This window comes from Bradyrhizobium sp. HKCCYLS2038 (genome assembly GCF_051167655.1).
GTDB lineage: Bacteria > Pseudomonadota > Alphaproteobacteria > Rhizobiales > Xanthobacteraceae > Bradyrhizobium.
Genome location: NZ_JBNPTM010000005.1, coordinates 170169 through 227275, shown reverse-complemented (window position 1 = coordinate 227275; position 57107 = coordinate 170169). Strand labels below are relative to the sequence as shown.

Annotated in this window: 47 protein-coding genes (1 of these 47 only partly in view); 17 read left to right on the top strand and 30 right to left on the bottom strand. The window is 66.2% G+C overall.

Annotated features, from left to right (window positions below; translation table 11 throughout):
- Positions 1-248: 248 nt before the first annotated feature.
- Complete coding sequence (locus ACQR1I_RS22960; protein ID WP_434888843.1) at positions 249-443, bottom strand: hypothetical protein; 195 nt, start codon at positions 441-443, stop codon at positions 249-251.
- A 21-nt stretch (positions 444-464) separates the two neighbouring features.
- The gene (locus tag ACQR1I_RS22955; RefSeq protein ID WP_434868337.1) at positions 465-2084 is read right to left on the bottom strand and encodes a GMC family oxidoreductase; all 1620 of its coding nucleotides are present in this window, start codon (positions 2082-2084) and stop codon (positions 465-467) included.
- 187 nt (positions 2085-2271) lie between these two features.
- On the opposite strand from ACQR1I_RS22955, the gene ACQR1I_RS22950 reads away from it, so the two are divergent.
- A complete protein-coding gene (locus ACQR1I_RS22950; protein WP_434868338.1) occupies positions 2272-3441 on the top strand; it encodes a M20 aminoacylase family protein in 1170 nt (389 codons plus the stop codon).
- Positions 3442-3508: 67 nt separating this feature from the next.
- Here the strand turns inward: ACQR1I_RS22950 and ACQR1I_RS22945 are convergent, their stop codons facing one another.
- The gene (locus tag ACQR1I_RS22945) at positions 3509-4993 is read right to left on the bottom strand and encodes a UdgX family uracil-DNA binding protein (protein WP_434868339.1); all 1485 of its coding nucleotides are present in this window, start codon (positions 4991-4993) and stop codon (positions 3509-3511) included.
- A gap of 94 nt (positions 4994-5087) precedes the next feature.
- Complete coding sequence (locus ACQR1I_RS22940) at positions 5088-6326, bottom strand: putative DNA modification/repair radical SAM protein (RefSeq protein WP_434868340.1); 1239 nt, start codon at positions 6324-6326, stop codon at positions 5088-5090.
- A gap of 183 nt (positions 6327-6509) precedes the next feature.
- Here ACQR1I_RS22940 and ACQR1I_RS22935 point away from each other — a divergent pair, with 183 nt between their 5' ends.
- The 3 genes from ACQR1I_RS22935 (at position 6510) to ACQR1I_RS22925 (ending at position 12757) form a co-directional block, all read left to right on the top strand.
- Entirely contained in the window at positions 6510-7298 is a 789-nt protein-coding gene (locus ACQR1I_RS22935) for an ImuA family protein (RefSeq protein WP_434868341.1), read from the top strand.
- Positions 7198-8787 (top strand): Y-family DNA polymerase, encoded by a 1590-nt coding sequence (locus ACQR1I_RS22930; RefSeq protein ID WP_434868342.1) that lies wholly within the window; start codon positions 7198-7200, stop codon positions 8785-8787. The genes ACQR1I_RS22935 and ACQR1I_RS22930 overlap by 101 nt, the downstream gene beginning before the upstream one ends.
- A 337-nt stretch (positions 8788-9124) precedes the next feature.
- Positions 9125-12757, top strand: a complete 3633-nt coding sequence (locus ACQR1I_RS22925; RefSeq protein WP_434868343.1) for an error-prone DNA polymerase — start codon at positions 9125-9127, stop codon at positions 12755-12757.
- A 359-nt stretch (positions 12758-13116) separates the two neighbouring features.
- Here ACQR1I_RS22925 and ACQR1I_RS22920 read toward each other — a convergent pair whose 3' ends face one another.
- Positions 13117-13386: a hypothetical protein gene (locus tag ACQR1I_RS22920; RefSeq protein WP_434868344.1), complete on the bottom strand. Its 270-nt coding sequence runs from the start codon at positions 13384-13386 to the stop codon at positions 13117-13119.
- A gap of 1105 nt (positions 13387-14491) precedes the next feature.
- Between ACQR1I_RS22920 and ACQR1I_RS22915 the strand changes: the two genes are divergently transcribed.
- Positions 14492-15742, top strand: coding sequence for an efflux RND transporter periplasmic adaptor subunit (locus tag ACQR1I_RS22915; RefSeq protein ID WP_434868345.1), 1251 nt, complete (start codon positions 14492-14494; stop codon positions 15740-15742).
- Positions 15743-15784: 42 nt separating this feature from the next.
- Positions 15785-18907 carry an efflux RND transporter permease subunit gene (locus ACQR1I_RS22910; protein WP_434868346.1) on the top strand — a complete coding sequence of 1041 codons (3123 nt, stop codon included), beginning with the start codon at positions 15785-15787 and terminating at the stop codon, positions 18905-18907.
- On the opposite strand, the gene ACQR1I_RS22905 is transcribed toward ACQR1I_RS22910, so the two are convergent.
- From ACQR1I_RS22905 to ACQR1I_RS22875, 7 genes are all read right to left on the bottom strand, one after another.
- Complete coding sequence (locus ACQR1I_RS22905; protein WP_434868347.1) at positions 18904-19605, bottom strand: ABC transporter ATP-binding protein; 702 nt, start codon at positions 19603-19605, stop codon at positions 18904-18906. The two genes, ACQR1I_RS22910 and ACQR1I_RS22905, sit on opposite strands and share 4 nt — an antisense overlap.
- Positions 19602-21416, bottom strand: a complete 1815-nt coding sequence (locus ACQR1I_RS22900; RefSeq protein ID WP_434868348.1) for a branched-chain amino acid ABC transporter ATP-binding protein/permease — start codon at positions 21414-21416, stop codon at positions 19602-19604. Before ACQR1I_RS22900 ends, ACQR1I_RS22905 begins: the two co-directional genes overlap by 4 nt.
- Complete coding sequence (locus ACQR1I_RS22895) at positions 21409-22245, bottom strand: branched-chain amino acid ABC transporter permease (RefSeq protein WP_434868349.1); 837 nt, start codon at positions 22243-22245, stop codon at positions 21409-21411. The genes ACQR1I_RS22900 and ACQR1I_RS22895 overlap by 8 nt, the downstream gene beginning before the upstream one ends.
- A 77-nt stretch (positions 22246-22322) precedes the next feature.
- Positions 22323-23486 (bottom strand): substrate-binding protein, encoded by a 1164-nt coding sequence (locus ACQR1I_RS22890; RefSeq protein ID WP_434868350.1) that lies wholly within the window; start codon positions 23484-23486, stop codon positions 22323-22325.
- A gap of 38 nt (positions 23487-23524) precedes the next feature.
- A complete protein-coding gene (locus ACQR1I_RS22885; protein ID WP_434868351.1) occupies positions 23525-24400 on the bottom strand; it encodes a nitrilase family protein in 876 nt (291 codons plus the stop codon).
- 240 nt (positions 24401-24640) lie between these two features.
- Positions 24641-25264 (bottom strand): ANTAR domain-containing response regulator, encoded by a 624-nt coding sequence (locus tag ACQR1I_RS22880; RefSeq protein WP_434868456.1) that lies wholly within the window; start codon positions 25262-25264, stop codon positions 24641-24643.
- A 14-nt stretch (positions 25265-25278) separates the two neighbouring features.
- On the bottom strand, positions 25279-26454 hold the full coding sequence (locus tag ACQR1I_RS22875) for a transporter substrate-binding domain-containing protein (protein WP_434868352.1): 1176 nt from the start codon (positions 26452-26454) through the stop codon (positions 25279-25281).
- A gap of 885 nt (positions 26455-27339) precedes the next feature.
- Between ACQR1I_RS22875 and ACQR1I_RS22870 the strand changes: the two genes are divergently transcribed.
- The gene (locus tag ACQR1I_RS22870; protein ID WP_434868353.1) at positions 27340-28395 is read left to right on the top strand and encodes an AI-2E family transporter; all 1056 of its coding nucleotides are present in this window, start codon (positions 27340-27342) and stop codon (positions 28393-28395) included.
- 390 nt (positions 28396-28785) lie between these two features.
- Positions 28786-29847 (top strand): fatty acid desaturase, encoded by a 1062-nt coding sequence (locus ACQR1I_RS22865; protein WP_434868457.1) that lies wholly within the window; start codon positions 28786-28788, stop codon positions 29845-29847.
- Positions 29848-29852: 5 nt separating this feature from the next.
- Here the strand turns inward: ACQR1I_RS22865 and ACQR1I_RS22860 are convergent, their stop codons facing one another.
- The 4 genes from ACQR1I_RS22860 to ACQR1I_RS22845 all read right to left on the bottom strand — a co-directional run bounded on the left by ACQR1I_RS22860 (position 29853) and on the right by ACQR1I_RS22845 (position 33848).
- On the bottom strand, positions 29853-30818 hold the full coding sequence (locus tag ACQR1I_RS22860; protein ID WP_434868354.1) for an amidohydrolase family protein: 966 nt from the start codon (positions 30816-30818) through the stop codon (positions 29853-29855).
- Between the two features lie 116 nt (positions 30819-30934).
- On the bottom strand, positions 30935-32353 hold the full coding sequence (locus ACQR1I_RS22855) for a TolC family outer membrane protein (RefSeq protein ID WP_434868355.1): 1419 nt from the start codon (positions 32351-32353) through the stop codon (positions 30935-30937).
- Between the two features lie 264 nt (positions 32354-32617).
- Positions 32618-33397 (bottom strand): enoyl-CoA hydratase, encoded by a 780-nt coding sequence (locus ACQR1I_RS22850; protein WP_035647100.1) that lies wholly within the window; start codon positions 33395-33397, stop codon positions 32618-32620.
- 85 nt (positions 33398-33482) lie between these two features.
- Positions 33483-33848 carry a hypothetical protein gene (locus ACQR1I_RS22845; RefSeq protein WP_434868356.1) on the bottom strand — a complete coding sequence of 122 codons (366 nt, stop codon included), beginning with the start codon at positions 33846-33848 and terminating at the stop codon, positions 33483-33485.
- 322 nt (positions 33849-34170) lie between these two features.
- Between ACQR1I_RS22845 and ACQR1I_RS22840 the strand changes: the two genes are divergently transcribed.
- Together ACQR1I_RS22840 and ACQR1I_RS22835 are read left to right on the top strand one after the other, a co-directional pair.
- Positions 34171-34716 (top strand): sigma-70 family RNA polymerase sigma factor, encoded by a 546-nt coding sequence (locus tag ACQR1I_RS22840; RefSeq protein WP_434868357.1) that lies wholly within the window; start codon positions 34171-34173, stop codon positions 34714-34716.
- Between the two features lie 2 nt (positions 34717-34718).
- On the top strand, positions 34719-35357 hold the full coding sequence (locus ACQR1I_RS22835) for an NrsF family protein (RefSeq protein ID WP_434868358.1): 639 nt from the start codon (positions 34719-34721) through the stop codon (positions 35355-35357).
- 19 nt (positions 35358-35376) lie between these two features.
- On the opposite strand, the gene ACQR1I_RS22830 is transcribed toward ACQR1I_RS22835, so the two are convergent.
- Positions 35377-36486, bottom strand: a complete 1110-nt coding sequence (locus tag ACQR1I_RS22830) for a DUF2336 domain-containing protein (protein ID WP_434868359.1) — start codon at positions 36484-36486, stop codon at positions 35377-35379.
- A 10-nt stretch (positions 36487-36496) separates the two neighbouring features.
- Entirely contained in the window at positions 36497-37639 is a 1143-nt protein-coding gene (locus tag ACQR1I_RS22825; protein WP_434868360.1) for a GGDEF domain-containing protein, read from the bottom strand.
- Positions 37640-38047: 408 nt separating this feature from the next.
- On the opposite strand from ACQR1I_RS22825, the gene ACQR1I_RS22820 reads away from it, so the two are divergent.
- From ACQR1I_RS22820 to ACQR1I_RS22805, 4 genes are all read left to right on the top strand, one after another.
- Positions 38048-38617, top strand: coding sequence for a sigma-70 family RNA polymerase sigma factor (locus ACQR1I_RS22820; protein ID WP_434868361.1), 570 nt, complete (start codon positions 38048-38050; stop codon positions 38615-38617).
- Positions 38614-39498 (top strand): hypothetical protein, encoded by an 885-nt coding sequence (locus ACQR1I_RS22815; protein ID WP_434868362.1) that lies wholly within the window; start codon positions 38614-38616, stop codon positions 39496-39498. Before ACQR1I_RS22820 ends, ACQR1I_RS22815 begins: the two co-directional genes overlap by 4 nt.
- A 57-nt stretch (positions 39499-39555) precedes the next feature.
- Complete coding sequence (locus ACQR1I_RS22810; protein WP_434868363.1) at positions 39556-41199, top strand: S8 family serine peptidase; 1644 nt, start codon at positions 39556-39558, stop codon at positions 41197-41199.
- Between the two features lie 464 nt (positions 41200-41663).
- Positions 41664-42215, top strand: coding sequence for a TIGR03809 family protein (locus ACQR1I_RS22805; protein WP_434868364.1), 552 nt, complete (start codon positions 41664-41666; stop codon positions 42213-42215).
- Between the two features lies 1 nt (position 42216).
- Here the strand turns inward: ACQR1I_RS22805 and ACQR1I_RS22800 are convergent, their stop codons facing one another.
- Positions 42217-43590: a TIGR03808 family TAT-translocated repetitive protein gene (locus tag ACQR1I_RS22800; protein WP_434868365.1), complete on the bottom strand. Its 1374-nt coding sequence runs from the start codon at positions 43588-43590 to the stop codon at positions 42217-42219.
- A gap of 283 nt (positions 43591-43873) precedes the next feature.
- Here ACQR1I_RS22800 and ACQR1I_RS22795 point away from each other — a divergent pair, with 283 nt between their 5' ends.
- Positions 43874-44161, top strand: coding sequence for a GlsB/YeaQ/YmgE family stress response membrane protein (locus ACQR1I_RS22795; RefSeq protein WP_434868366.1), 288 nt, complete (start codon positions 43874-43876; stop codon positions 44159-44161).
- 72 nt (positions 44162-44233) lie between these two features.
- Here ACQR1I_RS22795 and ACQR1I_RS22790 read toward each other — a convergent pair whose 3' ends face one another.
- From ACQR1I_RS22790 to ACQR1I_RS22740, 11 genes are all read right to left on the bottom strand, one after another.
- Positions 44234-44869 (bottom strand): pyroglutamyl-peptidase I, encoded by a 636-nt coding sequence (locus ACQR1I_RS22790; protein ID WP_434868367.1) that lies wholly within the window; start codon positions 44867-44869, stop codon positions 44234-44236.
- Complete coding sequence (meaB, locus tag ACQR1I_RS22785) at positions 44866-45858, bottom strand: methylmalonyl Co-A mutase-associated GTPase MeaB (RefSeq protein ID WP_434868368.1); 993 nt, start codon at positions 45856-45858, stop codon at positions 44866-44868. The genes ACQR1I_RS22790 and meaB overlap by 4 nt, the downstream gene beginning before the upstream one ends.
- 35 nt (positions 45859-45893) lie before the next feature.
- Positions 45894-46670, bottom strand: a complete 777-nt coding sequence (locus tag ACQR1I_RS22780) for a DUF3298 domain-containing protein (RefSeq protein WP_434868369.1) — start codon at positions 46668-46670, stop codon at positions 45894-45896.
- Between the two features lie 117 nt (positions 46671-46787).
- Complete coding sequence (scpA, locus tag ACQR1I_RS22775; RefSeq protein ID WP_434868370.1) at positions 46788-48944, bottom strand: methylmalonyl-CoA mutase; 2157 nt, start codon at positions 48942-48944, stop codon at positions 46788-46790.
- 19 nt (positions 48945-48963) lie between these two features.
- Positions 48964-49428 (bottom strand): GFA family protein, encoded by a 465-nt coding sequence (locus ACQR1I_RS22770; protein WP_434868371.1) that lies wholly within the window; start codon positions 49426-49428, stop codon positions 48964-48966.
- 2 nt (positions 49429-49430) lie between these two features.
- The gene (locus ACQR1I_RS22765; protein ID WP_434868372.1) at positions 49431-51290 is read right to left on the bottom strand and encodes a methylmalonyl-CoA mutase family protein; all 1860 of its coding nucleotides are present in this window, start codon (positions 51288-51290) and stop codon (positions 49431-49433) included.
- Positions 51291-51390: 100 nt separating this feature from the next.
- Positions 51391-51882: a 2-amino-4-hydroxy-6-hydroxymethyldihydropteridine diphosphokinase gene (gene folK, locus ACQR1I_RS22760; RefSeq protein ID WP_434868373.1), complete on the bottom strand. Its 492-nt coding sequence runs from the start codon at positions 51880-51882 to the stop codon at positions 51391-51393.
- 5 nt (positions 51883-51887) lie between these two features.
- Positions 51888-52256 (bottom strand): dihydroneopterin aldolase, encoded by a 369-nt coding sequence (gene folB, locus ACQR1I_RS22755; RefSeq protein WP_434868374.1) that lies wholly within the window; start codon positions 52254-52256, stop codon positions 51888-51890.
- Complete coding sequence (folP, locus tag ACQR1I_RS22750) at positions 52253-53110, bottom strand: dihydropteroate synthase (protein ID WP_434868375.1); 858 nt, start codon at positions 53108-53110, stop codon at positions 52253-52255. The genes folB and folP overlap by 4 nt, the downstream gene beginning before the upstream one ends.
- Before the next feature lie 77 nt (positions 53111-53187).
- The gene (locus ACQR1I_RS22745; protein WP_434868376.1) at positions 53188-53595 is read right to left on the bottom strand and encodes a DUF4332 domain-containing protein; all 408 of its coding nucleotides are present in this window, start codon (positions 53593-53595) and stop codon (positions 53188-53190) included.
- A 24-nt stretch (positions 53596-53619) separates the two neighbouring features.
- The gene (locus ACQR1I_RS22740; RefSeq protein WP_434868377.1) at positions 53620-53856 is read right to left on the bottom strand and encodes a hypothetical protein; all 237 of its coding nucleotides are present in this window, start codon (positions 53854-53856) and stop codon (positions 53620-53622) included.
- 334 nt (positions 53857-54190) lie between these two features.
- On the opposite strand from ACQR1I_RS22740, the gene ACQR1I_RS22735 reads away from it, so the two are divergent.
- Positions 54191-55798 (top strand): helicase HerA-like domain-containing protein, encoded by a 1608-nt coding sequence (locus ACQR1I_RS22735; protein WP_434868378.1) that lies wholly within the window; start codon positions 54191-54193, stop codon positions 55796-55798.
- A 139-nt stretch (positions 55799-55937) separates the two neighbouring features.
- Positions 55938-57107 carry the 5' portion of a M20/M25/M40 family metallo-hydrolase gene (locus ACQR1I_RS22730; RefSeq protein WP_434868379.1) on the top strand. The gene runs 234 nt beyond the window's last position, so only the first 1170 of its 1404 coding nucleotides appear in the window; the start codon lies at positions 55938-55940; its stop codon lies beyond the right edge, outside the window.

Below are 57107 nucleotides of genomic sequence, written 5' to 3'. Positions count from 1 at the left end.
AGCGGGCTACGGTAGTCATCGCCTAGCTGATCGCAGCCCCGACTCTCAGAGTCTCACATACGAAGCGCAGTGCGAATTGATGCGCCCTCTCCCCTTGTGGGAGAGGGCATGTAAGACGGTGCAGCAAGCTCGGTTGGGTGAGGGGTATCTTTCCACGAGTCTTGCTCGCGGAGACATACCCCTCACCCAATCGCAAACGCGGATGGGCCGTACATGCCCTCTCCCACAAGGGGAGAGGGCGCTGTATCTCACAGCGTGTCTCTGCAAGCCATCGACGGTTCAAAATGCAGGCGCGAGAGCTCGGCGCCAATCCGTAGGGTGGGCAAAGGCGCGCCGTGATGCCAATGGTTCACGATCAGCTCGCGCGCGCCGTGCCCACCATTGCCGGGCGAGATTGTGGTGAGACGGTGGGCACGCGCCGCCTGCGGCGTCGCTTTGCCCACCCTACGATTCCAGCGCCTCTCTTACCGCGCATCCTCCAGAATCATCATCGCCGCCTTTTCCGCGATCATCGCCGTCGGCGTGTTGGTATTGCCCGAGGTGATGCTCGGCATGATCGAGGCGTCGGCGATGCGCAGGCGGTCGAGGCCGCGGAAGCGCAGACGTTCGTCAACGACGGCCATCGCATCATCCGTGGTGCCCATCTTCGCCGTGCCGACCGGATGGAAGATCGTGGTGCCGATGTCGCCGGCGGCCTTGGCCAGCGCGGCATCGTCGTCGCCGACGGACGGACCGGGCAGGTATTCCTCCGGTCTGTAGCCCGCGAGCGCGCTCTGCTTCATCAAGCGGCGGGTGACGCGGATGGCGTCGGCGGCGACCTGGCGGTCGTCGGCGGTCGCCAGATAGTTCGGCGCAATCGACGGCGCTTCGTCGAGCTTGGCCGAGCGGATCCGCACGGTGCCGCGCGAGGTCGGCCGCAGATTGCAGGCGCTGACGGTGATGGCAGGGAAGCGGTGCAAGGGATCGCCGAACTTGTCGAGCGACAGCGGCTGCACGTGGAACTGGATGTTGGCGCGGTCGCGCGTGCCATCCGAGCGCGTGAAGATGCCGAGCTGCGACGGCGCCATGGTCAGTGGTCCCCGGCGGCGGAAAGCGTAGTCGAGCCCCATCAGGCCGCGCTTGACCAGCGAGTAGTAGGTCTCGTTCAGCGTCTTCACGCCCGACACCTTGTAGATCGCCCGCTGCTGCAGATGGTCCTGCAGATTGCGCCCGACGCCGGGCTTGTCCATGACGACATCGATGCCGAGCTCGCCGAGCCAATCCGCGGGGCCGATGCCCGAGCGCTGCAGCACCTGCACCGAGCCGATCGAGCCGGCGCTCAGGATGACTTCACCTTTCGTGCGCGCGTCGATCGTCTCGCCATTCTGCTGAAAGCGGACGCCCACGGCGCGGCCGTTCTCCACGATCAGGCGATCGACCAGGACGTTGGTCTCCAGCCGCAGATTGGCGCGGTTCAGCGCCGGCTTGAGAAAGCCCCGCGCGGACGACCAGCGCCGGCCGCGCTTCTGGTTGACGTGGAAATAGCTGATGCCTTCATTGTCGCCGGTATTGAAATCGGGAATGCGGCGGATGCCCATCTGCTCGGCGGCGTCGCCGACCGCGTCCAGCACCGCCCAGGACAGCCGCGGCGCCTCGATCCGCCAGCCGCCGCCCGTTCCGTGGTGCTCGCTCTCGCCGAGGAAGTGGTCCTCCAGTTTCCGGAACACTGGCAGCACGTCGGAATAGGACCAGCCGGCAAGGCCGAGCTGGCGCCAATGGTCGTAGTCGGCGGCCTGGCCGCGCATCGAGATCATGGCGTTGATCGCCGAGCAGCCGCCGATCACCTTGCCGCGGGGATAGGCCAGCGAGCGGCCGTTCAGGCCGGGCTCGGCCTCGGTGCGAAACATCCAGTCGGAGCGGGGATTGCCGATCGCGAAGAGGTAGCCGACCGGAATATGGAACCAGATCCAGTTGTCACGGCCGCCGGCCTCGAGGATCAGCACCCGGGTGTTCGGATCGGCCGACAGCCGGTTGGCGAGGATGCAGCCGGCGGTGCCGGCGCCCACCACGATATAGTCGTATTCGCCCTCGAGCTGACGCGGCATCGGCATTTCCTTCCCATCGTTGGAAGGCTTTTAGTCAGCCGGGGCGGGGCCGGACAAGCGCCTCGTTCATGGCTGGTCGAGCAAGCCATGAGGCCGGTGCAATTCAGATCCTGCTCAGATCTTGGGCGGTGCGACTTTTGCATGCTACAATAGCTCAAACCTCTTTCTTGGAGTCACGAGCTTCCCCATGCCCATCGTCAACCGCGTCGCCGATCTGCAGCCCGATATCCAAGCCTGGCGGCGGGATATCCACTCGCATCCGGAACTGCTCTACGAGGTGCACCGGACCGCGGCCTTCGTCGCCGATCGGCTGCGCGAGTTCGGCTGTGACGAGGTGGTGACCGGTCTCGGCAAGACCGGCGTGGTCGGCGTCATCAAGGGCAACAAGCCTGGCCATGGCGACGTGAAGGTGCTGGGCTTGCGCGCCGACATGGACGCGCTGCCGATCGAGGAGGCGACCGGGCTGCCCTATGCCTCGAAGACCCCGGGCATGATGCATGCCTGCGGCCATGACGGCCACACCGCGATGCTGCTCGGCGCCGCGCGCTATTTCGCCGAGACCCGCAACTTCGCCGGCGAGGTCGCCGTGATCTTCCAGCCGGCCGAGGAGGGCGGCGCGGGTGCCGAGGCGATGATCAAGGACGGCCTGATCGACCGCTTCAAGATCGACCAGGTCTACGGCATGCACAACGGCCCGGGCCTGCCGGTCGGCGCCTTCGCGATCCGCCAAGGGCCGCTGATGGCCTCGACCGACGCCGTCGACATCACCATCGAGGGCCATGGCGGCCACGCCGCCAAGCCGCACAATTGCATCGACTCGCTGCTGGTCGGCGCCCAGCTGGTCACGGCGCTGCAGCAGATCGTGTCGCGCAGCGTCGATCCGCTGGAGGCGGCGGTGCTCTCGATCTGCGAATTCCACGCCGGCAATGCCCGCAACGTGATCCCGCAGAGCGCGGTGCTGCGCGGCACGGTACGGACGCTGACGCCGAAGGTGCGCGAACTGATGGAGAGGCGGGTGCGCGAGGTCGTCACCGGCGTCGCCCAGATGACCGGCGCCAAGATCGACCTGAACTATGCGCGCGGCTATCCGGTGGTCATGAACCATGCCGAGCAGACCGACATCGCCATCCGTGCCGCCAAGGAGGTTGCGGGCGATGCCAACGTGCACGAGATGCCGCCGATGATGGGCGGCGAGGACTTCGCCTACATGCTCGAAGCCCGCCCCGGCGCCTTCATCTTCGTCGGCAACGGCGACTCGGCCGGCCTGCACCACCCGGCGTATAATTTCAACGATGAGGCGATCGTCTACGGCACGTCGTTCTTCATCAAGGTGGTGGAGAACACGCTGGCGGCGTGAGGCGGCGGCATCCTTCTGTCGAATGGCCGGGGCTCGATCCCGGCCATTTGCATTTTGGACGCCGGTGTCAGGCCGCGTGGGCGCGCTTCAGCGCGGCCGCAGCGATCTTGAGGTCCTTGACGAACAGCTCGTACTCGCGCGCCTTGGCGTCGGCATCGGGCAGCCGCAAGAGATAGGACGGGTGCACCGTGATCATCGCCTGGGGACCCTCCGGCAGCTCGACGATGTGGCCGCGGTTCTTGGTGACCTGGGTGATCTTGCCGAACACCGACTGCGCGGCGGTCGCGCCCATCGCTACGACCAGGGCCGGGCGGACGGCGGCGAGCTCGCGCTCGTACCACGGGCGGCAGGCCTTGATCTCCGGCGTCGCCGGCTTCTGGTGCAGCCGGATCTTGCCGCGCGGCACGAACTTGAAATGCTTCACCGCATTGGTGACGTAGACCTTGGCTCGGTCGATGCCGGCTTCCTCCAGCGCGCGGTCGAGCATCTGGCCGGCCGGGCCGACGAAGGGGTGGCCGGCGAGGTCCTCCTTGTCGCCGGGCTGCTCGCCGACCAGCATCAGCGGCGCATGCTCAGGGCCCTCGCCGAACACGGTCTGGGTCGCCTCCTTCCACAGCGGACAGGCGCGGCAGGCGGCTGCCTCTTCACGCAACGTCTGAAGATCGACCGCCGCGACATCACGTGAGGTCTCAACGGCGGCGGGCGCATGCGCTTTCGGCTTGCGGGTCATCGCGGTCTCCTCGACGCGCTTTTGCGGCTTGTGCGGTTCGGTGCCGGGCTCGGCGATCATCACGGACGTGCGCCGGCTGGCGGCCGCGATCAGCGGCTGGATCAGCTTGGCTTCGGGCAGGTTCTGCCAATATTTCTTCGGCATCTCCTTTTCCATCGCCTTCACTTTCAGCCGTGCCGGATTGAAAATGCTGGCGTAATAGCGCAGCCAGACCTCTTCGAGCCGGTCTTCAGTCGGCGCTTCAGCCTTGCTCACACCCGGTGTGAACGACACGCGGCTGCCGTCCCAATGCGCACAGAGTTCGGGCGTCAGGATCGACCAGGGCATGTCGGCGAAGCGGCGGGCGAAGAACGGCGCGGCGCGCTCCACGATGTGATGCTCGGGCTCGAACCAGGCGACGTAGCGCGCCTCGCGCTCGCGGCCGACCTCGCGGAAGCGGACGAAGGCGTGCATCTTGTGAACGTCGCGGCGGACGGCGCGCGCCAGCGCGTTGGCCTGGGCGACATCGGGATCGGTCGCGATGTCCATCAGATCGTGGTTGGTCCGGAGGCGCCACAGCAGGCGATAGAGCAGGGCGAAGCGGTTGGGATCGCTGTGCAGGATCGCGCTTTCGGCCAGCTCGACAAAACTCGCCGGCACCGAGAATGCGCCCTTGGGCACCTCGGGCAGCGTCGTGTCGGCCTGATCGTCGAACAGATCGGGCGCTGCGCCCTTCACCCGCCAGCTCACATCGGCCGGCCTGACATCGTTCATCGCCAGCGCCCGCGCTGCCTGGCGCCAGCCATCGAAATCGGTGTCGCTGTCGAGGGTTACGACGTGCATTTCACCTCTCTCGTCATTGCGAGCGCAGCAACGTGATCCAGACTTTTCGTGCGGCCCCTGGATCGCTTCGCTGCGCTCGCGATGACGGCTTCCGTTAGAATCCAAATCCCAGCTGCTGCGGCTTCGGCCGCAGCCGGGCTCTGAGGCTGGCGCCGTCGAGCAGGGACGGCGATGGCCGGTGGTCGGAGAGAACGATGAACGGCAGCGCCTTGTTCCTGATGACGTTGAGCCGGGCCAGATCCGCAAAGCGGATCGTGGTGCTGCGGCGGGTGGCGAGGATGCGCTGCACGGTGCGGGTGCCGAAGCCGGGCACGCGCAACAACTCCTCGCGGCTCGCGGTATTGATGTCGAGCGGGAAGCGGTCGCGGTGGCGCAGCGCCCAGGCGAGCTTGGGGTCGATGTCGAGCGGCAGCATGCCTTCGCTCTCCTCGACGATCTCGTCGGCATCGAAGCCGTAGAACCGCATCAGCCAGTCGGCCTGGTACAGCCGGTGCTCGCGCACCAGGGGCGGGGCCTGCAGCGGCAGCGCGCGGCTGGCATCGGGGATCGGGCTGAAGGCCGAGTAATACACCCGCTTGAGCTTGTAGGCGCCGTACAGATTGGCCGAGGTCGACAGGATGGTGCGGTCGTTGGCCGTGTCGGCGCCGACGATCATCTGCGTGCTCTGGCCGGCCGGGGCGAAGCGCGGCGGCCGGGCGCGGCGCACCGTCTTCTTGGCTTCCGCCGTCTCGTCGAGCTTGAGCCGGAGCCGGCCCATGGTGCGGCGGATCGCGCGCTGGTCCTTCTCCGGCGCGAGCTGCGTCAGGCTCTCTTCGAGCGGTGTCTCGATGTTGATGCTGAGCCTGTCCGCATATTTGCCGGCTTCCGCGATCAGCGCCTCGTCGGCCTCCGGAATCGTCTTCAGATGGATGTAGCCGCGGAAGCGATGCTCCTCGCGCAATTTGCGCGCGACGGAGACGACCTGCTCCATCGTGTAGTCCGGACTGCGGATGATGCCCGACGACAGGAACAGCCCCTCGATGTAGTTGCGGCGATAGAAGTCGATGGTGAGCTGCACCACCTCGTCGACCGTGAAGCGCGCGCGTGGCACGTTGGAGGAGGCGCGGTTGACGCAATACAGGCAGTCGAAGTTGCAGGCGTTGGTCAGCAAAATCTTGAGCAGCGAGATGCAGCGTCCGTCCGGCGCATAGGAATGGCAGATGCCCATCCCCGGCGCGGTCGAGCCGAGCCCCTTGCCGTCGCGGGAATCCCGCATCTCCGTACCGCTGGAGGCGCAGGACGCGTCATACTTGGCGGCATCGGCCAGGATCTCGAGTTTGCGCAGCAGCTCCATGCTTTTGAATCCCTTTGATTCCACTCGCTGAATCAGACCCGGGGCAATCCCGATTGACTCTCTCGAAGGCGTTAGCTTTATATTAGAACGTATCATGAACAAAGAGGGTCGTCGCGGGTTCACTGCCTGCTCACGAAAACAACGGCAGCACCCGCACGATGGATTGGAAAGGAGCGGCGACGGATGACCGGCGCACGCATGGAGACGCTCGCGCGTTTGCGCGGCCGCATTGCCCGCCTCGAGGCGGCCGATGGCGCGCATGATCTGCGTCGGGTCGCGCTCGGCCATTCCGAGGCAGATGCGGTGCTGCAGGGCGGGCTCGCCACCGGCGTGCTGCACGAGGTGTTCGCCGAGAGCGGCCGCCAGGCGGTGGCCGCGACCGGCTTCCTGTGCGGGCTCGCGGCGCGTGTCGCCGCACGCCGGCCGCTGATCTGGATCCGGCAGGATTTCGCCGAGCGCGAGATGGGTGCGCTGTCGATGAACGGGCTCGCCGAGCTCGGCCTCGATCCGCGCCGTCTCGTGACCGTGCGCGCGCCCGATCTCGATCATGCCCTGCGCACCGCTGCCGATGCGCTCGCCTGCGATGCGCTGGGCGGCGTGATGCTGGAGGTGTGGGGCGAGACGCAAAAGCTCGATCTCGTCGCCAGCCGCAAGCTGACTCTGGCGGCGCAGGAGTCCGGCGTGACCGCGCTGCTGCTGCGCATCGCCGCGACGCCAGAGCCGTCGACCGCGGAGACACGCTGGATGGTGCGGACCGCGCCGTCGCCGCCCGCTGCGCCGTGGATGGCATGGGGCGCGCCGCGTCTCGATGCCGAGCTCATTCGCAACCGTCACGGCCAGACCGGACGATGGATCATGGAGTGGACCCCCGATGCGTGCCGTTTCAGCGAACCGGCGGCGGATCCTCAGCCTGTGGCTGCCGCGCCTGCCCATCGAGCGCATCAAGCGGAGCCGCGCCGCCGATCCGCTTGAGCAAGGCAAGCCGCAGGTCGTCGTCATCAAGGACGCCAATGCGCTGCTGATCCATTCGCTGGATGAGGCCGCGGCCCGCCACGGCGTCTCGCTCGGCCAGCCCTTGGCGAACGCCCGCGCCGTCTGTCCCGATCTCGTCGTGCACGAGGCGGATCTCGCGGCCGACGCTCAGATGCTCGATGACATCGCCGACTGGTGCGACCGCTTCACGCCGCTGGTGGCGCTCGATCCGCCGCATGGCCTCGCGCTCGACATCACCGGCTGCGTGCATCTGTTCGGCGGCGAGGCCAGGCTGATGCAGTCGGTGTGCGATGCGCTGACCGCGCACGGCCTTACCGTGTCAGCCGCCATCGCTTCCAATGCCGTGTGCGCGCGCACCCTGAACCGGCAAGTCCATGGCCGCATCGTGCCGGATGGCGAGGAGGCGACTGCCGTCGCGTCGCTGCCGGTGGCCGCCCTCGGCGGCAGCGACGCCATCACGCTCGGCCTGCGCCGCGCCGGCCTCAAGACCATCGGCGACGTCGCCGCGCGCGGCCGCAACGAGATCACAGCCCGGTTTGGCGCCGCCTTCACCCGCGTGCTGGCGCAGGCGCTGGGCGAGGCCGACGCGCCGATCAACCCGCGAAAAGTCCCGCCGGACTACATCGTCGACAAGCGTTTTGCGGAGCCGGTCGCGACCGACACCGTGATCGCGGCCAGCCTCTCCAGTCTCGCGACGATGCTGGTCGCGGCGATGGCGCAGCAGGGCAAAGGCGCGCGGCGGCTGGAAGCCTGCTTCTTCCGCACCGACGGCCTGGTGCGCGTCATCGCCATCGACACCGGCCAGCCGGTGACGGACGCTGCCGTCATCGACCGTCTCTTCCGCGAGCGCCTGGAGGCGCTGAACGATCCGCTCGATCCTGGCTTCGGCTTCGACATGATCCGCCTCGCCGCGGGCCGCAGCGAGATCGTGGTGCAGCAGCAGCGCGATCTCGACGCGCATGTTCACGACAATGACGAGCTGTCGGCCTTGATCGACCGCATCGCCGCGCGTATCGGCGGCAAACGCGTGGTCGTGCATCTGCCGGTCGACACCCACATCCCCGAGCGCGCCGCGCTGCCGCTGCCGGCGCAGCACCATCTGGCAGCGACCAGCACGGCGGACTGGCCCGAACGCCACGACGGCGAGCCGCCGCTGCGCCCCTTGCGGCTGTTCGCGCGCCCCGAGGCCATCCAGGTGATCGCCGGCGTGCCAGACGGCCCGCCCGCCCGCTTCGTCTGGCGCCGTGCCGCCCATGCGGTGGTGCGCGCCGAAGGCCCGGAGCGCATCGCGATGGAATGGTGGCGGCCGGACGGGCAGGGCCTGACGCGAGACTATTTCCGCGTCGAGGACGAGCACGGCCTGCGCTTCTGGCTGTATCGCGACGGTTTGTATGACCGCGAGTTCGAACAGCCGGAGAATGCTTTGCCGGTGCAGCCCGCCTGGTACATGCATGGGCTGTTCGCATGAGGGACAGGGCTATCGTCCCGATGACGGCCTCAATGACCTGCGTCATTCCGGGGCATTCGCGCGCAAAATGGCGAAGCCATTTTGAAGCAGCGCGAATGAGCCCGGAATCCATAACCACAGCGCGCTATCGTGACGCGAGATGCCCACCACCAGCGTGCCTCACACGGCATCCTGTGGGTATGGGTTCCGGGCTCGCGCTCCGACTTGAGGCCGACATGCGTCGGCCTCAAGCTCCGCGCGCCCCGGAACGACGGCTCCTGTGCAAGCCAATGCGGCAGGACTCACCGTCTGCACGGCCCCACCGCATCATCGCCGCTCCAATCTCTGCGGCCCCGCCATGACTCCCATCCCCTATGCCGAGATCGGCGTCACCACCAATTTCTCCTTCCTGCACGGCGGCTCGCATCCGCAGGCCTATGTGCACCAGGCGGCTGTGTACGGCCTCACCGCCATCGGCATCGCCGATCACAACACGCTCGCCGGCGTCGTCCGCGCTTACAGCGAGCTGAACAACGACAAGCTGAGCTACAAGCCAAAACTGCTCTACGGCGCGCGACTCGTCTTCACCTGCGGCACGCCGGACATCCTCGTCTATCCGCGCGATCGCGTGGCGTACGGCCGGCTGTGTCAGCTTCTGACTCAAGGCAAGCGCGGCAGCGATCTCGACAAGGTCGCCAAGGGCGATTGCCGCCTGACCTTCGATGATCTGTTCGACTTCATCGACGGCCAGCTCGTGGTGCTGATGCCGCCGCATCGCTTCGACGAGGACGCCCTCGGCAAGATCCTGGCACGGCTGAAAGACAGCCCCGCCGAAGGCATATGGCTCGCCGGCAGCCTGCTGTACCGCGGCGACGACCGCCGCCGTCTGGCGCGGCTCACGCGCTTGGCGGCGTCAAACAAGGTGCCGCTGATCGCGACCAATGACGTGCTCTATCACCACCCAAGCCAGCGCATGTTGCAGGACGTGCTGACCTGCATCCGCGAGAAGGCCTCGATCGAGAGCATCGGCCTCCGCCTGCAGGCCAATGCCGAGCGCCATCTCAAGCCGGGACACGAGATGGCGCGGCTGTTCCGCGATCACCCGGAGGCTATCACCGAGACGCTACGCTTCACCGACCGCATCGTGTTCTCGCTCGACCAGCTCAAATACCAATATCCCGACGAGCCGGTGCCGCCGGGCAAGACCGCGCAGGGGCATCTGGCAGACCTGACCTGGGCCGGCGCCAAGACCTATTTCGGTGCCAAGCTCGACGCCCGGCTGCGCGCGGTCCTCAACAAGGAGCTCGCGCTGATCGCCGAGCTCAACTACGCGCATTACTTCCTCACCGTCCACGACATCGTGCGCTACGCCCGCAGTCAGGGCATTCTCTGCCAGGGCCGCGGCTCGGCGGCGAACTCAGCGGTGTGCTACGTGCTCGGCATAACCTCGGTCGATCCGACCAAGATCGACCTCCTGTTCGAGCGCTTCATCTCCAAGGAGCGGCTGGAGCCGCCGGACATCGACGTCGATTTCGAGCATTCGCGGCGCGAGGAGGTGATGCAATATGTTTACCGCCGCTACGGCCGCCACCGCGCCGCCATCATCGCCACGGTCATCCATTATCGTCCGCGCAGCGCCATCCGCGACGTCGGCAAGGCGCTCGGCCTGACCGAGGACGTCACGTCCGTGCTCGCCGACACCGTGTGGGGCAGCTGGGGCGATGGCCTGTCCGACATGCAGGTGCGGCAGGCCGGGCTCGATCCCACCAATCCGATGATCCGCCGCGCGGTGGAGCTGGCCTCGGAGCTGATCACCTTTCCGCGCCATCTGTCGCAGCATGTCGGCGGCTACGTGCTGACGCAGGACCGGCTCGATAGCTACGTGCCCATCGGCAATGCCGCGATGGACGACCGCACCTTCATCGAATGGGACAAGGACGATGTCGATGCGCTCAGCATGATGAAGGTCGACGTGCTCGCGCTGGGCATGCTGACCTGCATCCGCAAGAGCTTTGATCTGATCGCCGATCACAAAGGCAGGCGGTACGTGCTCTCGGACATCAAGTCGGAGGACGACAACGAAGTCTACCAGATGCTGCAACGGGGCGAGTCGCTCGGCGTGTTCCAGGTCGAGAGCCGGGCGCAGATGAACATGCTGCCGCGGCTCAAGCCGCGCACCTTCTACGATCTCGTCATCGAGGTCGCGATCGTCCGGCCCGGGCCGATCCAGGGCGACATGGTGCATCCCTATCTGCGCCGTCGGAACAGACTGGAGAAGGTGACCTATCCCTCGCCGTCGCCGGATCATGGCTCAGCCGACGAACTCTACAAGGTCCTGCACAAGACGCTCGGCGTGCCGCTGTTCCAGGAGCAGGCGATGCGGATCGCGATCGAGGCCGCAAGATTCTCGCCCGAGGAGGCCAACGGCCTGCGCCGCGCGATGGCAACGTTCCGCAATGTCGGCACCATCGGCTCCTATGAGGAGAAGATGGTCTCGAACATGATCGCGCGCGGTTATGACCCGGCCTTCGCCAAGAGCTGCTTCGACCAGATCAAGGGCTTTGGCTCCTACGGCTTTCCGGAGAGCCACGCCGCGAGCTTCGCGCAATTGGTCTATGTCTCGTCCTGGCTGAAATATTTCCATCCGGATGCGTTCTGCTGCGCGCTGCTGAACTCGCAGCCGATGGGTTTCTACGCCCCGGCGCAGATCGTCGGCGACGCCCGCAAGAACGGCGTCGAGATCTGCAACATCGACGTCTCCCACAGCTTCGCCGACAACACGCTGGAGAAAACGGATGGCAAATACTGCGCCGTCCGTCTCGGCTTCCGCCAGATCGACGGCTTCCGCTGGATCGACCGCGACGAGGAGCGGATCAAGAGATTGTCGGAGAAGATGCGGAGGGAGGCGCTGGGCGCTTCCTCATCATCGTCTTTGGATAAGCAAGCTATATCCCCATCGTCATTCCGGGGCGCGCGCAGCGCGAGCCCGGAATCCATAACCCCGAGTCGTGGTTATGGATTCCGGGCCTGCGCCCAAGAGGGCGCATCCCGGAATGACGGCGCGGAGGGAGGCGTTTCTCACACGCAAGCGCTTGATGCATTTCGAGAGAGCGACGCAAATGCGCCGGCCCGGAATGACAATGAACAACAAACTCTCATGTTGCTGTCGGATGCCGACCGCGAGGACGACTGGGCCGACCGCATCATCAAGGCCAGGGAACGCCGTCCCTTCACCTCGCTCGAAGACTTCGCCCGCGACACCGCGCTGCCCAAGCGCGCGCTGCTGCTGCTGGCCGATGCCGACGCGTTCCGCTCGCTCGGGCTCGACCGTCGCGCAGCACTTTGGGCCGTGCGCCGGCTGCCCGATGACGTGCCGCTGCCGCTGTTCGAGGCGGCGATCGCCCGCGAGCAGCCGGACGAGGGCGCCCAGCCGCTGCCGGAGATGCCGCTGCCGGAGCACGTCGTCGCGGACTATCAGACCATTCGCCTGTCCCTGAAGGGCCACCCGATGGAGTTCCTGCGCCGGCGCTTCGCCGCCGAAGGCGTGCTGGCGTGTCGCGATGTCAACGATGCCAATGACCGCCGCCGCATCCGCTGCGCCGGCGTGGTGCTGGTGCGGCAGCGGCCGGGCAGCGCCAAGGGCGTCGTGTTCATGACCCTGGAGGACGAGACCGGGATCGCCAACATCGTGGTGTGGCCGAAGGTGATGGAGACCTTCCGCAAGGAGGTGATGGGCGCGCGCCTCGTGCTGGTCGAAGGCCGCATCCAGAGCAGTCCGGAGAAGGTGGTGCATCTCGTTGCCGAGCGCCTCATCGACCGCACCGCCGATCTTTCACTGCTGTCAGACGATCGCCTCGGCGCCATCCCGCACGGCGCCACGCCCGCCGAGCCCTTGAACGACGACCGCCGCGACCACCCGGACAATCCCTCCCAGCGCGTCAGCCACCCCCGCAACGTCCGCATCCTGCCGCGGTCGCGGGATTTTCATTAGGCATGGCGAACACGTTAGCCGGTCAGCACTGGTACCTTGCGCGAAGCGCGTTTGAAGATGTGTTCATGAACACTGCAATCATCGGACTTATCATTGCAGCGCTTGAAGGTGGGACATCGCGAGCGGTGCGGATGAATGCGCCCTCTCCCCTTGCGGGAGAGGGCATGTAGGACAGAGCAGCAAGCGCGGTTGGGTGAGGGGTATCTCTCCACGAATTCAACTCGCGGAGAGATACCCCTCACCGGACCGCGTATGTGGATGGGCCGCACATGCCCTCTCCCACAAGGGGAGAGGGCGCTGTATCTAACAGCGCATGCGACCACTTAACTCAAGTGAGCGCCGTTTTGTTGTTGTGCTGTTTATCTCAGCTTTATTGAATCCGGCCCTTGCACCTCAGACCAATCTCTAACGCCTAACGCATCCGAAAGAACCTTGAGGACCGAAGACTTGTTCAGTTTGGTGCTTTCAGGGACGACAGCATTGAGGCCTGTCACACCACTCTTCCATTTAAGCCCTTTCCATACACCGGGCTCTTTGGATCCCTTTCGGGAATGGGTAATGACAAAAACCTCCCATTCACCTCCTTCGAGGCGATAGCAGCCCTCGACGAAGCTCATGTCTTCTTCCATGATAAGATCGTACGAAATTTCAGCTTTCATTTGAATGGCACTGCGCGGCAGTGCCGATTTGGCACACAGAATGCGTCGACCAGGCTCTTAGGATAACCAAGTTACGTGGCTCGAACAAGAACGCGCGTGCCGACCTGCAGCATTCAGCATCACGAGATGCGCGCATCTTGGATTCAGAAATCCGGAAAAATCCCTCTTCGACCCAAAAATTTCACTTTCATTTTTCCGAAACCGTGCTCTATTCCGCGCATCCCGTCCCATCGAGAAGGGGCGTAGCGCGCGATCGTCACGACACGCGGGGCGTGGGAGCGATGGCCGTGTTGATGCCGCAGCGTAGCCTGGCTACGTCGACGAACGGCGTGACGCGGACGCAAAAGCGTGTGGTCCTGGCGCCCCGATGCTGGCGTCAAGTTCGCGGGTGACGATGATCCCGCAGACGACGGTGGCTAAAAGCCGGACACCGGGGAGAGCGCGCTATAAGCGTGAAAACCGTTGCGCAGGGAAGGCCGGGTGATCCCGGCTGCACCTGTGGTACCTGCCGCCTGCATTCTTTTCGCAGGCGGGCCGCAGGCGTCAGTCGGCGCCTGGTCTTCCCTGCGCCCTCCTCACGAGAGGGTGAAACGATTGGCACAACTCGGACGCATCTGCGCCGCGAGGTTACGCATCGATGTGGCCCGTCGCAATCGCCCATCCGCGAGGGATGCATGCTCGTCGCAAGGACGGGGAACCAAAAAGGGCGGTGGAACCAAAGCTTCGTCGAAAGACGCACCGCCGTGAGATTCAATACCAACCGCATGCGTACCGAGGTGGAGCAGGGCGTACCCGTGGAGGTTGGGCCGCGCGGTAGCGGCATCTTCATGGCGATGGCTTGCGCATCCACCGGGTCATGGTGCGCCGCGAAGAAAACCGGGATTGCCCCGAAGGAACTGAATGCAAGCTGAACAACTGTCGTCACACTTTCAAATTTTTAAAGCAAAACAAGGGCGAGTGGGGCAATTTTTAGGTTGTTTAAAGCTCCAGTTCCGCACTATTAGCGCGACGATGAGCCGCACCAGCCGGACTCATCGACGGATGAAGCGAGCCGACCGAGCGAGCCGACCGAGCCATGGCGTCTGAAACGAACCCATCTCCGCAGCTGATGAGCACCAAGCGGCTGGTGATCGGCCTCGCCGCGCTGGCGATCGCCGGGGCGGGCGGCTACGCCTATACGCAACTGCGCTCCGCGCCGGCGTCCAAGGACAATCTCGAGCTCTCCAGCCAGTCCAAGCGCAACGGCACCACGTTCACACCGTCGGCAGCCGAATGGGCGACGCTGACGATCGAGCCGGTCTGCGAAAAGATCTTCCGCGCCGAGCACGTCACCGAGGGCAAGGTCGCCGTCGACGAGGATCGTTCCACGCCGGTGTTCTCGCCCTATGCGGGCCGCGTCACCAAGCTGCTCGCCCGGCCTGGCGAGACCGTCCGCCAGGGCCAGCCGCTGTTCGTGATCGAGGCGGCCGATACCGTCCAGGCCCAGAACGATTTCATCGCCGCCATCTCATCCATGAACAAGGCGAAGTCCGCCTTCGACCTCGCCGAGATCCAGTACAAGCGCGCCAAGGACCTGTTCGAGGGCCGGGCTATCCCGCTCAAGGACTTCCAGCAGGCGGAGGCGACCTCCGTTCAGGCTCAGAACGACATGCGGTCGTCGCAGACCGCGCTGGAGGCCGCGCGCAACAAGCTGCGCATCCTGGGCTTCACCGATGCCGCGATCTCCGACTTTCAGAGCAAGGGCGTGATCGATCGCGAGATCACGATCCACGCGCCGATCGGTGGCACGGTCGTGCAGCGCAAGGTCGGCCCCGGGCAGTACGTCAATTCCGGCGCGAGCGATCCCGTGTTCGTGATCGGCGATCTCTCGACCGTCTGGCTGACCGCCTTCGTCCGCGAGAGCGATGCGGCGCTGGTGAACATCGGCGAGGAAATCCTCGTCAACGTGCTGGCGCTGCCCGGCCGTCCGCTGAAGGCCAGCATCAACTACGTCGCCGCATCGATCGATCCGGCGACGCGGCGGCTCCTGGTCCGCGCCACCATCGACAACAAGGATGGCCAGCTGAAGCCCGAGATGTTCGCCAATGTGACGATCTATTCGCGAGGCGAACAGCCCGCCATCGCGGTGCCGCGGCAGGCGCTGATCTACGAAGGCAACCAGGTCCGCGTCTGGGTCGCGCGTCCCGACAAGTCGATCGAGCTGCGCAAGATCAAGACCGGGCTGATCAACGGCGATCAGGTCGCGGTCGAAAGCAACCTGACTTCCGGCGAGCAGATCGTGACCAAGGGCAGCCTGTTCATCGATCGCGCCGCCTCGGGCAGCTGAGATGCAGCCCTTCTGCCTGACGTGCTGAAAGTTTCGACCTGAATGGATCGCCTCGTTGCCATCGCCGTCCAACGGCGCTTCCTGATGGTCGGACTATTCGTCGCCGTGCTGATCGGTGGCCTGATCGCATTCCGCCAGCTCAACATCGAGGCCTATCCCGATCCGACCCCGCCGATGGTCGACATCGTGACGCAGAGCCCGGGTCTCTCGGCCGAGGAGATCGAGCGCTACATCACCATCCCGATCGAGACCCAGGTCGCCGGCATCAAGAACCTGCGGACGATCCGGACGATCTCCTTGTACGGCCTGTCCGACGTCAAGCTGCAGTTCTCGTTCGACTACACCTATGACGAGGCGCTGCAGCAGGTCTTGAACCGCCTGTCGCAGCTGTCGCCGCTGCCGGGCAACGTTACGCCGCAGATCTCGCCATTAAGCGCGGTCGGCGAGATCTATCGCTACCGGCTGCGCGGTCCGCCCGGCTACAGCGTGCTCGACCTCAAGACCTTGCAGGACTGGGTGCTGCAGCGCCGCTTCCGCGCTGTGCCGGGAGTCATCGACGTCACCGGCTGGGGCGGCAAGACGAAGACGTATGAGATCCAGGTCGATTTCAACAAGCTGGTCGCCAACGGCCTCACCCTGCCGCAGCTGCTGCAGGCAGTCGGCAACTCCAACATCAACGTCGGTGGCAACACGGTCGAGATCGGCACGCAGTCGGCTGTAGTGCGCGGCGTCGGCCTGATCCGCTCGATGGACGATCTCGCCAACACCATGGTGTCGCAGAGCGGCGGCAATCCGGTGCTGGTGAAGGACGTCGCCAGCGTCACGGTGGCGGAGAAGCCGCGGCTCGGCATCGCCGGCCTCAACAACAATGACGACATCGTCCAGGGCATCGTGCTGATGCGGCGCGGCGAGCAGAGCTCGCCGACGATCGCGCGCGTCGAGCAACTGGTCGACCAGATCAACAATTCGACGATCCTGCCGCCGGGCGTCCGGATCGAGCGGATCTACGACCGCAAGGACCTGATCGACACCACGACCCACACCGTGCTGCACAACATGGTGGTGGGCATCGGCCTCATCGTTCTGCTGCAATGGGTGTTCCTCGGCAATCTCAGAAGCGCGCTGATCGTCGGCGCCACCATCCCGTTTGCCCTGTTCTTCGCCGTCGTCATCCTGGTGCTGCGCGGCGAGTCCGCCAACCTGCTGTCGGTCGGCGCGATCGATTTCGGCCTGATCGTCGATGCCACTGTCATCATGGTGGAGGCGATCTTCCGCCGGCTCACGCAGACCACGCCGCTGTCGGCCGCGGAGGAGAGCCACATCTCGCCCGAGACGATGATGGGCATGAAGGGGCATGCGATCCTGTCGGCCGCCGCCGACGTGTCGCGCTCGATCTTCTTTGCCGCGGCCATCATCATCGCCGCCTTCCTGCCGCTGTTCACGCTGAGCGGAGTCGAGGGCAACATCTTCGGGCCGATGGCGCGGACCTATGCCTATGCGCTGGCCGGCGGCCTGCTCGCGACCTTCACGGTGACCCCGGCGCTCAGCGCCATCATCCTGCCGGCCCATGTCGAGGAGACCGAGACCCGGCTGATGCGCCTGTTGCACGCGATCTATTCGCCGGTGCTGCGCTGGGCGGTGGGCAACCGCAATCTGGTGATGACCGGCGCGATCGGTCTCGTGCTGCTCACCGTGGTGGTCGGCCGGCTGCTCGGCCTCGAATTCCTGCCCAAGCTGGAAGAGGGCAACCTCTGGATCCGCGCCACCCTGCCGCCGACGATCTCGCTGCAGGAAGGCAATGCCTACGTCAACGAGATGCGCAAGATGATCCGCGCGCGTCCCGAGGTCGACGCCGTGGTCTCGCAGCACGGCCGCCCCGACGACGGTACCGACGCCGCCGGCTTCTTCAATGCCGAGTTCTTCGCGCCGCTGAAGCCGGTCAAGGACTGGCCGGGCACCAAGGACAAGGATCAGCTCACCGCCGAGCTCTTGAAGCAGCTCGACGATCGCTTCCCCGGCGTCGAATTCAACTTCTCGCAATATCTGCAGGACAACGTCTCGGAAGCGGTGTCCGGCGTGAAGGGCGAGAACTCGATCAAGCTCTACGGCAACGATCTGCAGGCGCTGACCGACACCGCCAACAAGATCAAGCAGGTGCTGTCGACGGTGCAGGGCGTGACCGACCTCGCGGTGTTCACCTCGCTGGGACAGCCGACGGTGCAGATCGACATCGACCGCGCCAAGGCCGCGCGCTACGGCCTCGCACCCGGCGACATCAACGCGACCATCAAGGTCGCGATCGGCGGCGACACTGCGGGCGATCTCTATGAGCCGGGCAGCGACCGGCATTTCCCGATCATCGTCCGGCTCGCGCCCGAGTATCGCAAGAGCGCCGAGGCGATCGAGAATTTGCGCATCGGTGCCCAGGGTCCGAACGGCATCACGCAGATTCCGCTGAGCGAGGTCGCGACCATCAAGCTGGTGTCGGGCGCGGCCTATATCTATCGCGAGCAGCAGGAGCGCTATCTGCCGATCAAGTTCTCGGTGCGCGAGCGCGACCTCGGCAGCGCCATCCAGGAGGCGCAGCAGAAGGTCGCCGATCAGGTGCAACTGCCGCCGGGATCGCATCTCGAATGGGTCGGCGAGTTCGGCAATCTGCAGGACGCCATCAAGCGGCTGTCGATCGTGGTTCCGATCAGCCTCGCGCTGATCGGCGTGCTGCTGTGGTTCAATTTCGGCTCGATGGCCGACACCTTGCTCGCCATGAGCGTGATCCCGATGGCAATCTTCGGCGGCGTCGTCGGCCTCGTGCTCACGGGCATTCCGTTCAGCGTGTCCGCGGCGATCGGCTTCATCGCTTTGTTCGGCATCGCCGTGATGGACGGCATCATCATCCTGTCGCAGTTCAACCAGCTGATCGACGAGGGCGTCGACCGCATCGAGGCGGTGATCCGCACCGGCGAGTTGCAGCTGCGGCCCGTGCTGATGACCTGCGTCGTCGCCGGCATCGGTCTGTTTCCGGCGGCGCTTTCGACCGGTATCGGCTCGCAGGTGCAGAAGCCGCTGGCGATCGTCGTCGTCACCGGCATGATGCTGGCGCCCGTCGTCATCCTGATCACGCTGCCGGTGCTGATCTCGCTGTTCTCGCGCCGGCGCGTGCGCTAGATCCGCATGTGCCCGTCGATCCGTTCCGCGGCGCCGGCATCGACAGCGGCGGCATCGACGATCTCGCCTCGCTTGAACACGAGGTAGCGGTCGCTGATCCGAAGCGCGAATGGCAGATGCTGCTCGACCACGATCATCGAGGTGCCGATCTCGCGCCGGACACGCACCAGCACCTCGGACAGGCGGTCGACGACGGAGGGCTGCAGGCCCTCGGTGACCTCGTCGAGCAGCAGCACGTCGGGCTTGGCCATCAGCGCGCGGGCTACGATCAGCATCTTCTGCTCGCCGCCCGACAGCGTGCCGGCACGCTGGTTGAGCCGTTTGGTCAAAACCGGAAACCAGCCGCCGACCTGCTCGAACAGCGCATCGATGTCCTTGTCCGACAGCAGCCCGAGCCTGAGATTGTCGCGCACCGAGAGGTCCTGGAACAGCGCATGCTCCTGCGGCACGTAGACCAGCCCCATCTTGCGCTTCAGATGCGGCGCGACGCGCGTGACGTCCTTGCCGCCGAGCCTGACCTTGCCGCGCCACGCCGGCAGGAAGCCGATGATGGCCTTCAGCAGCGAGGTCTTGCCCATGCCGTTCTTGCCGACGATCGCGAGCGTCTCGGCCTTCGCCAGCGCGAAGCCGACATTGCTGATGACTTCGGACGAGCCATAGCCGCTGGCCAACTCGCTCACTTCCAACATCGTGCTCATGCCGGCACCTCCGCGTGCGACACGTGCTGACCGGTGTAGATCTCGCGGACCAGCTCGCTGTTCACGACCTCATCCACAGAGCCGTCGAGCGCAAGACGGCCCTGGTGCAGCACGATGATGCGCGAAGAGATCTCGCGGACGAAATCGAGGTCGTGCTCGACCAGGAGGATGCAGAGGCGGTCACGGCGGGCGAGGGTGGTCAGGATATCAGCGAAGCCCTGGCGCTCGGCGCGGGTGAGGCCGGCGGTCGGCTCGTCGAGCAGCAGTACGTCCGGCTCGAGCGACAGCACCATCGCCAGCTCGAGCGCCTGCTTCAGTCCGTGACTGAGATTGCGCGCCTCCTCGTCGAGCCGCTCGCTGAGGCCGGAGCGTTCGACCACCGACAGCGCCGCGGGCGGCAGCGCCAGCGTCGCAGAGCGCGAAATCAACCCAGGCGGATCGGCATGCGTCCGCGCCACGCGCAGGCACTCGGCGACGGTCAGGGTCTCGAACACCGACGCCGTCTGGAACTTGCGTCCCAGACCAAATCGAACCACGCGATCCGGCGGCAGCCGCGCGATGTCGTGGCCGGCGATGGCGACCGCGCCGGCCGAGCGCTCGCGACCGTCCGAGAGACAGCGGATCAAGGTCGTCTTGCCGGCGCCGTTGGGACCGACCAGGCTCAACAGCTCGCCGCGGTGTGCGGTGAACTGCACCCCGTCCAGCACCGACAGGCTGCCGAAGTGCTTGCCCAGCCCGCGCACCTCGATGGCAAGGGCATCCGGATGGCTGACGGCCGTCGCGCCGGCCGCCGGATGCAGCGTCGTCGCCATGCCGCCTCCAGCGCCGCGCCTCAGCAGGCGCATCACCGCGCCGAGCAGGCCGTCGGGGAAGACGAGGATCACGATGATCAGCGCCAGCCCGACGATCAGCTCCCAGACATAGGGCAGGCTGTTGGCGAGATAGGCGCTCGCGACCTCGATGCACAGCGCGCCGATGACCGGGCCGATCACGGTGCCGCGGCCGCCGAGCGCGACCATGATCACGAGGTTGGTGCCGAAGGTGAAGCTGGCGTTCTCCGGCGCGGCCACCGCGCCGAAGCCGGCATAGAAGAAGCCGGCCAGCGCCGAGACGATCGCCGACAGTACCAGCACGACGATGCGCAGCCGCGAGGTGTCGATGCCGAGATAGGTGCAGCGCGCGTCGTTGTCGCGTAGCGCCGACAACAGCCGCCCGGTGTCGCTGCGCATCACGACCAGTGCGAGCACTGCGGTTGCGAGCAGTCCGAGCCCGGCGAGGCGCAGCCAGGTCTCGATCTCCAGGTCGAAACTCTCGAAGCCGACGAGACCGCTGGAGGAGCCGGTGAAGGTGCCGCCGGAGTAGAGGATCTGCACCAGCACGATCGGCACCACCAGCGAGATCACCGAGGCGTAGAGCGGCGTCGAGCCGGGGTAGAACGACAGCCAGCCGGTGAACGCGGCGACCGCGGCGGCCACCACCACGGCGGCACCGATCGCGGCGCAGATCTGCCAGGGGCCGAAGCCGTATTCGGTGAACATGATGGCCAGCGCATAGGCGCCGATGCCGAAGAACGCCGATTGACCGAAGGTCAGCGTGCCGCAATAGCCCCACATGATGTCGACGGTGATCGCGGCGATCGCGACGAAGCAGGCGCGCACCAGGATGTTCACGAGGTAGGTGTCGAGCAGCAGCGGGGCGACGACGATCACGGCGGCCGCGATGGCCACGAGCAGCGCCGGGATGATCAGGCGCGGCAGCGCATGGCTGGCCGGCGACGTCGCGGGAGAGGCGAGGGGGCGCGCATCAGCCACGGGCAAAACCCTCCGGCCGGATCCGCAGCACGATGGCGGCGCAGATCGCGATGGTGAGACCGCCGAGGATCGGATTGACGAAGGTCGAGACCAGGACCTGCAGGGTCCCGAGCACGGCGCAGGAGCCGGCCAGCGCCAGCAACGAGCCGCCGGACACCATGACCAGCATGAACGCGCCGATCAGCCAGGGTACGCCCATGTTCGGATCGACGCTCGACAGCGGCGTGATCAGCGCGCCCGACAACGCGGCGAGCCCGCTGCCAAGCGCGAAGGTGATCAGCCGCACGCGCGAGGAGTCGACGCCGAGGCCCTGCGCCAGCATTTCGTTCATGATCACGGCCTTGGTCGACAAACCAAGCCGAGTGCCGTTGAGAAGGCCGGTGAACAGCAGGCCGACGATCACGGCCGCAACGATCATCACCAGCCGGTAGGCGGAATAGTCGGCGCCGAACGGATGCACCGTGCCCGAGATCGGCGCCTGCACGAACTGCACCTCGCGGCCGAACATCAGCGTGATGAGCTGGCCCAGCACGATGCCGAGACCCCAAGTGGCGAGAATCGCATCGAGCGGGCGCTTATAAAGACGGCGGACGATCACGATCTCCGTGACGCCGCCGCAGACTGCGCCGGCGACGAAGGCCAGCGGCAGAATCAGAAACCACGGCAGACCCAGTTGCGCGCCGATCAGCGCGGCGTAGGCGCCGACGGTGAGGAAGGCGGCGTGAGCGAAGTTGATGATCTTCATCACGCCGAACACGATCAGGAGACCGGCGGCGATGATGAAGAGCATGGCGGCCGTCGTGACGGCATCGAGAGCGACGGTCAGCATGGTCACTTCCAGTTGAGAGAAGCGGGGCGGGCGTTGAGTCCGCCCCGCGGGATCATACGCGATGTGGACCTGATCGGTCAGGATTTGCCCGGGCATTGCGCGCCGGGATCGACATTCGCAAAGCTCTGGATCACCTTGACGCTGCCGTCGGCCTGGACCTGGCCGAGATACATAGTCAGCGGCGCATGGCGCTGCTTGTCCATCTTGATGGTGCCGCGCGGGCCGTCGACCGAGACCTCGCCGAGCGCCTTCAGCACCTTGTCCTGGTCGGTGCTGCCGGCCTTCTCGACCGCGGCCTTGTAGGCGTAGACCGCCTCATACTGCGGGACCGAGAGATCGTTCGGGGTCTTCAGCTCGGCGCCGAACTTCTTGGCCATCGACGCCAGGAAAGTCTTGTTGGCCGGCGTGTCGATGCCCGTGACGTAGGAGGCAGAGAGATAGATGCCGGCGGCATCGGCGCCCATGCCCTTGGCGGTGCCCTCGTCGACGGCGAGATTGCCATAAGGCAGGTTCACGCCGGCGGCGCGCAGCTGCTTGGTCAGGGTGACGTTCGGCGCGCCGCCCGCGGTCGAAGTGATCAGCGCGTCCGCGCCGGAGGCCTTGAGCTTGGAGATGATCGAAGTCCAGTCCGAGCCGTCCATCGGCAGGTATTCCTCGCCGACAACCTTGCCGCCCGTCTTCTCGACATACGTCTTGGTGAAGCCGAGCATGCCGCGGCCGAAGGCGTAGTCGGAGCCGATCAGGAAGTAGCTCTTCGCCTTCTTCTCCTTGGTGAAATAGTCGACGATCGGCGGCACCTGTTGGTCCGGCACCCAGGCGTTGACGTAGAGATAGGGGCTGCAGGACTTGCCCTCGTAGAACGAGGTGTAGATGTAGGGCGTCTTGCCGCGGGCGACGATTGGCAGGCCGGCGTTGCGGGCCGCGCTCGTCTCCATCGAGATCAGCACGTTGACCTTCTTCTGGAACACCAATGCGTCGAACGCCTTCTGCGCCCCGGCGGCACCGGAGGCGTCGTCAGCGACTTCCAGTTCCAGCTTGCGGCCGAGCACGCCGCCCTTGGCATTGATCTCCTCGACCGCGAGCTCGGCGGACTGCACCACCGATGGGGCGACGACGGAGTTGGCGCCGGACAAGCCGACGGGGACACCGATCTTGATCGAATCGGCGGCCAGAGCAGGCGAGAGCGCCGTCCCCGCCAAAAGGGCGAGCGCGAGCGAGGTAGTCAGAAAGCGCGATGTCATCGATTGTCCTCCATGATTGGTCGAAATGAAAAAGGGTGTCAGTACCAGCCGCGCTCGACCTTGCTGCCGAGCATCTCGTCGTAGACGTCGGAGCGGCGGTCGCGCAGGACTTGGTTGAAGGCGTTCCAGTTGCGGGCGCGGCGGGCCTCGCCGAGCGCCACGTCGGCGATCACGATCTCCTCCTTGTCGCGGCTCGCGGGGCCGGCCACTGGCCAGCCGGTGTAGCTGACGATCAGGCTCTGGCCCTCGAAAGGCTGGCCGCGCTCGACGCCGACGCGATCGGCGCAGGCGATGAAGATGGAGTTGGAGTGTGCCGCGGCCATCGCCAGGATGTTGGCCATCGCCTCGCGGCCCTCCGCCTGGCCGGGGATCGGCACCCAGTTGGTCGGGACGCAGACAATGTCGGCGCCCTGCAGCGCGCTGAGGCGAAAGCTCTCCGGGAACCAGCCATCGTAGCAGATCGCCATGCCGATGCGGCCGATCTCGGTGTGGTAGACCGGGAAGCCGAGATTGCCGGGCTCGAAGTAGAGGTTCTCCTCGTTCCACAGGTGCACCTTGCGGAACGTGCCGATGTAGCCCTTCGGCCCGATCAGCACCGCGCTGTTGTAGAGCCTGTCGCCCTCGCGCTCGCAGATGCCGGCGACAAGATGCAGCCCGTGCTTGGCCGCGATCTCGCTCCACGCTGTCACCGCGGGGCCGCCGGGAATGGTCTCGGAGGCGGCGAAGGCTTCCTCGCGCGATTTGAACACGTAGCCGGAGGAGGCGAGCTCGGGGAGCACCACGAGCTTGGCGCCTTGCGCCACCGCCTGTTGGATCAGGTCGAGGCTGCGGGCGAGGTTGGTGGCCAACTCGCCGACCATCGGCTGCATCTGGATGCAGGCGATCCGTACTTTGCTGTTGTCATCCGTCGTCAAGGCACGAGTCTCCGTTGCGTTCGCGAGGTTCGCGCGCGCCAAACAAAAAGCCCCCGACTGCGCCTTGCGGCGCAATACGAGGGCTGCATAGCCTGATGTGAAATGGCCGACCGGCCATTGGCGAACATGCGATGTCCGCGCTGACCTCAAGTAATTCAAATATGCGAGGCGAAGTCAACGCCGTCGTTTGCAAATATTTGAGGCCGCGGCTGCCCAAGGCATGAGCGCGCAGCCGCAGCTTCAGCGCGAAGCCGGCGCATCGAGCACCCCCAATCCTCCCAGCGTTTCCTGCGCATTGATGATGGAGATTGCGATGTCGGCCATCGCCACGCGCTTCTGAGTTGCCTGCGCGCGGATCAGCTCATAGGCCTCGACCTCGCCGACCTGCTTCAGTCCCATCAGGATTTTCACCGCCTTGTCGACGTCGCGCCGCGCCTTCAGCGTCTCCTCGAGCTTCTGCACCTTGCCTTCGAGCCGGCGCGTGTAGCCGCGCAGCGAGCGCGCCAGCACCAGCGAGGAGAGGATGCCGAACGAGCGGATCGGCTTGTTGACGACGCCATGCGCATTGCTGTCCAGCAGGCGCTTCAGGATCGTCGGATTCTCATAGTCGATGATGGCGATGAAGGTGAGCGGATGCTCGCTGCTGCCTTCCGGAAAGATCATCTCCTCGGAGGTCTCGATCAGCTGGAACACCGTGTCGATGTCGTGTGGGATTGCGGCCGGCGGCGGCCACACGCCGCGCACGTTGCAGCCGATGCGCTTGAGCTGGTCGATCAGAGCGTCGCCCTCGGCATCGCGCGGATGAATCACCAGCACGCGGGCGCCGCGCAGCTCGTCGATGAGGCGTCGCACGCCCGGCTTCATGCGGTCATCCGGCCTCATGCTGACAGCGCCTCTTCGCTCAGCCAGCGGCCGCCGATCGGCGACACCGACAGATATGGGTCCGGCTTGATCGGGCTCTTGCTCTCCCAGACGATGTCGAACTGGCCGTCGGCGCGCACGCGGCCGATGCGCGGGGTGGTCCAGACGTGGTTGTTGTCTGGATCGATCCGCATCGGTCCCTCCGGCGCCTCCAGGCTGAGGCCGAGCGCAGCCTCGACCAGCTTCTGGGTGTCGAGGCTGCCGGCCTGTTCGAGCGCCAGCGCGAACAGTTTGATTTGCGCATAGGCCGAGGCGCTCCACATGCTGACCGGCGTATCAGCGCCGAAAGTCGTCGCGAACGCTGTCTTGAAACGATCGTTGCTGTCGCCCCCGAGCGTGCCGAAATAGCTCGCGGCGGTCAGGTGGCCGGCGCAATACTCGGCGCCGATCGTACGCACCTCGCCTTCCGCCATGGTGAGGCTGGCGATCGGCATCCGCTTCGGATCGAAGCCGGCCTGCGCATACATCCGGTAAAAGCGCTGCGCGGTACGGCCGACGATGGTCGAGAACACCACGTCGGGCGCGGCATCCCTGATGGCGTCGAGGCTGCGCGTCAGCTCGGCGTCGGTGGCCTCCATGGTCACATATTGCTCGCCGACGACGCGGCCGGCATAGGACTCGACGAGGTCGCGCATGATCCGGTTGGATTCGCGCGGGTAGATGTAGTCCGAGCCGATCAGGTAGACGCGCGGACCGTGCTTGCGCACGATGTATTCGGCGAGCTGGAACGCGTTCTGGTTCGGCGCTGGTCCCGTGTAGATCACGTTCGGCGAATATTCGAAGCCCTCGTACAGCGAGGGATACCAGAGCAGGCCGTTGCGGCGCTCGATCGCCGGCAGCACCGCCTTGCGCTCGGCCGAAGTCGAGCAGCCGAAAATGACGGAGGCGCCGTCCTCGGTGAGCAGGCGGTCGGCGAGCTTGCGGAACATTTCCGGCTGCGATCCCGGATCGTAGGCGACGACCTCGATCTCGCGGCCGAGCACGCCGCCGTCCCTGTTGATCTCCTGGATCGCCAGCGCCGTGCCGAAGAAGTGTTCGGACTCCGTGACCTCCATCAGGCCGCTGCGCGAGAACAGCACGCCGACGCGCCAGACATCCTTGTCGGATGATTTTGCGGCTGGTCTCGTCGTCATCATCATGCCTCCAGGTCGATGGGCCGTTCGGCCTCCTCGGAAAGCGCTGTTTATTGCGGCTCGCCGTGCGCTTGGCAACGGGGCAGGGACTGCAGGGAGGTTACTATCAGGGCAAGCTCCAGCATCGCCGCGACGCGGGGAGCGTCCGGATCATGCTGGAGGCGAGCCCTCGAAAATGATGAGGGCGCAGGGAATGCCGGGCGCTGGCCGCACCCATGGCCCGCCTGCGAAAAAAATGCAGGCGGCAGAACCACAGGTTCAGCCGAGACATCCCGGCATTCCCTGCGCGATGGTCTTCACGCTTATACGCGCTCTCCCCGGGGACCGGCTTTCTTGCCCCCGTCGGCTGCGAAGGTCATCAGAACTCCACAACCTTGGCCTCAGCACCGGGAGGCCAGGACCACGCGACTTCACGTACGCCAGTGCGTCGCTCGTCCGCACATGATGCGCGCCGATGCCCTCGCGTCCACCGCATTGCCGGCCCAACGTCTCGTGACGACGCGTACGCCCCTCATTCGGACCGGAACACGGAGGTTATGCACGTGTTTGCTGATTTTCGGAAGAGATTTATTTTTTCCAGAAGCTCTTGAAAACGGCGTTGTCGTTGAGCGCGCGGGCGAAATCCGTGTTCTGGCGCAGGATCTCGCGGCTCCGCCGATCGTCATTCCGGGGCAGCCGCGCCGCGGAATGACCGTGAGGCGGCGTGCGTGCCCGATGGTGAACGTGATATGAGCTGCGACGCGATCGTGCATGGGTGCCGATCTGCGGCAGCGGTCTCGCAGCCAGGTTGGAGTCCGAATGCCGCGTTCATGCGTTGCATCCGGCGACGGCCGGCCGAGGGGCCGGACACGCGTCGCGAAGGCGCGGCCAGATCGGAAAGGTGAGATGCGCAGTTTGGAAGACCGGATCCTGCTGTTCCTGCTTGTCCTGATCACGCTGGCGCTCGGCTGGATCCTGCTGCCGTTCTATGGCGCCCTGCTGTGGGGCGTCGTCGGCGCGATCGTGTTTGCGCCGCTGCACCGGCGTCTGTCGCGCGCGATGCACGGCCGCGACGGCCTTGCCGCGGCGATCGTCGTCCTGCTGGTCGTGCTGATCGTCATCATCCCGCTGTCGCTGATCGGAGCGGCGCTGGCGCAGCAGGCGTCCGGTGTCTACGCTCAGGCGCAGTCTGGGCAGCTGGACGTCGGGCAGTACTTCCAGAAGGTGCTGGAGGCGCTTCCGACCTGGGTGGTCGATCTGCTCAACCGCTTCGGGCTCGGCAGCCTGGCCGGGCTAAAGGACAGATTGTCCGCCGTTCTGCTGAGAGGGAGCCAGATCCTCGCAAGCCAGGCGCTGAACATCGGTCAGGGAACCTTTGAGTTTTTCGTCAACCTGTTCCTGATGCTCTATCTGCTGTTCTTCCTGCTGCGCGACGACATTGCCCTGTCGACCCGCATTGCGAACGCCATTCCGCTGCGCGACGCGCAACGCGAGGCGTTGCTGGCGAAGTTCACGGTGGTGATCCGCGCCACGGTGAAGGGCAATCTCGTCGTCGCCCTGGCTCAGGGCGCCTTGGGTGGCCTGATCTTCTGGTTCCTCGGCATCACCGCGCCCTTGCTCTGGGCCGTGGTGATGGCGTTCCTGTCGCTGCTTCCCGCCTTTGGCGCCGGACTGGTGTGGTTTCCGGTCGCGCTCTATCTGCTCGCCAGCGGGGCGATCTGGCAGGGCGTGATCCTGATCGCCTATGGTGCCCTGGTCATCGGCCTCGTCGACAATCTGCTGCGCCCCATCCTGGTCGGGCAGGACACCAAGATGCCGGATTATGTGGTGTTGATCTCGACGCTCGGGGGAATCGATGTGTTCGGGCTCAATGGCTTCATCATCGGCCCGGTGATCGCGGCCATGTTCATCGCGATCTGGGAGATGTTCTCAGTTGCACGACGGGAGGGGAGTGCTGTCTGAGGGACGACGACGGGATCACCGCCGGGCTCATCCCTCACCGTGGTGGCGGTGGGCCAGTGCCTTCGGTACCGGGCGCTGCCCCGGGCCGAGGCCGGAAAGGGCGCCGATGCGGCTGAATACGGATCGTACTCGCCCTGTCCTAGCCATCAGCCGTTCGGCCGGTTATTCTCCGCGGAATCGCCGCATGCGCTCTTTACCTCCGGCTCGTCGCCGGGCGCATGATGGGCCATCCGGCTTCGACGACGGCGAGACCAGCGAAAGCTGATGGGGTATTGAGCTCCTGCCGGCTGTTCTGCGGCAGCAGGGGGTCTTCAGTTTGCGGCCGCGCCAAACGCGGCCGCCAGAGAACACAGGGTGGAGACGACATTGCAATTCGATCAGCCAGTCGCGATGGCGATTGTGCCGAAAGACCGCGCCACCGTGCGTGGCGGCGCTCACGAGGGCCGTACGGCGGCCGACGCCCGGTACTGGGCTCAGATCCTTAGCAGCTACCGCACGCCCGACCGCCTGCGCAGCGTGACCGAACTGGTGATCACGGTCGTGCCGCTGGTGGCGCTGTGGACGGCCGCATGGTTCGCGTTCTCGATCGGCCATGTCTGGGCGTCATCGCTGATCGCCATTCCAGCCGGCGGCTTCCTGGTACGCCTGTTCATGATCCAGCACGATTGCGGCCATGGCACCTTCTTCGCCGGTCGCCGGGCCAATGACTGGGTCGGCCGCGTCCTCGGCGTGCTCACCCTGACGCCGTACGACTGGTGGCGACGCGCGCATGCGATCCACCACGCCACCAGCGGCAACCTCGACCGGCGCGGCATCGGCGATATCGATACCTTGACCGTCCGGGAATATCAGGCCCGGTCGAGCTGGGCGCGTCTGCGTTACCGGCTGTACCGCCATCCGCTGGTGATGTTCGTGGCCGGACCCGCCTACATGTTTTTCCTGCAGCACCGCCTGCCAATCGGTTTCATGAGCGCCGGCTGGTCGCCCTGGGTCAGCACGATGGCCACCAATGTCGGGATCGCCCTGGTCGCCGCAGGCTTGATGTGGCTGATCGGCATCCCGGCGTTCCTGGCCGTGCATCTGCCGATCATGCTGTTCGCCGCCATGGCCGGCGTCTGGCTGTTCTATGTCCAGCACCAGTTCGAGCACACCGTCTGGGAGCACGACGAGCAATGGACGATGCAGCAGGCGGCTTTGTATGGCAGCTCGTATTACGACCTGCCGGCATGGTTGCGCTGGCTGACCGGCAACATCGGCATCCACCACGTCCACCATCTGTCGAGCCGGATTCCCTACTACCGGCTGCCGGTCGTGTTGCGCGATCATCCCGAACTGCGCGACATCGGCCGCATCACGCTGCCCGAGAGCCTGCGCTGCGTCCGGCTGGTGCTGTGGGACGAAAAGCAGCGCCGCCTGGTGTCGTTCCGCGACGTCGAGGTGGCGAGGCGATAGAACCGTCAGAAGCCGTAGAGCCTGGCCGGATTGTCGACCAGGATCTTCTGGCGGATCGCCGCATCCGGCGCCCACACCGGCAGCTGATTGAGCAGGCGGCCGTCGTCGATCGGATAGAACGGCCTGATGTCGGTGACCTTCAGTTCCGGGTGCGGCGACGAATCCGGATGCGGCCAGTCGGTGCCCCAGACGATGCGGTCGGGGTTGGCGGCGATCAGAGCTTTCGCGAACGGGATGACGTCAGCGTAATCCGGTCCGCGGGTCGAGGCGCGGTAGGCGCCGGAGATCTTCACATAGGCCTTGCCGCTGCGGACGAGCTCGACCAGATCCGAGAAGCCGTGCTGCTCGAGGCCGAGCCCGGCCTGAGCGCCGCCGAAATGATCGAATACGGCCGTGACCGGCGATTGCATCACCAGGTCCTTGATGGCCGCGATCATCGTCGGCGTCGTGTAGAGCTGGACGTGCCAGCCGCGCGCCTTCATGCGATCGACGGCGGCCTGGAAGCGGGCACGGCCGACATTGGGATCGTTGACGCCGCCGGTCGCGAGATTGAGGCGGATGCCGCGGAAGCCATCGGCATTCATGCCGTCGAGCTGGGCCTCGGTGGTCTTGTCGTCGATCACGGCGACGCCGCGGGCGTCGTTGCCACGGGCCTTCATGCCGAACAAGGTCGCGGAATTGTCGGTGCCGTAGACGCTCGGCGTCACGATCACCACCCGTTTGATGTGTAGCGCCTTGTGCAGGGCCGCCATCTCCTCAGGCGATGCCGGCTCCGGCGTGTAGACGCGATTGGCCGCGAACGGGAACTTGTCCGGATCGCCGTGAATATGGGTGTGGCAGTCGCAGGCATCCGCCGGCACGTCGAAGTCGACCGGAGTGGCGGGTTGCGAGGGCTTGGCGCGGGCGGCGGTCGTGTTCATCGTCACTCCGGCGGCAAGCGAGGCCAGCAGCAGGCTGCGGCGGTTCAACATGGTGATCCTCCCCCGGAATGTCGCGCGTGCGTGGGGGGACGCGCGTCTGGTGGGATGAGGGTGAACGGTCGCGCGGCAGGGGGCAAGCGCGAACAGCGCGGCTTGAGCTCGCGCTGCTACTGCCCCGACGGCGTGCGCAGGCCGTGCCAAGCGTCGCGGACCTGATGGTAGTGGACTTCGGGCAGATAGTCCGGCGTGTTCAGATTGAGGTTCTTGACGTCGAGCCGGCCGACCGCGCTGAGCAGTGTGTAGGAGGCGATGACGCGGTCGCGCTGGGCGCCGATCAGGCGCGCCTTGGCCTGGATCAGGTCGGCTTGCGAGTTCAGCACGTCGACGGTGGTGCGCTGGCCGCCTTGCGCCTCGCGCGAGACGCCTTGCAGCGCGACGGTGGCAGCCTTGACCTCGGCCTCGGAGGCGCTGACGGCGACCTTGGCGCCTTCATTGGCGACCCAAGCGCTGACGACAGCTGTGCGCGTCTGGTTGCGGACCTGGTCGAGCACGAGGCGGCTCTGCGCCGCGAGCTCCTTGGACTGCCGGGTCTGCGACGCGGCCGTGCCGCCGTCATAGATCGGCGCGGTGACGCTGCCGACGATCGAGGCCTGGTCGGTGCCGAAGGTGCCGAGCGTCTGGTCCGAATCGCGGCTGCGGCTGACATTGCCCTGCAGGGTCACGCTCGGCAGCAGCGCGCCCTCGGCGATGTGGATCGAGGTCGACGCCGCATCGACGTCGAAGCTGGCGGCCGCGACCGCCGGATTCTCCTTGCTGGCGAGTGCGATCGCATCCTCGCGCGAGCGCGGCAGCAGCCGGTCGATCGGATCGGCAGCGCGGAGCTGGCCCGGCGCCATGCCGATCACCTGCGCATAGGTGGCCTGGCTGATGGCGAAATTGACCTCGGCGGCGTTGAGGTCGGAGAGGCCGCGCGACAGCCGCGCCTCGGCCTGCGACGCATCGGTCGGCGTCACGTCGCCGGCGTTGAGGCGGCGCTGCGTCACCGACAGCGTCTCGCGCAGGAAGGCAACGTTCGACTTCTGCGCCTCGACCAGCGACTGGTTGGCGAGCACGTTGGTGTAGGCGGTGACGGCGTCGAGCAGGATGCCCTGGCCGACATTGCGCAGTGCCTCGCGGCCGGACTGCACCTGCAGCTCCGCCATGCGGACGCTGTTGGCGGTGCGGAAGCCGTTGAACAGCGTCTGCGAGACGGTGACGCCGATAGTCCAGGGCTTCAGGGTCGCGGTCTGGACAGTGTTGCCGGGAAGCAGATTGCGCACCGCCTGCAGGCCGGCGCCGAGGCTCGCAATCAGCTGCGGACGATAGCCGGCCAGCGCCTGCGGCACGTTCTCATCGGTGGCGCGCTGGCGCGCGCGCTCGGCATTGAGCGCCGGATTGGTCTGATACGCCTTGGCGAGCGCGGCCGCGAGATCCTCGGCGCGCGCAGGCGAGCCGATGGCCGCAAGGCCGACGGCCAGGGTCAGGCCAAGGCCGATCCGCCGTGCATGCACCCCGCCGACGCCAAATTGTTTGGCTCGACCCACCATCCGACTCCGCCGCGTCCCACGATCTTAACCAATCGTTTACCTGTTTACGGCGGGGAGCTGCCACACACAAACCGCTGGTGTGAAATTGGGCTGGCTTTTCCATGGTTTGTTGTGGCGCTCCCGCCACAGACCAATCGTCGCGGGGCCGCGGCATGATCGCGCGGTAGGCGGGTGAGTGGGGCAGGCGTGCGACGCGAATCGGGGCGGCTGCGCTCGAGCTCACTTCCAGACAGGCGACTCAGCGGCGCGCAGAGTGGCGCACGCTCACCTGTTCTTGTTCACCGGCTTGCGCTTCTCGATGAAGGCGGCCATGCCCTCGGCGCGGTCTTCGAGGGCGAAGGTGGCGTGGAAGAGATTGCGCTCGACGTTCATGCCTTCGGACAGCGGGGTCTCGAAGGCGCGGTTGACGGCCTCCTTGGCCATCGCCGCGGCGGGACGCGACATCGCGGCGATCTTCTCGGCCGCAGCCATGGTCTCTTCCATCAGCTTGTCGGCCGGGACGATGCGGCTGACCAGGCCGGCGCGTTCGGCTTCCGCCGCGTCCATCATGCGGCCGGTGAGGCAGAGGTCCATGGCCTTGGCCTTGCCGATGGCGCGCGTCAGGCGCTGCGTGCCGCCGATGCCCGGGATGGTGCCGAGCGTGATTTCCGGCTGGCCGAACTTGGCAGTGTCGGAGCAGATGATGAAGTCGCACATCATGGCGAGCTCGCAGCCGCCGCCCAGCGCATAGCCCGAGACCGCGGCAATGGTCGGCTTGCGGCAGCGCGCCACGCGATCGCCGCCGATCGCGGTGAAGTCGCTCGAGAACATGTCGATGAAGCTCTTGGGCTGCATCTCCTTGATGTCCGCCCCGGCGGCGAACGCCTTCTCGCTGCCGGTGATGACGATGCAGCCAATGGCGTCGTCGGCCTCGAGGTCGTCGACGGCTGCGGCGATCTCGCGGAAGACGCCGAAAGATAATGCGTTGAGCATTTTCGGCCGGTTCAAGGTGATGACGCCGACGGCGCCTTTGCCCTCGACAATGATGTGCTCGTAAACGCTCATGATTCCCACCCCGCAAATCAAAACAGCGGGCAATGTGCCCGCTGGATCGAATCGCTTCAAGTCGCCGGTGTGCCCGAGCGGCGCCTCAGATCATGAACATCCGGGCGGCCGAGCCCAACGTGAGCAGGGTGCCGCAGGCGATGAAGATCTTGCCGATGATCGAGGCCCGGTCCCAACCCGAGCTGTCGTCATTGCTGACGGTCGCCATGCTCACGGTGACGGGCTCGCTCGGTGCGGTCTCGTTCGCGGCGGCATCGGCCGCCTGGGCCTGGACCTCGACCTGCGGGGCCGGGAACACGTCGGTCTTGGCTTCCGGCGCGCTGTCGGATCCGACCGGCAGGAACGGGCTATAGGCCTTCTCGGCCGCGCGTGCCAATCCAGTGCCTGCAAGGCCTAGCACGAACGCGGCGGCAATGATCAATGCTGAACGTCCCCTGGATTGGATCGTCATCGTCGGCGTTCTCCCCATCCCGCCAGCCCATGCGCGAGTGAGACCCCCACAAATGTCGAGAACGGGGCAGAAAATGGGTATCTTCCTGCCGCTCAAGGCAAAACCTTGGCGGCGCCGCAGTTGCGGCCCTCCCTTACAAAGCTGGTCCTGTCACCTGCGATTCGGTGCTAAGGAGCGGTTCCAGACTTGACTGCCGGCGTGCTCGCGATGTGGCGTAACTCGGATGCTTCCGAGGCCGAAGCAAAAATCACGAATTCGTGATCAGCTCGGCCGGGGAGTAACAAGCTGGAAGTCCGGGCGAATTCTTGGGGGTGGAGCCTAGGTGCGCGAGCGTGACGACGAGTGGACGGCCTGGATGCGCCAGGCGGTCGCCGGTGACGACGAGGCCTATCATCGTCTGCTGAGGGCGATCACACCCGTGTTGCGTGCAGCTTCACGGCGCGGTCTGGCGCGCGCCGGCCAGCCGCCCGATCAGGCCGAGGACATCGTGCAGGAGATTCTGTTGGCGGTTCACCTCAAGCGGCATACCTGGGACGTCAGCGCCCCGTTTGCGCCGTGGCTGTTCGCGATCGCCCGCAACAAGCTTATCGACATGCTGCGCCGGCGCGGCCGGCGCGTGTTCGTCGACATCGACGATTTCGCGGAGACGCTGGCCGACGAGCCTCCGGCGCCGACCGTCTCCGCCGGCGAGGTCGAGGCACATCTGAACACGCTGCCGCAGCGTCAGCGTGACGTGCTGCAGTCGATCGCGGTCGAGGCGAGCTCGATCAAGCAGACCGCGCAGAAATTTTCGATGAGCGAAGGCGCGGTCCGGGTGGCGCTGCACCGCGCGCTTTCGACCCTCACGGCCAAGCTACGGGACACGTGACCATGGACACCGATCAGCTCATCCGCTCGCTCGCCGCCGACAATGCGCAACGCGCGCAGCCGGTCGGCATCGTCCTGGCGCTGGCGCTGATGGCGGCGACGCCGGTGTCGACAGCGATGCTTCTGATCGGGCTGGGTATCCGGCCCGACATCTGGATCGCGGTACGCAATCCGTTCTTCGATCTGAAGTTCGTGGTGACCACGGCGCTGGCGATCCCGGCACTCGTCATCAGCCTGCATCTGTCGCGGCCGGAAGCCTCGCTGCACGGCTGGAGTTGGCTCCTGATCGCGCCGATCGTGGTTCTCGTCGCCGGCATCGCGGCCGAGATGATGCTGCCGCAGCGCGCGCCGATGATGGCGCGGCTGATCGGTCACAATTCGATGCTGTGCATGAGCGCCATTCCGGTGTTGTCGTTGCCGCTGCTGGCCGCCTCGCTGTTCGGCTTGCGGCACGGGGCGCCGTCGCGCCCGGCGGTTGCCGGCGCCATTGCCGGGCTGGTGTCGGCGGGCGTCGCGGCGACGCTCTATGCCGCGCATTGCAACGATGATTCGCCGCTGTTCGTCGCCACCTGGTATACGGCCGCCGCGCTGATCGTCGCCGGGCTCGGAGCCGCGATCGGCGCGCGGGCGCTGCGTTATTGAGATCGCTGCGATCGGCCGGTCAGGCCTGAATCGGCGTGGCGACATCCCGGACGCGGTGGAAGCGCAGCACCTGCTGTGCCGTCGCCTGTCTCAGCCGCTCATAGGTGGCCTTGCAGGCGGCGAGGTCGGTCGGCGCCGTGCCCGTGAGTTCATCGCGCATCAGGATCATCGACTTGACCGTCTGCCACGACAGACCCGCCACCTTGGCGAGGATCATGACGCCCTCGGCGCGGCTCTCGATCATGATGCTCTCGGCCACCGCGACCGGAACGTTGGCCATTGCCGCGACGGCCGCATTGGCCTCGTCGAATTTCCGGCTCTCGGTGAACTGGACGACGAGCTGATCGTCGAGACGGCCCTCGGCATGCAGCGAGCGGATGAGCCCGTGCGCGATCTCCGTCTGGCTGGTCAAGGCCACGGTCGCCGAACGGGCCCGCCGGCCCGCCATGCGGACCGCGGAGGACACCTCCTGTGCCAGTTTCGGGTTCGCCGCCTCGAGCCGCGCGCGGACGGTGGCTGAGGCCTTGGACACCAACCTCAGATAGAGATGGCGCGGCAGATTGGGACGCATGGCGAGGCAGGCCGCCAGATCCTCGTCGCTCGCGGCACGGTCGAGCAGCCTGTCGACGCTGCGCTCCGACAGAGCGGCGCCGGGATTGCTGACGGTGCTGTGCACGACCTCGTCATTGCCGCGCCGGAGCAGGATGTCGGTTACGGCGCGGCTGAGCACGCGGCGAATCGAGATCGCCAGCAGATGCGCCTGGCTCTTGGTCTCCGCCGTCCGGATCAGCGCGGCCTCGCCGAGCCGCTCGGATTTCGACAGAACGGGGCCCGCGACCTCGATCGCGTCATCGTCGGCGAGCCGCGCCAGCGTCCGCGGCGGCGCGCAGTCGATCGGCGCGAGGCGGCTGGCAAGCAGGGCACGGGCCGATGTCTCGATATGCGCGATCAGGCATTCGAATACGTCGTCGAACAGGGCGACCTGATCATCGGCGAAATCGGCTGCGCCGTCGACGAACAGGTCGGTGACCTTGCGCAGGGTCTCGATCCGCCGCGCGACGGTGCCGTGCGCGAGCGTGTCCTGCAGCTCATCGAGCAGGTTTTCGGTGGATGCAAGCTTGCCGCTCATCTTGAGCCGGTCAGGCGCGAGTGACGCGATTGCGCCCCTGCGCTTTCGATTCGTAGAGCGCGCGATCGGCGCGGGCCAGCAGCGACTCGGTCGTCTCGTCGCCACGCCCGGTCGCGACGCCGGCGGAGAACGTGACCTGCAAGCCGGTCGAGAACGCACTCCAATCGAGGTCGGCGATGATCTGGCGCAGTCGCTCGGCGAGCCGGCACGCGGGGTCGGCCGGCGCGCCGGGCAGCACCAGCAGGAACTCCTCGCCGCCGTAGCGGCCGAAGCGATCGCTGCCGCGAATGTTGGCGAACATGGTGATGGCGAAGGTACGCAGTACGTCGTCGCCGGTCGGATGACCATGCTCGTCATTGATGCGCTTGAACCAGTCGAGGTCGATCAGCACGACCGAGCACGGCTTGCCGATCTGCCGCGACCGCGCCATCTCGTCCTCCAGCATATGCATGATCGAGCGCCGGTTCAGCGCGCCGGTGAGCTCGTCGATCTCGGCCAGCTCCTCGATGCGGCGATATGCTTCCTTCAGCTTCAGGCCGCGCTGATACAGCGACTCGCGCAATGCGCTGGAGAAGATGCCGAGAAACATGCAGGCGGCGATGGTGAGCACGAACACCAGCAGCGTCGCGAGCCGCTCCAGCGCATTGGCGGTGGGCATGCCGAGCGGCTTGTCGGTCAGCAGGAACAGTCCGGCGAGGCCGAGCGACAGGAAGGTCCAGCAGATCGCGGTCTGGCGCGGCGTCGCCCGCAGCGAGCTGAAGCCGACGACCAGATACAGCGTGCACAGGAATACGATGCTGACCTCGGGCGCCACGTAGCAGAATGCGACCGTGAACATCATGCTCACGATCGATTGCGGCACCACGAGGTAGTGATCCTCGAAGCGGTCGTTGAAGCCGCTCTCCGACAGCGAGGCCCACAGCGCGACGGTCGCAACGCCGATCGCGGCATAGGCCGGCGCGATCACGGTCGGCACGACGCCGGCCTGGGCATAGATCAGCAGAATGACGGCATCGATGAGGTAGCACCCGGCGATCATGGCGTAGATCTGCCGGCGTTGGCCGACGCGACGTGCGCGAACATGCTGCGGCGGCGACTTCGCGCCGCGTGCCCCGGCCATCGGAGGTGAAAGAGGCGGTGCCGTCGTGCCCATGTGCTCGCAATTCTTCGTCGCCGGGCGAAAATCTACGTGGGAAAGCCTTTAACTTTGGTATCTATGGGAACCGGGGACCATGAGGTGACGACCAACGGCCGGCACATGCAAAGACAGGGAATTCACGGGCTTTTGCCGCGTGGATCCCATGTAGCGCATCGATCGGAGGAGGGCGGAACTTCGGGTGATCGAGACTGTGCGCGAAAAGGTCGCCGCGACCGGGCCGCGCGTGAGGATGGGCCGTAACATGGTAGGTAGGACCGCGCTTGGCGCGAGGGGAGCGGGCGATCCGGCGGGTCTGTGCGCCAGCTCACATTTCGGGACGTATCTTTCCGGTATTTTGAAGATTTTTGCGGTTGTATTCGAACCCCGAGCTCATTCCTCCAGACCAACATTGCGAGACGGCCATTGAGCGTGACAGCAGCGGCGTCAGATGAAACCCTGATTGCCAGGATCGCTCAAGGCGACCGGCTCGCCATGCAGGTGCTGTATGGACGGCACCATGTCAGGGTGTTCCGCTTCGGGCTCCGGCTCGTGCGGGACGAACAGGTGGCGGAAGATCTCATCAGCGAGGTCTTCCTCGATGTCTGGCGCCAGGCCGGCAAGTTCGAAGGCCGCTCCGCCGTTTCGACCTGGCTGCTGGCGATCACGAGATTCAAGGCGCTGTCGGCACTTCGGCGCCGCAAGGACGTTGAGCTGGAAGACGAGGCTGCGAACGCGATCGAGGACACGTCCGACGATCCCGAAGTCGCGGTCCAAAAAAAGGATACCGGGGAAGCCCTGCGCAAGTGCCTGACCGCGCTTTCGCCAGACCACCGGGAGATCGTCGATCTCGTCTACTACCACGAAAAGTCCGTGGAGGAGGTGGCCGAGATCGTCGGAATTCCGGAAAACACCGTCAAGACGCGCCTGTTCTATGCGCGCAAGAAATTGGCCGAACTGCTGAAGGCGGCCGGCATTGAGCGAGGCTGGCCATGATGGCATTGAGCAAGAGGATGCTGGAGCAAGAGCCCAGTGAAATCGAACTGCTGCTGCCGTGGTACGCCGCCGGCACGCTGAACGCGCGCGACATGCGCCGCGTCGAGGAGGCGCTCGCCAGCGATGCCGCGCTCGCGCGCCAGTATGCCGAAATTCAGAGCGAGTATGCCGAGACCATCGCGCTCAACGAGACGCTCGGTGCCCCGTCGATGCGGGCGATGCAGAAGCTGTTTGCCGCGATCGAAGCGGATCCTGCGCAGAAGCCGGCAACGCCGCCCGGCTTCGGCGCCCGTCTGATGGGATTCTTCGAGAGCCTGTCGCCGCGGACCTTGGCCTGGACCGTCAGCCTGGGTGCCTTGTTGGTGCTGCTGCAGGCCGGCTTCATCGGTTCGGTCCTGATGCGCTCACAGACCGCGACCTACCAGACGGCCTCGCTCGACCAGGACAAGGCGGTCGCGCGCGAGCCTGTGGCCAGCCCCAAGGCTGAAGCTTCCGTCACTGCCGCGCCCAAGCCCGTCGCGCCGCCGCCACCGAGCGCCGCTGTTGCGCCGGCGCCTGCGGAGCGGGCGGCGGACAGCATGATGCGCCAGCGCGTGGCAGAGGCGCCAGCGCCTGCCGCGCCTCTGATCCGGGGTCTCGGGCCGCAAGCCGCCGCAACCGCCGCGCCGGTGCATGCGCTGGTGCGGTTCGTGCCGGAGGCGCGCATCGCCGACATCACCGCGCTGCTCGACAGCTATCAGGCCTCGATCATTGATGGCGCCAAGGGCGGCATGTTCAAGCTGCAGCTCGGCAACGAGCCGCTGCCGAAGGCCGAGGCCGACGCGTTGATGCGGCGGCTGCAGCAGGAGAAGCTGGTGAGCCTCGCCGTGCCCTCGCCATAGCGCGGCCACGCAACGCAGGATCGTCCGATGCCCTGCCGTCGTCCCGTGCAGCCGCGCATGAAAATCTTCGCGCTGGTCAGCGCCGTTGCGCTGCTGGCGGTTGGCGGCGAGCGCGCGCAGGCCCAGGCGATGATGCGCTCGCCCAACATCAACATCCCGAGCCGGATGCCCAGCATGGATTCCGGCATGGCGTTGCGGACGCCGGGGCCGGGCGTGTCGGGACTTTCCGCGCGAACGGTGTCGCCGACGATGCGCTATTCGCCCAACCTGCAGGCGTCCTGCAGCCCGCCCGATCGCAGCGCGTCGGGGGAATGCCTGGAGCGGCGGCCGCCGGGCGGCGACGCCGGCCAGGCCATGGCCAGATCGGGCGGCCGCGGGTCGGAGAAGGGCAAGTCGGCCAAATCAGCGCAGCGGCGTGAGCCCATCACCGCGGCCTCCGATCCGACCATTATCGTCAACGAGCTGATCGCCGAGATCGACGGCAGCCTCTCGGCGGAGCAGGCCGATGCGCTGGCGCGCCGCCATGGCCTGCAGCGCATCAGCTCGCAAAGCTTTCCGCTGATCGGCGCGACCATCGGCCTGTTCCGGATGACCGATCGCCGCCCCGTGGACGCGGTCCGGCGCAGCTTCGCGGCCGACGCCAGTGTGCGATCGGTGCAGCCGAACTATCGCTATACGCTGCAGGACAAGAGCGTGCCGCCGAGCGAAGGCGATCCGGCGCAATATGCGCTGGCGAAGCTGCGTCTGCCGGAGGCGCACCGGCTGGCGCAGGGCTCCAACGTCACCATCGCGGTGATCGATTCCGGCATCGACCTCAAGCATCCGGAATTCGTCGATGCCTCGTTCGACAGCTTCGATGCGCTCGGCGGCGACGAGGGACCGCACGTCCACGGCACCGGCATCGCCGGTGTGATCGTGTCGCATGCGCGCCTGATGGGGAGCGCGCCGTTCGCGCGCGTCATCGCCATTCGCGCGTTCGGTCAGGCCAAGAAGGCCGACGGCAAGGGCCCGGAAAGCAGTTCCTGGGTGATCCTCAAGGCGCTCGACTACGCAGCCCTCCATGGCGCCCAGATCATCAACATGAGCTTTGCCGGGCCGAAGGATGCGGCGATCGAGCGCGCGATTGCCGCGGTCGCCGCCAAGGAGATCGTCATGGTCGCGGCGGCCGGCAATGCCGGACCGAATTCGCCGCCGCTGTTTCCCGCTGCCAATCCGAACGTGATTGCCGTCAGCGCCACTGACACAAGGGATCAGCTGCTGCCGGCGTCGAACCGCGGCAACTATGTCGCGCTCGCGGCGCCCGGGGCGGACATCTTCCTGCCGGCGCCCGACGGCAAGTACCAGATCATCTCGGGCACCTCGTTCTCGGCCGCCTATGTCAGCGGCCTTGCGGCCCTGGTGCTCGAGCGCAATGCCGCCCTGAGGCCGGAAACGGTTCGAACGGTGCTGACGAAGACCGCGCGCGATCTCGGCGCCCCGGGCCGGGATGATCTGTTCGGGGCGGGGGAGGCGGACGCCCTGGCTGCGGTCGAGGCGGTGCTGTCGCCGCGGGAGGCTCCTGCGGTGTCGGCTGCTCCGCCGGCCGCCCAGCAGCGGCGCGATGCGGCACAGGACGCCGCGCCAGCGCGCGAGCTGCGCCCGGCGTCGTCAGCGTCGGCCGGGGAGTCTGGCGGCGGCGCGCTGCGGCCGGCCCAGCAATAGCGGCGGATTGCCGACCAACGTTTTCGTGAACGTCGGAAAATTCTCGTCGCTGCTTTGAACGAACCGCGGTCCGGTGCCGACAGAAGGTACGTGGGAGCGGTGATACCCTCCCCAAGCTATAGACGGCGCGAGCGCCCATCCACCCCAAGCGCCCATATGGCTCGAGCCGTCCGGTTGTCCCCCCGGACGGCTCTTTCATTTTGACGCAACGCCATCGCCCCTTGAGAGCACATTCTCGGGGTTGATCATGCAGTCAGCAACTTCCCAGGATTGTGGTGATCGCCCTGCCAGCGCGCAGGCGGTCTGAAAAAGTCCGCGCAATTACGGCCGGACCCTCAAAGAAGATGGCAATAGCTAGACTTTATTAACCTTTTCCACAAAATATTCACGTCACGTTGCGTTGATTCGTGCCGAGTGCGTCCGTCCCAAATTCAGCGGGCTCCCAAATGACACATCGACTTGACGTGGCTTGCAGCCGCGAGCTGGCTGAGCGCTGGTGCGCGCTTGCCGAAAGGCGGCTCCATCACCTGACCGAATTGTACGATAGCGGCCGCTGGCGGCGCTACTACACCGAACAATCGCTGCTCGACGACATCAGGCATGCCAAGGCGGCGATCGAAACCTGGCAAACGCTGTCGCTGGCCGAGACGCAGCCGATCGCACCTCGGCTGCCGGAGCCGGTCGTGTTCGCTGCGCCGGCTCCCGCTGTCTGGACACCTCCGCCCACCGTCGCGCCCCGGACGATCGAGGTGGCGCCGTCGCTCGAAACCATCCTGGCCGACTCCGAGATCGTCGTCCCGCTCGAGTTGCAGTCGGCTGAGCGCGAGCTCGACCCGGAGCCGAGCGTTGACGAAGACTTCGAGGCGGAACTGACCGACGACGCTCCGCGCATCGACATGGCGGCCCTCGAGCAAGCCCTGAGCATCGGCATTGGCTCCGACGTCGATGACGACGAGCCGGTGGTCGACCTCGATGTCATCGAGCGCCGCTATCCGGCGCTGGCCGTCGCGTACTAGCTCATCGCGAGACGGCGTTGCCGTTGATTGCGAGCTGCGCAACGCGCTGCGCGCCCTCCTGCGTCAGGTCCGATGTCACCGGCTTGATGTGATCGAGCCCGATCACGGCGCCGCGTGGTGTGCCCGAGATCATGTTGTTGCTGACGAGGGCCGTGCCGGCGCCGGGGACCACGGACACGCCGACGCCCGCCAACGCGTTGCGGATGACGTTGCCGGAGATCACGACGTCGCGGAGATAGCGGCCCCAGCCGGCGACGATGCCGTAGGACGGGGCGTTCTCGATCACGTTGCCGGTCACCGTGGAGTCCGCCTCGACATAGATTCCGATCCCGGCATCGTCGTCCGGCGCGGTTCCGATCGGCCGCTTTGGAATCAGGTTGCGGATGATGTTGCCGCTGACGACGGCGATGCGGCCGCCTTCGTTGAAGTTGCAGACCGAGACGCCGAACGCGGCGCCATCCACCGTGTTGCCGCTGATGACGGCACCTTCGAACGCAAACTCCGAATAGAGCGCGACCTCGCGCACGCCTGTGACGCTGTTGCCGACGATCTGGATGTTAGAGGCCGAGTTGCCGCGCACCGCCGAGTAGTCGCAATTCCGGATGCGGTTGCCTCTGACGATGACGTTGCCGGCGCGGAAGGCGTTGATGGCGTTGCCGTACTGGCCCGAGCCGCCGGGCCCCGCCTTGATGTCCTCGATGAAATTGTCGAGCACCATCGTCCCGTCATCGCCGATCGCGGTGCGCAGGATCTCGATGCCGTTGTCGCGGGTGCCCTTGATGGTGTTGCGCGCGACGATCAGCCCGAGCGCGTCAAACGACACGATCGCGGTCACCGCGATGTCGGTCAGGACGTTGCCACTGATGTCGCCGGATACCTGCTCGAGCCAGATGCCGCTGCCGCCGGAGCGGGTGATCTCGCAATCGACGATACGGACTCGGCTGGCCGCCGCAAGATGCAGCAGGCCACGGCGCTGCGGCAGGGCGATGCCGCTGCCGTCGAGCAAGAGGCCTGACAGGCCGACTCCGTCTGTTCCTTCGCCCAGCAGCAGCGATGGCCCGCTGCCGGTGAACACGAGCTTCGTCGCGCCGCGCACGCCCACCAGCTGGCTGCCCTTGGCGAGCCTCAGCGTCGAGGTGCGGTAGGTGCCCGGCGGCAGCGCCAGCGGCGCTTCCACGCGCGCCGCCTCATCGATCGCGCGCTGCAGCGCGCGGGTCTGGTCGTCGGGACTGTTGGGCTTGACGCCATACTGCGTGGCGTCGCGGCCGAGCGTGGCGATCAAGGGGACGGCTTGTGCGGCATCCACCGGCAAGGCCAATGCCCCGGCGGCACCGGCGGCCGATCCGGCCAGAATGCGACGGCGATTGACGTCCATGGTCAGCGTCTCGCGCAAAAGATCACGTGCCGCCACGACTTAAGCTGAAAACATCAATGCTGATGCCGAGGATGAGCGCGGGCCCGCGGCATTGTTGCCGGTAGGGTTAAGGCTTCACCTCAGATCTCCGCTGGCATCGGCCGTGCGTCGCATGTGTGATCCCAACGCAGGTCGTCGGCTGAGGCCGCTGCGCGGGAGCCACCCGCCGGGCCGTTCTCCTCGTGAAGGGAACCAATGGGACTCGCCGACATTGTTCCGGCAAGGGATCAAGTCGGAGAGGGTCATGCATTTATCCAATGAGAGTCTGCTGGTGATTCTTTTCGTCGGCATCGTCGCCGGGTGGCTCGCGGGCCGCGTCATGGATGGCGGTGGCTTTGGCCTGATCGGCGATCTGATCGTCGGCCTGCTCGGCGCCTTCGTCGGCAACTGGCTGCTGCCGCGGCTCGGGATCCATCTCGGAGTAGGGTTGGTCGCTGCCATCATCAACGCCTTCATCGGCGCAGTGGTGCTGTTGCTCCTACTGCGCCTGATCGGCGGCGGATTTGGTCGCCGGCGCCGCTGGAGCGCGTGATACCGGGGCTCGCGGCGGCGTCTGCTGCGCTGGGCCACGAAACTGATCGGTGCAGCTCGTGCGGCCGGATGCCTACCGCGTGAGCTTCACCAGCTCCATCAGCATGGCCTCGCCGGCATCGACCAGCGCCTCAAGCGTGATACGTGAGCTGCCTCGTGGCAGGACCGTGCCGGCGCGCGGCAGCCGGGGGACGTGGATGAACGCGGCGAGGCGCGGGCCGCCGTCGGCCTGCGTTGCCTCGATCGCGCGCCAGCTCAGATAGTTGCAGAGATAGCTGCCGGCGTCGCGCGACGGCCTCGCATCGATGCCGGTGGCACGCGCGGCGCGCAGCAGCCGCTGCATGTGCGGACCGAAGGACACCGGATGCGCGCCCGGCACGATCACGGCTTTGCGTGCGACGTGGCGGTCGGCATCAGGGAATGTCGTGGTCACCGCGTTTCGGGCGCGCGTCTCGATGCGCAGATAGGCTGTGCGCGCCGCGAGACCGAACATCAACAGCGCATGCGGACGCCGCTCGGCGATCAGCCGGGGCAGCTCGCGATCGACGGTGTCGTAGGTGACGTGAAAGATGTGACTGCTGATGTCGACGTCATCCAGCGCCGGCCGCCGCAGCTCCGAAAGCCGCTTCACCAGCGGCATGGTCGGATTCGACGGCGCGCCCGGGAACGGGCCAAACCCTGTGATCAGGATGCGCGGCCGTTCGCTCAAGCCAGCATCTCCGCCAGTTGCTCGGCCGCCAGCGCCGGCGCGACACGGCCCTCGGCGACCTCAGCCTCGAGCTTCTTTACTCGGCTGCGAATGGAAGGATCAGTCCGGAGCCGCGCCATCAGCCGCTGCTCCAGCATCGTCCACATCCACTTCACCTGCTGGTCGCGGCGGCGCGCGGCGAACTCGCCGGAGGCGATCATCGCCTTGCGATGCTCGACCACCTTCTGCCACAGCTCCGCGATGCCCGAACCGGCCATCGCGGAGTAGGTCACGACCGGCGGATGCCAGTGCTCGGAGCGGGGCGCCAGCAGGTGCAGCGCGCCGCGATAGTCGGCCGCGGTGATGTTGGCGCGCTTGATGTTGTCGCCGTCGGCCTTGTTGATCGCGATCATGTCGGCGAGCTCGACCAGGCCCTTCTTGATGCCCTGCAGCTCGTCGCCACCGCCCGGCAGCATCAGCGCGAGGAAGAAGTCGGTCATGTCGCAGACCGCGGTCTCGGACTGACCGATGCCGACTGTCTCGACCAGGATCACGTCGAAGCCCGCGGCCTCGCACAACAGCATCGCCTCCCGCGTCTTGGCGGCGACGCCGCCCAGCGTGCCCGATGACGGCGAGGGGCGGATGAAGGCGTGCTCGTCGTGGGACAGCCGCGCCATCCGCGTCTTGTCGCCGAGAATGGAGCCGCCGGTGCGGGCGGAGGAGGGATCGACCGCGAGCACCGCGACCTTGTGACCCTGCTCGACCAGGTACATGCCAAGCACGTCGATCGTCGTCGACTTGCCGACCCCAGGCGAGCCGGTGATGCCGACCCGGAACGCGTTGCCGGTCTGCGGCAGCAGCGCCTGCACCAGCTCGCGCGCCGTGGCCTGATGGTCGGCCCGCCGGCTCTCGACCAGCGTGATCGCGCGCGCCAGCGCCGCGCGGCTGCCGGCGCGGAGGGCATCGGCCAAGGCCGTAATGTCTGACGAGGAGGCGGAGCGGGAGGACATTCGCCCGTTATAGCGGATGCAGGCCGCCGGGCCAGCTAGTTGTCCTCCGCGTCCCCCTTCGGCCGCGTGCCCGCGAAGATCGCCTGGCCCTCGGGGCTCAGATACGGCTTCAACACCTCCCACGGCACGAACGCGACATACTGGCCTTCGGCGTAGGGGCCGACTGCATAGGGCGGATAGTGGAAGGTGAGGCCGGAGCTCTTGCCGGCCGAGGTCGACGGCGCGAGCGTCACGGCGCCGATCTTCAGCAGCGTCGGCTCGAGCCCCTTGAACCACTCGGCGGTCGCCGTTTCCGTGGCATCGCGCTTCTTCTTTTCCGCCTTGAGCGAGGTGATGATCCCCGCCAGCATCGCCTTCATCGCGGGCCCGTTGTCCGCGGTCTCGGTGAAGAACGGGCGGATGCTGATCGGCTTGGCGGCGGCCTTGTCCCAGAGAATGGTGTTGACGTCGCTGTTGGGATGCGCGCCGTGCGTGTCCATGTAGTCGTCCCTGAGGATGCTGACATAGCGATCGGCGACGACGGAGCGGACGGAATATTTGCGTTCGAACGACCATTTGCCGTCGCGGAAGGCCTGCGGATCCGCCTTGCGCTCCTTCGCGGCATCGGCGGCGTTCTTGTCGATCCACTTCTTGCCGTCGGCGAGACAATACGCGGCGAGCGGCGCGTCGGCTTTGACCTGCGCATCGAGCGTGACGTTGGCCTCGATCGTCCTGGTGTTGATCGCTGCGTCCGGCTTCGGATCGGCGGCGAAGGCCGGCGTGATGGCCAGCAGGCCGAGAACGGCAGCAATGCAAATCGAGGAACGAGTCATGGCAATGAATATCCAGTGGCTGAAGATGCGTATCGCCTGAGATCGCGCAGGTTCAAACGCAACGGCGCGCGATCTCTCGACCGCGCGCCGGAACATGATGCGTCGATGGGGGGAACGCTACTCCGCCGCCTGGCTGTGGCCGAGCCGCGCATTGAGCTTGTGGATCAGCTCCTCGGCTGCGTCGGCGATCACCGTGCCCGGCGGGAAGATCGCCTCGGCGCCGGACTTGTACAGCGCATCGTAATCCTGCGGCGGCACGACGCCGCCGACGATGATCATGATGTCCTCACGGCCCTGCTTCTTCAGCGCGGCCTTCAGCTCCGGCACCGCGGTGAGATGCGCGGCGGCGAGCGACGACACGCCGAGAATATGCACGTCGTTCTCGACCGCCTGCCGCGCCGCCTCGTCGGCGGTGGCGAACAAGGGCCCGATATCGACGTCGAAGCCGATGTCGGCAAACGCTGACGCGATCACCTTCTGGCCGCGGTCGTGGCCGTCCTGGCCGATCTTGGCTACCAGGATGCGCGGCCGGCGGCCCTCGGCCTCCTCGAACGCCTCGATCAGCGCCTGCAGCTTTTCGGCCTTGCCGGACATGGCGGCGATCTCCCGCTTGTAGACGCCGGTGATGGACTTGATCTCGGCACGATGGCGGCCGAACACTTTTTCCAGCGCGTCGGATATCTCGCCGACCGTGGCCTTGGCGCGCGCGGCATCGATCGCCAGCGCCAGCAGATTACCGTTGCCGTCGCCGGCCGAGCGCGTCAGCGCCGCGAGCGCGGCGTCGACCTCGGCCTGCTTGCGCTCGGATTTCAGCCTTGAGAGCTTGTCGATCTGCAGCCGGCGCACGGTGGAATTGTCGACCTTGAGCACGTCGAGCGGCGGCTCGTCGGTCGGCTTGTATTTGTTGACGCCGATGACGGACTGGCGGCCGGTGTCGATGCGGGCCTGGGTCTTGGCGGAGGCCTCCTCGATGCGCAGCTTCGGCACGCCGGCCTCGATCGCCTTGGCCATGCCGCCGAGCTCCTCGATTTCCTGGATGTGGCCCCAGGCCTTGGCGGCGAGATCGCGGGTGAGGCGTTCGACGTAGTACGAGCCGCCCCAGGGATCGATGATCCGGGTGGTGCCGGTCTCCTGCTGCAGGAACAGTTGCGTGTTGCGGGCGATGCGGGCGGAGAAGTCGGTCGGCAGCGCGAGCGCCTCGTCGAGCGCGTTGGTGTGCAGCGACTGCGTATGACCTTGCGTCGCCGCCATCGCTTCGACCGCGGTGCGGACCACGTTGTTGTAGACGTCCTGCGCGGTCAGCGACCAGCCCGAGGTCTGGCTGTGCGTACGCAAGGACAGCGAGCGCGGGTCTTTCGGATTGAACGGCTTCAGGAGCTTCGCCCACAACAGCCGCGCGGCGCGCAGCTTGGCGACCTCCATGAAGAAGTTCATGCCGATCGCCCAGAAGAACGACAGCCGCGGCGCGAAGCGGTCGACGTCGAGGCCGGCCGCGATGCCGGCGCGCAGGTATTCGACGCCGTCGGCGAGCGTGTAGGCGAGCTCGAGGTCCTGCGTCGCGCCGGCCTCCTGCATGTGATAGCCGGAGATCGAGATCGAGTTGAACTTCGGCATCCGCTGCGAGGTGAAGGCAAAGATGTCGGAGATGATCCGCATCGAGGGCGTCGGCGGATAGATGTAGGTGTTGCGCACCATGAACTCTTTCAGAATGTCGTTCTGAATGGTGCCCGACAGCTTCTCCGGCGGCACGCCCTGTTCTTCGGCGGCGACCACGAACAGCGCCAGGATCGGCAGCACCGCGCCGTTCATGGTCATCGACACGCTCATCTGGTCGAGCGGAATGCCGGCGAACAGGGTGCGCATGTCGTAGATCGAGTCGATCGCCACGCCGGCCATGCCGACGTCGCCGCCGACGCGCGGATGATCGGAATCATAGCCGCGGTGCGTGGCGAGATCGAACGCGACGGAGAGGCCCTTCTGGCCGGCGGCGAGGTTGCGGCGATAGAACGCGTTGGAATCCTCGGCCGTGGAGAAGCCGGCATATTGCCGGACCGTCCAGGGCTGGTTGACATACATCGTCGGGTAGGGGCCGCGCAGATAGGGCGCGGTGCCCGGCCACGTCTCCAGAAAATCGATGCCGGCGAGATCGGCCTCGGCATAGGCAGGCTTGACCGGAATGCCTTCCGGCGTCAGCCACGGCTCGGCAGCGCTGGCAGGCGCGGGGGCTGTGGTAGGTTCGAACGCGATGGCGCTGAAATCAGGAATGCGGCTCATGGCCTCGTGTCCTCATCGCTTAGTCATGATCAGGATGCTGATGGCTGACGATGCGCGCCATCTTCTCCGGTCCGTAATTCTGCTGTGTGGTCTGGCTCGGCAGGTTGGCGATCGCAACGACCCAGCCGAGCCGGGATTCCGAGCCGAACTGGCGCGTCGGCACGACGCGGTCGGGACGGTCGAAGGTGCCGGTCATGATCTCGATGCGCGGCCCATCGATGGCACCGAAACCGAGCGGTGTGCCGCAGGCGGCGCAGAAATAGCGGTCGGCAATCGAGGAGGAGCGGAACGTGCCCGGCGTGCCACGGGTCCAGGCGAAGTTCTCGCGATTGACGTCGGCGAAGGATGCGAACGGCGCGCCCGAGGCCTTCTGGCACATCCGGCAATGGCAGATGCTGACACGGGTCGGCGCCGACATCAGCGCGTAGCGGATGGCGCCGCATTGGCAGCCGCCGGTCAGGACGGGTTTGCTCGCCTCGGTCATACTCACTCCAGATGCGTATAGGCGTCTTCGAGCGTCTTCAGCGCGTCGCCGCCGGCGAACACGAAGCTGCCGATCCCGGCCTCACGTAGAGAAGCCTCCTGCTCGCCGCCGCGGCCTGCCAGATAGATATGTCGCGCCCCGGCCGCCTGAAGAGCCTTGGCGGCCGGAACCGCCGCGTCGGCATAGACCTTGTCGGACGAGCACAGGCAGACGATCGCGGCTCCCGAGGCGCGGTATGCTTCCGCGAGCGCGGCCGGATCAGAGCCGCCCTGGCCATCGACCGCCGCGAAACCGCCAGCTTCGAAGAAGCTGCGGGCAAAGGTCGCGCGCGCGGTAAAGTCGGCGGCGCTGCCGAGATTGGCGAGGAACACGGCCGGACGCCGGCCCTTGCTCTTGAGCAGGTCGTCGGACCGGTCGCGCAGCCGCTCGAAACCTGCTGCGAGGCGGATCGGTGCCAGCGGCGCGAAGCTGACCGCGGGTTTTCCGGCCGGTGGTGCCAGCGGCGCGACGGCTTCCACTGCGACCTCGGCCTCGCCGAGATTGGGAAACTCGCTGGCGCCGGTCAGCACGTCGCGGCGCTTGGCAATGTTGGCGTCGCGGGCCTGTCTGACGGCTGCGACCTTGGACTGGATCAGCCCGGCCTGCAGCGCCGCCACGATGCCGCCGGACTTCTCGATCTCCTGGAACAGCGTCCAGGCGGAGGAGCACAATTCGCTCGTCAGCGCCTCGATGCCGCCAGCACCTGCGGCGGGATCGGCGACGCGGGCGAGGTTGCTTTCCTCCAGCAGCACCAGCTGCGTGTTGCGTGCGACGCGACGCGCGAACGCATCGGGCAGGCCCAGTGCTGCGGTGTGTGGGAGAACGGTGACGGCGTTGGCACCGCCGAGGCCGGCTGCAAAGGTCGCGATCGTCGCGCGCAGCATGTTCACATAGGGATCGCGCCGCGTGAGCATGCGCCACGCCGTCTCGCCGGAGATGAAGAGCGGCTTCGGCTGAAGACCACAGGCTTGCTCAACGCGCGCCCACAGTCGGCGCAGGCTGCGGAATTTCGCCAGCGTGAGAAACTGATCGGTGTCGGCGGCGAGCCGCGCCTGGATCATGTCGCGCGCGGTTTCGAGCGCGATGCCGGCCGCTTCGAGTGCGCGCAGATAGGCGACGCCACAGGCCAGCACGAAGGCGAGCTCCTGCGCTTCCGATCCGCCGGCGTCGTGGACGACGCGGCCATCGGCAGCGAGGAAGGGGCCCTTGAAACCCGCGCCATACAGTTGTTTCACGAGCGAGCCGGAGTTGCCGCCAAGTGTCGACGCATCATGAGAGCTCGCGCCGCGGGTCGCGGCGTCACCGATCGGATCGAACCCGAAACGGATGTCGCAGGCCGCGGGCGCGATCCCGCGCTGCTTGATGTAGTCGGCGAGAAGCAAGGCGAGAGCGGACGATTCACCAAGCTGCAATTCGATGGCAATAGCAGCATCGAGATGCACGCCCTCGAGCACGCGCGCCAGCGCGTCCGCCTCGGCGGCGAGGCCAAAGCCGTGCGCGGCATTCGACCCGGCAAACACCAGCGACAGTCCGGTCGCGCCATTCTCGAGATCGAGCAGCGCCTGCGCATTGGCCTTGGCCGGATCGGGATGATCGACGCGCTGCATGATCTGCCACGCCGCCGCCGGGGTGCGGCCGGCCACTGGCGCCGCAGCCTTGGCGCGTGGATAGATCGGCTGGATCTTCAGCCCGTCATAGGTCTTGCCGACCAGCTTCTCGAAAGCCGCGCCCTTCAACACGCCGTCGACCAGTTTGCGCCAGTCCGCCTCGCTGGCCGGCGCAAACTCGGCGGCCAATCGCAGCTGTTCGGTGTCGGTCGTCATGCCGCTCGTATCTCCCGGGCGTCCGTTATCGCGATTATTGTGGTGCAAAATGCCACGTCGCGACCGCCAAGCCAAACGGTTGTTTGGCCAGCCTTCTTGGCTATTGGACGGATGGCAGCGGTCGGATTCCGTCGCGCGAAACGGCGAGCAGGGCCTCGCCGACACGGCGGCCGGAAATCCGGCGTTCGGGGACGATCTCCGCCAGCGGCACCAGCACGAAGCCGCGCTCGAACAGGCGGGGATGCGGCAGCGTGAGTTCGGGCGTGTCGAGGATCAGATCGTCATAGGCGATCAGGTCGAGATCGAGCGTGCGCGGTCCCCAGCGCGTCTCCTGCGCACGGTCGCGGCCGAACAGGCGCTCCACCTCGTGCAGTGTGGTGAGCAGGGCGTGCGGCGCGGTGGACGTTTCGATCGCGATGCAGGCATTGACGAAGGGCGGCTGCTGCTCTTCGCCCCAGGGCGGGGTGATGTAGTCCGAGGAGCGCGCGGTCAACGTCGCCTGCGTGCGCCGGCAGATCTCCGGGATTGCGCGCTGAAAGGTCGTCCGGACATCGCCGACATTGCCGCCGAGAGCGATCAGCGCGCTCGCCATCGCGATCACGGATGCCGCGAGCGCGTCAGCACGACGCCGACATCCTCGAAGATCGCGGCAATCGGCGCATGCGGCTTGTGCACGGTGACCTTCACGGCGCGGATGCGGGCGAAGGTCGACAGGATGGCATCCGCCACCGCGCCGGCCGCGCGCTCCAGCAGGCGGTAGTTGGTGTCCTTGAAGGCCGCGGTCGCGGTCTCCACCACGTCGGAATAGGACACGGTGTCGGCGAGGCGGTCGCTGCGCGAGGAGTCCGACAGGTTGGTGTAGAGTTCGAGATCAATGACGAAGCGCTGGCCGACCTCGCTCTCGTGCTCCATCACGCCGTGCCGCGCATGGATGAGAACGCCCTTGATGAAGATCGTATCGGTCATCGCAATGCCTCGATGCTTGCGGCGACGCGCACCGCCTGAACCGTCTCCGCAACGTCATGCGCCCGGATGATCGCAGCGCCGCGCTGAGCGGCGATCAGATGCGCCGCGATCGATCCGCCGAGCCGCTCCTGCGGCTCCGACGCCACCACCGTGCTGATGAAGCGCTTGCGCGAGGCGCCGACCAGCAGCGGCAGGCGGAAGCGCGCGAATGCGTCGAGCCGCGCCAGCGCGGTCATGCTCTGCTCGGCGGTCTTGCCGAAGCCGATGCCGGGATCGAGCACGATGTTGCCAGCGGGAATGCCGGCCTTGGCGGCGATCTCGAGCGAACGGGCGAAGAAGCCGAGCATGTCGTCGATGATGTCGATGCCGGGATCGACGGTGGCGCGGTTGTGCATCACCACGACCGGCACGCCATGCGCAGCGACGGTCTCGGCCATCCCTGGATCGCGCTGCAGACCCCAGACGTCGTTGGCAATGCGGGCGCCGTGCTCCAGCGCGTAGCCGACAACCTGGGATTTCATGCTATCGATGGAGACGGGCACGCCGAGCGCGACGATCTCGGGCAGCACAGGCCTGAGGCGCGCCAGTTCCTCCTCGGCCGTCACCGGCTCGGCACCCTTGTAGGGGCGGGTGGATTCGGCGCCAATGTCGATGATGTCGGCGCCCGCCGCGATCATGTGCCGAGCCTGCGCCACGGTGCGTTCCGGCGCGTTGAAACGGCCGCCATCGGAGAACGAATCCGGGGTCACGTTCAGAATGCCCATCACGGCCGGGAACGGACGCGCGAGCCACGGCCGCAGCAGCGGGTGGCTCGGCGTGAGGTCCGTGGCGGTGTGCGGCAAAATCGCGCTCATGGGCGCCGCTTTGCGCGGTTGGCTCGGTCGAGTCAAGATGTCGCGCTGCACAAGCCGGCGCGAGGGGCGAGAAAGGATCAGTAGCTGATCTTCGGCTCCAGCCGGCGGGCCTTCTCGATCAGCTGGCCGACCGATTTCTCGGACGGCAGGATCCGCACCAGCTTCCGCCGCGTGTTCACTTCCTTGATGTTCTGCGCCAGCCGGGCGGGATTGCGGTGCGCCAGCTCGCGAACGGTGGTGACGCCGGCGGCGCGGACCAGGCAGACCTTCGCCTTGCCCATGCCCGGAATGCGCATGTAATCGGCGCCGTTGGCCCAGTCGAGCAGCTGCTGCTCGTTGATGCCGGTCTTGGCGGCCAGCGTCTTGCGTCCCTTCACGGTGCGCGCGGCCTCGAGAAATCCGTCGGTGGTCCGGATGCCCAAAGCTTTCAGCTTCGAGGCATAGAAGGTCGTCATGCCTTCGAGTTCGGTGATCGGATATGTCATGATACTCAGGCGCGCAAAGGTGCTTCAGGCGAAATGGCTCGGGCAAGGTGTGCGGGCCGCCACCATGCCCATCAGGGCAGCCTTGATGGTGTCGCCGTAGAGCTCGGAAGGTTCATGCGCGGACAACCGAGGTGGCAGTGGTCGCAGCGGCTCGTTGCTGAGGATGTCGGGCAGAACGCAGGTCGGCGGTGAAGTAGGCCTGTTAGGCACGGCTCCATCGATGCCGGCCGTTCTGGCCAGCGGCTCAATCAGCTCGTTCATGTGAACCCCGTCTTCATCCGGCCCCCCAAGACCGGACGTCCTCGCTGAATTCATCTTGATCGGGCGAACCATGAATTACAAGCGACGAGCAGGTGCGGTTGGCGAATCGATTCGCGATCGACGATCAACTGTTGCAGCGATGCAAGACCAGATGTTGAATCTACCGACGAATGTGCGGTCCGGGCGGCAGCATGTTAGGGACGGCGCGGACGTTGCGGCGAGGTGAGGCAATCTGCGGCTGGTTCCAAGACCCAAAACTAAAATATGTTAGTGGTACGCGATGCTTCGCATCACGTGCGATGCGGAACGATCATACATCGAAAGACGGATCATCATGGCACCATCCGGAACGTCACTCGGCGACACCGACGACAAGATCCTCGTAGGTCGTGGCGAACAGCCGGCCTGGCTGTCGCTCGCGTTCGCCAATCGGCACGGACTCGTCACCGGCGCGACCGGCACCGGCAAGACCGTCTCGCTGCAGGTGATGGCCGAAGGCTTTGCGCGGGCCGGCGTCCCCGTGTTCGCCGCTGATATCAAGGGCGATCTCTCCGGCATCTCGCGTCCCGGAGAAGCGAAGGACTTCATCCTCAAGCGCGCCAGCGATCTCGGACTGACCTATCAGGCGGATGAGTTCTCGACGGTATTTTGGGACGTGTTTGGCGAGCAAGGTCATCCGGTGCGCGCCACCGTCACCGAGATGGGGCCGCTGCTGCTCGCGCGCATGCTCGATCTCAACGACGTCCAGGAGGGCGTTCTCAACGTCGCCTTCCGCGTCGCCGACGAGAACGGCCTCACGCTGATCGACATGAAGGATCTTCGCGCGCTGCTCGATGCCATCATCCCGGAAGCGAAGAAGGGCGCCGATGCCGATGCGGATCCGCTGGCGCCGATCCGCAAGGCAGCACAGTCGTTCGGCAACGTCACGCGCGCCACCGTCGGCACCATCCAGCGCCAGCTGCTGGTGCTGGAGAACCAGGGCGGCACGAAGTTCTTCGGCGAGCCGGCGCTGGCGCTGAAGGATTTCATGAAGACCGACCGCGACGGTCGCGGCATGGTCAACATCCTGGTCGCCGACAAGCTGCTGCAGAACCCCCGCCTGTACGCGACCTTCCTGCTGTGGATGCTGTCCGAACTCTTCGAGGAATTGCCCGAGGTCGGCGATCTCCCGAAACCCAAGCTGGTCTTCTTCTTCGACGAGGCGCATCTGCTGTTCACCGATGCGCCGAAGGCGCTGATGGACAAGATCGAGCAGGTGGTGCGCCTGATCCGATCCAAGGGTGTCGGCGTGTATTTCGTCACGCAGAACCCGCTCGACGTTCCCGACCGCGTGCTCGGGCAGTTGGGCAACCGCGTGCAGCATGCGCTGCGCGCCTTCACCCCGCGCGACCAGAAGGCGGTCGCCGCAGCGGCCGACACCTTCCGCCCCAATCCGAAGCTCGACACCGCCAAGGTGATCATGGAGCTCGGCAAGGGCGAGGCGCTGGTGTCGTTCCTCGAAGGCAACGGCACGCCGGCGATGGTCGAGCGCGTGCTGATCCGGCCGCCGTCGGCGCGGATCGGGCCGATCACGCCGGAGGAGCGCAAGGCGATCATGGACGCGAGTCCGGTGAAGGGCAAATACGACACCGAGGTCGATGCGGAATCCGCCTATGAGATGCTGCAGAAGCGCATTACCGGAACCGCCGCGACCGCGGACCCATCGTCCGGCAGCGTGCTCGGCAAGATCGGCGACATCGCAGCGACCATCTTCGGCACCAACGTCAAGCGCGGACAATTGTCGACCACGCAGGTGATCGCGCGCAACGTCGCGCGCTCGGTCACCGACAAGGTGGTCGGCGGCATCGCGGCCGATCTTGGCAAGCAGGTCGGCGGCTCCCTGGGCGGCTCGATCGGCCGCAGCCTGGTGCGCGGCGCGCTGGGCAGTTTGCTGCGGCGTTGATCGCAGGCCTGTTCCAGCCGGTGTGATGCCCCGCGTGCGGCCGGACGCGTTCCCACGCGTCACGGAGGAGGCTGGTCCGGGCTGCGCATCGGAGCTACAAGCAACCCAATCGTCTTCATTTGCAAGGAATCCGGTGCCCATGGCCAATGCGCAGCTGCAATCCGTTCTCGACCACGTCGATGCCGACTTCGACAACAGCCTGGAACGGCTGTTCTCCCTGATCCGCATCAAGTCGATCTCGGCCGATCCTGCGTTCGCCGATGATTGCAAGGCGGCCGCCGATCATCTGGCCAAGGATCTTGCGATGATCGGCTTTGCGACCGAGGTGCGCCCGACCGCGGGCCATCCCGCCGTGGTCGGCAAGAGCAACGGCCACGGCGCGGCGAAGCCGCACGTGCTGTTCTACGGCCATTACGACGTGCAGCCGGTCGATCCGCTCGATCTCTGGCACCGGCCGCCGTTCGAGCCTGTCGTGACCGACCATGCCGACGGCCGCAAGATCATCGTTGCGCGCGGCGCCGAGGACGACAAGGGCCAGCTGATGACCTTCGTTGAGGCCTGCCGCGCCTGGAAGAAGGTCACGGGCTCGCTGCCGCTCGACATCACCGTGCTGATCGAGGGCGAGGAGGAGGTCGGCTCGAAGAACTTCGTGCCGTTCCTCGAAGCCAACAAGGACGAGTTCAAGGCCGACTTCGCGCTGGTCTGCGACACCGGCATGTGGGACCCGAACACGCCGGCGATCACCACCTCGCTGCGCGGGCTGCTGTATGAAGAGGTGAAGATCAAGGCCGCCAATCGCGACCTGCATTCGGGCGTGTTCGGCGGCGGCGCGCGCAATCCGATCCGGGTGCTGACCGAGGTGCTCGGCGGATTGTTCGATGAGAATGGCCGCATCACCATTCCCGGTTTCTACGACGGCGTGAAGGACGTGCCGCCGGAGGTCCTGGAGCAGTGGAAGAAGCTGAACCTGACGCCCGAGAGCTTCCTCAAGCCGATCGGCCTGTCGATCCCCGCCGGTGAGAAGGATCGCCTGCTGATCGAGCAGATCTCGTCGCGGCCGACCTGCGACATCAACGGCATCTGGGGCGGCTATATCGGCGAGGGCTCCAAGACGGTGATCCCGTCGCTGGCCCATGCGAAGGTCTCGTTCCGCCTTGTCGAGGGGCAGGACCCGCTGAAAATCCGCAAGGCGTTCCGCGACTACGTGTCGGCGCGCATTCCCGGCGACTGCTCGGTCGAGTTCGGCGATCATTCGGCGGGCGCGGCGATCGCCCTCGACTGGACCATGAAGCCGCTCGCCGCCGCCAAG

Excerpts from the sequence above, each read along its gene's own strand:
- ACQR1I_RS22845 (WP_434868356.1), bottom strand. The coding sequence starts at position 33,848 with ATGACGATCCAATCCAGGGGACGTTCAGCATTGATCATTGCCGCCGCG.
- meaB (WP_434868368.1), bottom strand. The coding sequence starts at position 45,858 with ATGTCCTCCCGCTCCGCCTCCTCGTCAGACATTACGGCCTTGGCCGAT.
- ACQR1I_RS22945 (WP_434868339.1), bottom strand. The coding sequence starts at position 4,993 with ATGCACGTCGTAACCCTCGACAGCGACACCGATTTCGATGGCTGGCGC.
- folK (WP_434868373.1), bottom strand. The coding sequence starts at position 51,882 with ATGGCGAGCGCGCTGATCGCTCTCGGCGGCAATGTCGGCGATGTCCGG.
- ACQR1I_RS22830 (WP_434868359.1), bottom strand. The coding sequence starts at position 36,486 with ATGAGCGGCAAGCTTGCATCCACCGAAAACCTGCTCGATGAGCTGCAG.
- ACQR1I_RS22765 (WP_434868372.1), bottom strand. The coding sequence starts at position 51,290 with ATGACGACCGACACCGAACAGCTGCGATTGGCCGCCGAGTTTGCGCCG.
- ACQR1I_RS22815 (WP_434868362.1), top strand. The coding sequence starts at position 38,614 with ATGATGGCATTGAGCAAGAGGATGCTGGAGCAAGAGCCCAGTGAAATC.
- ACQR1I_RS22780 (WP_434868369.1), bottom strand. The coding sequence starts at position 46,670 with ATGACTCGTTCCTCGATTTGCATTGCTGCCGTTCTCGGCCTGCTGGCC.
- ACQR1I_RS22895 (WP_434868349.1), bottom strand. The coding sequence starts at position 22,245 with ATGCTGACCGTCGCTCTCGATGCCGTCACGACGGCCGCCATGCTCTTC.
- ACQR1I_RS22770 (WP_434868371.1), bottom strand. The coding sequence starts at position 49,428 with ATGACCGAGGCGAGCAAACCCGTCCTGACCGGCGGCTGCCAATGCGGC.
- ACQR1I_RS22810 (WP_434868363.1), top strand. The coding sequence starts at position 39,556 with ATGAAAATCTTCGCGCTGGTCAGCGCCGTTGCGCTGCTGGCGGTTGGC.
- ACQR1I_RS22855 (WP_434868355.1), bottom strand. The coding sequence starts at position 32,353 with ATGGTGGGTCGAGCCAAACAATTTGGCGTCGGCGGGGTGCATGCACGG.
- ACQR1I_RS22925 (WP_434868343.1), top strand. The coding sequence starts at position 9,125 with ATGACTCCCATCCCCTATGCCGAGATCGGCGTCACCACCAATTTCTCC.
- ACQR1I_RS22860 (WP_434868354.1), bottom strand. The coding sequence starts at position 30,818 with ATGTTGAACCGCCGCAGCCTGCTGCTGGCCTCGCTTGCCGCCGGAGTG.
- folB (WP_434868374.1), bottom strand. The coding sequence starts at position 52,256 with ATGACCGATACGATCTTCATCAAGGGCGTTCTCATCCATGCGCGGCAC.
- ACQR1I_RS22905 (WP_434868347.1), bottom strand. The coding sequence starts at position 19,605 with ATGAGCACGATGTTGGAAGTGAGCGAGTTGGCCAGCGGCTATGGCTCG.
- ACQR1I_RS22745 (WP_434868376.1), bottom strand. The coding sequence starts at position 53,595 with ATGACATATCCGATCACCGAACTCGAAGGCATGACGACCTTCTATGCC.
- ACQR1I_RS22735 (WP_434868378.1), top strand. The coding sequence starts at position 54,191 with ATGGCACCATCCGGAACGTCACTCGGCGACACCGACGACAAGATCCTC.
- ACQR1I_RS22835 (WP_434868358.1), top strand. The coding sequence starts at position 34,719 with ATGGACACCGATCAGCTCATCCGCTCGCTCGCCGCCGACAATGCGCAA.
- ACQR1I_RS22910 (WP_434868346.1), top strand. The coding sequence starts at position 15,785 with ATGGATCGCCTCGTTGCCATCGCCGTCCAACGGCGCTTCCTGATGGTC.
- ACQR1I_RS22825 (WP_434868360.1), bottom strand. The coding sequence starts at position 37,639 with ATGGGCACGACGGCACCGCCTCTTTCACCTCCGATGGCCGGGGCACGC.
- ACQR1I_RS22880 (WP_434868456.1), bottom strand. The coding sequence starts at position 25,264 with ATGAAGCCGGGCGTGCGACGCCTCATCGACGAGCTGCGCGGCGCCCGC.
- scpA (WP_434868370.1), bottom strand. The coding sequence starts at position 48,944 with ATGAGCCGCATTCCTGATTTCAGCGCCATCGCGTTCGAACCTACCACA.
- ACQR1I_RS22920 (WP_434868344.1), bottom strand. The coding sequence starts at position 13,386 with ATGGAAGAAGACATGAGCTTCGTCGAGGGCTGCTATCGCCTCGAAGGA.
- ACQR1I_RS22940 (WP_434868340.1), bottom strand. The coding sequence starts at position 6,326 with ATGGAGCTGCTGCGCAAACTCGAGATCCTGGCCGATGCCGCCAAGTAT.
- folP (WP_434868375.1), bottom strand. The coding sequence starts at position 53,110 with ATGAGCGCGATTTTGCCGCACACCGCCACGGACCTCACGCCGAGCCAC.
- ACQR1I_RS22795 (WP_434868366.1), top strand. The coding sequence starts at position 43,874 with ATGCATTTATCCAATGAGAGTCTGCTGGTGATTCTTTTCGTCGGCATC.
- ACQR1I_RS22950 (WP_434868338.1), top strand. The coding sequence starts at position 2,272 with ATGCCCATCGTCAACCGCGTCGCCGATCTGCAGCCCGATATCCAAGCC.
- ACQR1I_RS22875 (WP_434868352.1), bottom strand. The coding sequence starts at position 26,454 with ATGACGACGAGACCAGCCGCAAAATCATCCGACAAGGATGTCTGGCGC.
- ACQR1I_RS22800 (WP_434868365.1), bottom strand. The coding sequence starts at position 43,590 with ATGGACGTCAATCGCCGTCGCATTCTGGCCGGATCGGCCGCCGGTGCC.
- ACQR1I_RS22890 (WP_434868350.1), bottom strand. The coding sequence starts at position 23,486 with ATGACATCGCGCTTTCTGACTACCTCGCTCGCGCTCGCCCTTTTGGCG.
- ACQR1I_RS22935 (WP_434868341.1), top strand. The coding sequence starts at position 6,510 with ATGACCGGCGCACGCATGGAGACGCTCGCGCGTTTGCGCGGCCGCATT.
- ACQR1I_RS22930 (WP_434868342.1), top strand. The coding sequence starts at position 7,198 with ATGCGTGCCGTTTCAGCGAACCGGCGGCGGATCCTCAGCCTGTGGCTG.
- ACQR1I_RS22740 (WP_434868377.1), bottom strand. The coding sequence starts at position 53,856 with ATGAACGAGCTGATTGAGCCGCTGGCCAGAACGGCCGGCATCGATGGA.
- ACQR1I_RS22955 (WP_434868337.1), bottom strand. The coding sequence starts at position 2,084 with ATGCCGCGTCAGCTCGAGGGCGAATACGACTATATCGTGGTGGGCGCC.
- ACQR1I_RS22870 (WP_434868353.1), top strand. The coding sequence starts at position 27,340 with ATGCGCAGTTTGGAAGACCGGATCCTGCTGTTCCTGCTTGTCCTGATC.
- ACQR1I_RS22865 (WP_434868457.1), top strand. The coding sequence starts at position 28,786 with ATGGCGATTGTGCCGAAAGACCGCGCCACCGTGCGTGGCGGCGCTCAC.
- ACQR1I_RS22850 (WP_035647100.1), bottom strand. The coding sequence starts at position 33,397 with ATGAGCGTTTACGAGCACATCATTGTCGAGGGCAAAGGCGCCGTCGGC.
- ACQR1I_RS22915 (WP_434868345.1), top strand. The coding sequence starts at position 14,492 with ATGGCGTCTGAAACGAACCCATCTCCGCAGCTGATGAGCACCAAGCGG.